This is a genomic window from Streptomyces sp. NPDC003016, assembly GCF_053591455.1.
In genome coordinates this window covers 56,456-112,417 of sequence record NZ_JBSFTV010000027.1, presented here as the reverse complement: position 1 = coordinate 112,417, position 55,962 = coordinate 56,456, and the positions used below count along the sequence as shown (strand labels likewise).

Sequence of the window (55,962 nt, the reverse complement as noted above, 5' to 3'; positions counted from 1 at the left end):
ATGGTGTCGGTGCGGGCGGTCGCGGTGTGGGAGAGGTCGACGGTGAAGTGCCGGTAGTCGTCCTTGGTCACGTCCCACTCGGGGGCGTACGCCAGCATCTCGCGGTCCTTGTAGCGCCACGGATACATGTTCTCGACGGCGAAACGGACGTCGGTCTCCTCCGCCATCCGCCAGATCCCGGTGACGAAATCGCGGGCGTACTGCCGCTGCCAGCGGAACGGCGGGTGTACGACCACGGCCGACGCGCCGAGCTTCTCGGCGGCGGCCCGCGCCCGCCGGAGCTTCGTCCACGGGTCCGTGGTCCACACCCGCTGGGTGATCAGCAGACAGGGCGCGTGGATGGCCAGGACGGGGACGCCGTGGTAGTCGGAGAGCCTGCGCAGCGCCTCGACGTCCTGGCTGACGGGGTCCGTCCACACCATGACCTCGACGCCGTCGTAGCCGAGGCGTGCGGCGATCTCGAAGGCCGTCGCCGTCGACTCCGGATACACGGACGCCGTGGACAGCGCGACCTTCGCATCGGGGATGCGCACCACTGGTTCTGCCACGAGGAACAGCGTACGGGCCGTTCCCGGGCGGGTGCCGGGCGGGCGGTCAGGCGGTCGGCGGCAGGTGGTCCAGGCGGCGCAGGATGACGCCTTCGCGCAGCGCCCACGGGCAGACCTCCAGCGTGTCCACCCCGAAAAGGTCCATCGCCCCTTCCGCCACCAGGGCTCCTGCCAGCAGTTGCGCGGCGCGGCCTTCCGAGACCCCGGGCAGGCCGGCGCGCTGGACTATCGGCATCGTGGCGAGCTTGGGCACCCACTCCTCCAGCGATCTGCGGCTGAGCTCACGCTGGACGTGCAGTCCCTCGGCGGAACGGGCCGCACCCGCGATCCGCGCCAGCTGCCGGAAGGTCTTGGACGTCGCGACCACGTGGTCGGGCCGGCCGAAGCGGCTGAATTCGCCGACCGTACGGGCGATCTGCGCCCGTACATGACGGCGCAGCGCCTTCACGTCCTGCGGGTCCGGCGGGTCGCCCGGCAGCCAGGCCCCGGTGAGCCGGCCCGCCCCGAGCGGCAGCGACACCGCCGCGTCGGGCTCCTCGTCGATGCCGTACGCGATCTCCAGGGAGCCGCCGCCGATGTCCAGGACCAGCAGCTTGCCCGCCGACCAGCCGAACCAGCGGCGGGCGGCGAGGAAGGTCAGCCGCGCCTCCTCCGCGCCGCTCAGCACCTGGAGCTCGACCCCGGTCTCGGCCTTGACCCGGCCCAGCACCTCGTCGGCGTTGGTCGCCTCGCGCACGGCGGAGGTCGCGAACGGCAGGACGTCCTCGCACCCCTTGTCCTCGGCGGCCTGCAGCGCGTCGCCGACCGTCGCCACCAGGCGGTCGATGCCGGCGGCGCCGATGGCCCCGTCCGCGTCGAGGAGCTCGGCGAGCCGGAGCTCGGCCTTGTGCGAGTGGGCGGGCAGGGGGCGGGCGCCGGGGTGCGCGTCGACCACCAGCAGATGAACCGTGTTCGAACCCACGTCGAGGACTCCGAGTCTCATGGACGGAACGCTACTGCGGCCCCGCGCTTACTCTTGGCCACGTGTCGAAGACGAAAAAGGCGAAGCCGGACAAAGCCGCGAAGCAGCCGAAGACGACCCCGCGGGTTCCCGCCGTCCAGGACGAGAAGGGCGGGCTCGATTTCGCCCGTGCCTGGGTGGAGTTCCCCGACCCCGCCGACGACGAGCAGGTCTTCCGCTGCGACCTGACGTGGCTGACGTCACGTTGGAGCTGCATCTTCGGCAGTGGCTGCCAGGGCATCCAGGCGGGCCGCGCCGACGACGGATGCTGCACGCTGGGCGCGCACTTCTCGGACGAGGACGACGAGAAGCGCGTCGCGGGCCATGTGGCGCGCCTCACCCCCGACGTGTGGCAGTTCCACGGCGTCGGTACGGAGTCGGGCTGGACGCAGACGGACGAGGACGGCGACCGCCAGACGCGCCGCTGGGAGGGGTCCTGCATCTTCCAGAACCGCCCCGGGTTCGCGGGCGGGACGGGGTGCTCGCTGCACATCCTCGCGCTGAGGGAGGGCAAGGAGCCGCTGGAGACCAAGCCGGACGTGTGCTGGCAGCTGCCGGTGCGGCGTACGTACGACTGGATCGACCGGCCCGACGACACGCGCGTCCTGCAGATCTCGATCGGCGAGTACGACCGCAGGGGCTGGGGCGCCGGGGGGCACGACCTGCACTGGTGGTGCACGTCGGCGACGTCGGCGCACGGGGCGGGGGAGCCGGTGTACGTGACGTACCGGCCGGAGCTGACGGAGCTGATGGGGAAGGCGGCGTACGACCGGCTGGTGGAGCTGTGCGAGGAGCGTCTGGCGGCGCTGCTGCCCATGGCCCCGCATCCGGCGGACCCGGCCACGGCCTGACGGTCCCGGTCCGACGGCCACGGCCGGACGGTCCCGGCGTGCCGGGTCCGTCCGGTCCCGGTGCCCCGGGGGCGGGTACCGGGGCCGCCGCTAGGGCGCCGGTGGGGTCGCGTCCGTCGGGGTCGGGTCCGGTGACGGCGGCGGCGTCGTCGGGGCCGTCGGAGTGGGCTCCGGTGGCGGCGTCGTCGGGGCCGTGGGGGTGGGGGACGCGGACGTGGGCGGCGGCGTCGGGTCCGGTGACGGGGGCGGCGGCGTCGGATCCGGGGGCGACGGGGGCGGCGTGGTGCGGCCGTGGCCCTGCACCGCGACGACCGCGCCCGTCGGGTCCACTCCGATGCGCGCGCGCCACGGGCCCGCCGGCTCCCGCTCGTGGTCCACGGACACGTACAGCGTGATCGACCCGCCGGGGGCGAGCGTGCCCGAGGACTGGCTCAGGTAGAGCCAGGACGCGTTCGTCCACGCCGACCAGGACACCGGTGAGGCGCCCGACGCCCGCAGCGTGACGACGGTCGTGCTGCCCGCGGACCTGGCCTCCACCGCGAGCCGGCCCGCGCCGGACTCCCCCGGGGCGCCCGGCGTCGTCGTACCGCCGCTGACGACCTCGACGGACACGTCCGGCGACCGGCTGCCCGCCGTGAAGCGGGGGCCGGGGGTCGTGCGCGCGTTGCCCGTGTTCTCGTACGCGCCGTTGCCCGCGCCGCCGGGGCCGCCGTACGGGTCGCCGTCGAGCCCGCCGGGGTCGTCCGCATCGCTCGCGGTGACCGACGCGCCGCCGTGGCTCTCGCCGGTGAGCGGCGCGCCCCGGTACGCCGCCCAGAGGGCGAACACGGGGGCGGCGACGACGGTCGCGACGACCGTCGTCGTGACCGCCCTGGTCCGCAGCCGGTCGCGCCGCGCCGCATGGTCCTTGGGGTCCAGCGGGAAGCCGTCCCGGCGGAACCGCGGCGCGGCCCCGCGCGCGCGGGAGGCGCTCGCCACCGCCGCGTAGGCGGCCGCCCGCGGCGCCCCGACGAGCGGCAGCGCGGCGGGCGCGGCGCCCGTCCCCGGCCACGGGCCACCCGCCCCGGCCCGCTCGGCGGAGCGCCGGCAGCGCGGGCAGTCGTCGACGTGCCGTACGAGCTCGCGGCACAGGGCCGCACCGAGCAGCACCTGGTTGTCGCCGGTCAGGCGGGCGACGATCGGGCAGTTGCCGCTCTCCACCACGGCGAGCGCGGCCCGGGTGCGCTCCACCTCGCAGGCCGCGGCGGCCAGCAGTTCGCGGGCGGCGGGGTAGTCCATGCCCAGGACGGCGGCGACCTCGCGCGGGCCCAGGCCGTGGCGCACGGCGAGCTCCAGCGCGTCGCGCTGCTCGGGGGTGGTGCCCGCGGCCTCGGGCCAGGCGAGCAGGGCCAGCTCGCGCCGGCGGCGCAGGGCGGTCTCGTCCGCCTCGGCGGTCATCCGCCCGGGGGCCGGGTCCGGCGCGCGGTGGCCGCTGTGCGCCCCCTGCCGGCGCCGCTTCTGCTCCGCGAGCCTGCGCAGGCAGGCCCACCGCGCCAGGGCGTACAGCCAGGCCCTGCGCTCCGGCTCGCGGGACGGGCAGCGCCCGTGCTGCCGCTCGGCGACGGCCAGTACGTCGCCGAGCACCGCCGTCGCCGCGTCGTGGTCGCAGAGCACGGACAGGCAGTAGGTGAACAGGCCGTCCAGATACGGCTCGTACGGGGCGTACCGGGCCGGCGGGGCCTGCGCGAGCGTGGGCCGGGGCGCGCGGTTGTGCGCCCGGTGTGCGCCGGTGGTGTGCGTAGGGGGTTCCAGCCTGCTGCTTGTCACCCGGCGACCGTAGGCAGAGGAGACAGACCTCTTCGTACCCCTTGAGCAGTTTTAACCCGTACGGGTGAACAGATCCCTCGAAAGGGGACAGGAATTCGGAATTCCGTGACTGTCGGACCCGACCTGTACGGTCACCACCATGGCTGCCCGTACATCTCGTTCATCCGCGAAGGACCGCCCGTCCTACCGCTGCACCGAATGCGGCTGGACGGCCGCGAAGTGGCTCGGCCGCTGCCCCGAGTGCCAGGCCTGGGGGACGATCGAGGAGACCGGCGCGCCCGGCGTGCGGACCACCGCGGCCGGCCGGGTGAGTTCCGCCGCGCTCCCCATCGGCCAGGTCGACGGCCGTACCGCCACCGCCCGCTCCACCGGTGTCGACGAGCTGGACCGGGTCCTGGGCGGCGGTCTCGTCCCCGGCGCCGTCGTGCTGCTCGCGGGCGAGCCGGGCGTCGGCAAGTCGACGCTGCTGCTGGACGTGGCGGCGAAGGCGGCGAGCGAGGACCACCGCACGCTGTACGTCACCGCCGAGGAGTCCGCGAGCCAGGTGCGCCTGCGCGCCGACCGGATCGGCGCGCTCAACGACCACCTCTACCTCACCGCCGAGACCGACCTGTCGGCCGTCCTCGGGCACCTCGACGCGGTCAAGCCGTCCCTTCTCGTCCTCGACTCGGTCCAGACGGTCGCGTCGCCCGAGATCGACGGCGCACCGGGCGGCATGGCCCAGGTCCGCGAGGTCGCGGGCGCGCTCATCCGGGCCTCCAAGGAGCGCGGCATGGCGACGCTCCTGGTCGGCCACGTCACCAAGGACGGCGCCATCGCGGGGCCGCGGCTGCTGGAGCACCTCGTCGACGTCGTGCTGTCCTTCGAGGGCGACCGGCACGCGCGCCTGCGGCTCGTACGGGGCGTCAAGAACCGGTACGGCGCGACCGACGAGGTCGGCTGCTTCGAGCTGCACGACGAAGGCATCACCGGCCTCGCCGACCCCTCGGGGCTCTTCCTCACCCGGCGCGCCGAGGCCGTCCCGGGGACGTGCCTGACCGTCACGCTCGAAGGGCGCCGCCCGCTCGTCGCCGAAGTGCAGGCACTCACCGTCGACTCGCAGATCCCCTCCCCCCGGCGCACCACCTCGGGTCTGGAGACCTCACGCGTGTCGATGATGCTCGCCGTGCTGGAGCAGCGCGGCCGCATCACCGCCCTCGGCAAGCGCGACATCTACAGCGCGACGGTGGGCGGCGTGAAGCTCTCCGAGCCGGCCGCCGACCTCGCGATCGCGCTCGCGCTCGCCAGCGCGGCCAGCGACACCCCGCTGCCGAAGAACCTGGTCGCGATCGGCGAAGTGGGCCTCGCGGGCGAGGTCAGGAGGGTCACCGGCGTGCAGCGCAGACTCGCCGAGGCCCACCGTCTCGGCTTCACGCACGCCCTGGTCCCGACCGACCCGGGGAAGGTCCCGGCCGGCATGAAGGTCACCGAGGTCGCCGACATGGGCGACGCCCTCAGGGTCCTTCCTCGCCGCTCTCGCGCACAGGCCCCACAAGGCGAGGAACAGCGCCGGTAGACTTTGCCCTGGTCTCGCCCACCCGTACGAGCACGCGAGGCGAAGTTCAGTGCCCTCCAGGGCACCGCAACCCCGTGACCGGAGGAGTGCAGTGGCAGCCAACGACCGGGCAGCAGCATCCGGAAAGTCCGGCTCAGGCTCGGGCACCGAAGCGCTGATGCGCGCCTCGCTGAGCGCCGTCGCGCCCGGCAAGGGCCTGCGCGACGGCCTGGAGCGCATCCTGCGCGGCAACACCGGCGGCCTCATCGTCCTCGGTATGGACAAAACCGTCGAATCGATGTGTACCGGCGGTTTCGTCCTGGATGTGGAGTTCACCGCGACCCGCCTGCGCGAGCTGTGCAAGCTCGACGGCGCTCTCATCCTCGACAAGGACATCACCAAGATCCTGCGGGCCGGCGTCCAGCTGGTCCCGGACGCGTCCATTCCGACCGAGGAGACCGGCACCCGCCACCGCACGGCGGACCGCGTCTCCAAGCAGTGCAACTTCCCCGTGGTGTCGGTCTCCCAGTCGATGCGCCTGATCGCGCTGTACGTCGACGGGGAGCGCCGGGTCCTGGAGGAGTCGGCGGCGATCCTGTCCCGCGCCAACCAGGCGCTGGCCACCCTGGAGCGTTACAAGCTCCGCCTCGACGAGGTCGCCGGCACGCTCTCCGCGCTGGAGATCGAGGACCTGGTGACGGTCCGCGACGTGACGGCGGTGGCGCAGCGCCTGGAGATGGTGCGCCGCATCGCCACCGAGATCGCCGAGTACGTGGTGGAACTGGGCACCGACGGACGCCTCCTCTCCCTCCAGCTCGACGAGTTGATCGCGGGCGTCGAGCCGGAGCGCGAGCTGGTCGTACGGGACTACGTGCCGGAGCCGACGGCGAAGCGTTCCCGCACGGTCGACGAAGCGCTGACCGAGCTGGACGCGCTGTCCCACACCGAGCTGCTCGAACTTCCCGTCGTGGCGCGGGCGCTGGGCTACAGCGGCTCCCCCGAGACGCTCGACTCCGCGGTCTCGCCGCGCGGCTACCGGTTGCTCGCCAAGGTCCCGCGGCTGCCCGGCGCGATCATCGAGCGGCTCGTCGAGCACTTCGGCGGCCTCCAGAAGCTGCTCGCCGCGAGCGTCGACGACCTCCAGACGGTCGACGGCGTCGGCGAGGCGCGGGCGCGTTCGGTGCGCGAGGGCCTGTCCAGGCTGGCCGAGTCGTCGATCCTGGAGCGCTACGTCTGAGCCGGGCGGCGCCGCCCGGTCCCGCCGGCCGGGACCGGGACCGGCCCTAGTCCTTCTTCAGCGTGAACGTGGCCGGTGACTTCGCGCCCGGCATCTCCAGCAGGTAGGTCCCGTCGCCGACGGACGTGGCGGGCGGTGTCGCGCACTTCGGCGCGCTCTGGCGGAGGTCCCACTGGACGGTGTGCTTGACGGTGCTGTGCGCGGGGACGCGGAGCAGCAGGCTGCCGGAGGTCCGCGGGCAGTGCTTGGAGGACCACACCGTCTCGTTGTCGTCGTCGGTGATGGTGAGCACGGCGGCCTTCGGCCCGAAGTCCGTCTTGCAGGCGGCGCCCGAGGTGTTCTCCACGATCAGCTCGAACTTGGGCTTCTCGCCCGCCTCGTACTCGTTCTTGAGGCTGCGCAGGGTCAACTCGATGGTCGCGGCGGTGCAGTCGGGAAGGCTGGAGTTGGCCGGCACGCGCTGGCCGCCGCCCCCGCCGGTGCCGCCGACGGCAGTGCTGCCGGTGTCCGCTCCTGCGCCGCTTCCGCCGCTGCCGCCGGACCCGTCGCCGCCACCGTCGGCCGCGCCGTCGCCGCCACTGCCGTCGCCGCCCGCGTCCGTACCGCCGTCTTCGCCGCCACCGTCGCCGCTGCCGCCGCCGTCGCCGCCGTCGTCGTTTCCGCCGCCGTCGTTTCCGCCCCGGCCGCCGCCGGAGCCGCCCGAGTCGTCGCGGCCGCCCGGGTTCTCACTGATGGCGGGGCCCGAGGACTCCGGGCCCGGGGTGATGGTGGTGGTCGGCGCGGGAGTGGCGCCGCTGTGGGCCTTGTCGTCCTCGTCGCCCTCGCCGCCGGTGGACATGACAATCCATAGGGCCAGCAGTACGAGCAGCACCATCAGGGACAGCGCGACTGCCCTCCGGCGCCAGTAAATGGAGGAGGGAAGCGGCCCGACTGGATTGCGCATAGATCCCACGGCGCAAACTGTACGAGAGATCGCAGCCAACTCCTGCCCCACCCGCCGCCTACAGCACCAACTTTTCACGATCATCATTTCGGTCCGTCGCGGCGACCGCTGCCTTTCGTCGGGGTGCGGCACCTGACGATCGCTCAATGTCACGGCCCCGCCGGGATCCGTACGGTCCGTGACCATGGACAGCACCGAGCTCTACCGGGACATCACCGCCTTCGCCCGCACCACCCCTTCCTGGGCCCGGCACCTCGCCGAGGTCTGGACGGAGGCGGGCATCCTGCTCTTCGGCGCCCTCTTCGCCGTGGTGTGGTGGCGCGCGCGGAACGGGGACGCGCGCACCGCCGCACCGGCAGTGCGCGCGCCGCTCGCGACCGCCGTCGCCTACCTGGCGAGCGAACTGCTGAAGACGGTGGCCGACGAGGAGCGTCCGTGCCGCGCCGTCGCGAACGCCGCGGCCTCGCTCGTGGCGTGCCCGCCGGCCGGGGACTGGTCGTTCCCCGGCAACCACGCGACGATCGCGGGCGCGGCGGCGGTCGGCCTCGCCTCCGCCTGGCGACAACTCGCACTCCTCACCGTCCCGATGGCCCTGCTGGTGGCCTTCTCGCGCGTCTTCGCCGGCGTGCACTACCCGCATGACGTGGTCGCGGGACTGCTGCTCGGCGCGGCGGTGGCGGCGCTGGCGCTCCGGACCCTGGTGCGCCTCGCGCAGGCGGTCGTCACGGCGATGCGTACGAGCCGGTTCGCCCTCGCGGCCTGGCTCGCGGGGCCGGGGCCGGCGTCGAGACCGGCTCCGGCGTCGAGGTCAGGGGCGGGACCGGGGCCAGGGGCGGGACCGGGGCCCATGCCCGGACGCGGACCCGGCGTCAGGCCGTAGAGCCGGCGCCGTCCGCCCCGCCGGTCAGCCCCGCCTCGTACGCGACGATCGCCGCCTGGGCGCGGTTCCTGACCTCCAGCCGCTCCAGGGCCGCGCTCACATACGCCTTGACCGTGCCCTCGACGAGATGCAGCCGCGCTGCGATCTCCGGGTTGGACAGCCCGGCGCCGACCAGCGCGAGCACCTCGCGCTCACGGGGCGTCAGCCGCTCGGTGCGGGCGCGGGCGGCGGCGCGGCCCAGCTTCTCGCCGCCGAGCTCCGCGATGACATGGCGGGCCACCTTCGGCGAGAGGAAGGCGGCGCCCCCTGCCACCGCCCGTACGCCCGCGAGGAGTTCGTGCGGGTCGCCGGACTTGAGAAGGAATCCGGTGGCGCCGCCGGACAGCGCGCGGGCGATGTACGCGTCCGCCGAGAACGTCGTCAGGATCGCCACGGCGGTGCCCGGAACGGCCCTGGTCACCTCCTCGCAGGCGGCGAGGCCGTCGAGGCGCGGCATGCGGATGTCGAACAGGGCGACGTCGGGGCGGTGGGCACGGACCAGTTCGACGGCCTCGCGGCCGTCGGCGGCCTCCGCGACGACCTCGATCCCCGGGTCCGCGGCGAGGATCGCCCGTATCCCCGCCCGCATCATCGTCTCGTCGTCCGCCAGCACCACGCGGATCACCGCACCCACTCCTTCTCCTCTTTTCCTGTTTCCCCGGTGTGCTCCCGCGTGGTGCTCGGCGTGGGCACCACCGTCTTCGACACGAGACGGCCTTGCGCGAAGCAGATCCTGAAGTGGTCGACCGCCACGAAGAGTTCACGGCTCGCGCGGTAGTAACGGCAGTCGGCACCGGGCGGCGGCGCGGGTGCGCGCTCGACGGGCGGGTCGGCCACGGACCGGTCCGGCAGGACCCGTGCGGCCCCGGCCTCGCTCTCCCCGACGCGCAGGCTCGCGTAGTCGGCGGGGGCCAGGGCGGTGTGGGTTCTGGTGTACGCGTACCAGCCGAGGGCGCCCGCCACCAGTACGGCTCCGAGACCCCCGCGACGGCGAACGACACGACGGCGCGGCGCCGGGCCCGCCGCCGCGCCAGCAGGAAGGCTTCGGGGGCGCGCCCCTCCGCGTCGGGCCCGGCGCCGGCGCCGCCGCGCGGAGTCCGAGCAGCAGGCAGAAGAGGGAGAGGGCGGGCCCGTACGAGAGGGTGAAGAGCGAGCGCGACGCGGCCAGGCCGAGCGCCGCGACCAGGCCCGCCGCCGCCACGGGCCGGGCCCGCCAGACCGACGCGGCCACGGCCAGCACCACGAGGCCGGCGGCTTCCTGCCACCCCGGGCGCGGCTCGTTCAGGCCGATCCGGTCGACGGCGAGCGCGGGCACGGCGAGCGACGCCCAGAGCAGGGCGTCGGTGAGGAAGGTCCGCAGAGAACTCAGGGAGCGCAGGGAGGGGAGCGCAGGCAGCGCAGGGAGGGGCGCGCGGGACCGGCGGGGCGAGGGGTGCGGCGGCGGGAGGGCGGCATCCTGCCGACGCTACAAGCGGCCGCACCGTCCGCACCCCTGCCGATCGTCAGGTCCTGGCGTGCCGGGGTCGCGCGCCGAAACGTGTCAGGATCGGTGGTGCCATGACTGCCACAAGTGAAACCCCCACGAACGCGACCGCCGCCACCGCCCTCCACACCCCCGTCATCGCGTGGTTCGACGCGAACGCCCGCGACCTGCCCTGGCGCCGTCCCGAAGCCGGTGCCTGGGGTGTGATGGTCAGCGAGTTCATGCTCCAGCAGACGCCGGTCAGCCGTGTCCTGCCGGTGTACGAGCAGTGGATGCGGCGCTGGCCGCGCCCCGTCGACCTGGCCGCCGATGCCCCCGGTGAAGCGGTCCGTGCCTGGGGCAGGCTCGGCTATCCGCGCCGCGCGCTGCGGCTGCACGGCGCGGCCGTCGCGATGACGGACCGGCACGGCGGCGGCGTACCGAGCGACCACGCCCAGCTCCTCGCCCTGCCCGGGGTCGGCGAGTACACGGCCGCGGCCGTCGCCTCCTTCGCGTACGGGCAGCGCCACCCCGTCCTCGACACGAACGTCCGCCGCGTCTTCGCCCGTACGGTCACCGGCGTCCAGTACCCGCCGAACGCCACCACCGCCGCCGAGCGCAGGATCGCCCGCGCCCTCCTCCCCGACGAGGAGGCGCGGGCGGCCCGGTGGGCGGCCGCCTCGATGGAGCTCGGTGCGCTCGTGTGCACCGCGAAGAGCCCGGACTGCGGGGCCTGCCCGGTCTCCGGACAGTGCGCGTGGCGGCTGGCGGGCAAGCCGGCGCACGACGGGCCGCCGCGGCGCGGTCAGACGTACGCGGGTACGGACCGCCAGGTGCGCGGCAAGCTCCTCGCCGTCCTCAGGGACGCGGACGAGCCTGTTCCGCAGGCCGCGCTCGACGCGGTGTGGCACGAGCCGGTGCAGCGGGCGCGGGCGCTGGACGGGCTGGTCGCGGACGGGCTCGTGGAGCCCCTGGAGAACGGCCGCTACCGGCTCCCCGCCGCCTGAGGACCTCTGCGTCGCGCACCCGCCGTTACACAACCGATGGGCAGCCGTGCGTTTGCCGACGGCTGCCCCGGACAGTGCCGTGACAACGCCTCCGTAGCGTCATCGCCGTAAGCAAGCAGGTCACGGGGTTGGCAGTGGGACGGAGGCGGTTCTGAATGGCGCACGGCGAGGTGCTCGAATTCGAAGAGTACGTACGCACTCGGCAGGACGCCCTGCTGCGCAGCGCCAGGCGTCTGGTCCCCGACCCGGTGGACGCCCAGGACCTCCTCCAGACCGCGCTGGCGCGTACCTACGGCCGCTGGGACGGCATAGCGGACAAGTCACTGGCCGACGCCTACCTGCGCCGCGTCATGATCAACACGCGGACCGAGTGGTGGCGCGCCCGCCGGCTCGAAGAGGTCCCGACCGAGCAGCTGCCCGACGCGAGCGTCGAGGACGGCACCGAGCAGCGTGCGGACCGCGCCCTGCTGATGGACATACTCGGTGTACTGGCGCCCAAGCAGCGCAGTGTGGTCGTGCTGCGACACTGGGAGCAGATGAGCACGGAGGAGACCGCCGCGGCCCTGGGCATGTCGGCGGGTACGGTCAAGAGCACGCTGCACCGGGCACTGGCCCGGCTCCGGCAGGAGCTGGAGAGCCGCGAACTGGACGCGCACGCCCTGGAGCGTGCGGAGCAGGGCGACGAACGGGAGATGGAGCGTTGCGCGGCCTAGGCGGCAGGGGCGGCAGGCCCTCACTGGCGGCGGGCGGCACGGCGGTGGCCGGCGCCGCCGCCGTCTGTCTGCTCGTGGTGTCGTGCCACGCCGGGGGGACGGGCGCGCGGGACGCGGGTCCGGCGCGTACGGACCCGGTGGCCAGGGCCACCCTCCCGGAGGACGAGCCGTCGCCGTCCGCCGCCAGGCGGGTCGACGCGGTGGCGCTGCTCCGGGGCGATCCGAAGGTCAGCTCCACGGTGAAGCGGGACCTGAAGCCGTGCGTCAAGGACGAGTACCCGGTCGACACGTCGTACGGGAAACTGACCGGCGGGGCCGCCAACGACGTCGTGGTGAACGTGATGACGTGCGGGGACGCCGTGGGCGTCGGGACGTACGTGTACCGCGAGGACGGGGGCGCGTACGAGAACGTCTTCGCGGCCGAGGGCCCGGCGGTCTACGCGGAGATCGACCGCGGCGACCTGGTGCTGACCAAGCCGGTCTACGGGAAGGACGACCCGATGGCGTACCCGTCCGGCGAAGAAGTGATCACGTACCGCTGGTCCGGGAGCAAGTTCACCGTGCACGACCACGTGCACAACGACTTCAGCCGTGCGGTCGGCGGGGACGGCGACGTGGACGGAACCGGGGCTGCTCCGTCCGGCCCGCCGGACGACTGAGCGAACGACCGAGAGCACAGAGAGCAGAGAGCAGCCGATGGCCGAGACCCATGTCCTGTTCGTGGAGGACGACGACGTCATCCGCGAGGCGACACAGCTCGCTCTGGAGCGCGACGGCTTCACCGTCACCGCCATGCCCGACGGGCTCTCCGGCCTCGATGCCTTCCGCAGCGACCGGCCGGACATCGCGCTGCTCGACGTGATGGTGCCCGGCCTGGACGGCGTGAGCCTGTGCCGGCGCATCAGGGACGAGTCGACGGTGCCGGTGATCATGCTGTCGGCGCGGGCCGACTCGATCGACGTCGTACTGGGCCTGGAGGCGGGGGCCGACGACTACGTGACGAAGCCTTTCGACGGGGCGGTGCTCGTGGCCCGGATCCGGGCGGTGCTGCGCCGCTTCGGGCACGCGGGCGGACCGGCCGGCCGTACGTCCGACGAGGGGGCGGGGCCGGACGGCGGGCTGCTCGTCTTCGGTGAGCTGGAGATCGACACCGAGGGCATGGAGGTCCGCAGGAGCGGCGAGCCGGTGGGGCTGACGCCGACGGAGATGCGGCTGCTGCTGGAGTTCTCGTCCGCGCCGGGCACGGTGCTCTCGCGCGACAAGCTGCTGGGGCGGGTCTGGGACTACGGGTGGGGCGGGGACACCCGGGTGGTGGACGTCCACGTGCAGCGCCTGCGTACCAAGATCGGCCAGGACCGCATCGAGACGGTCCGCGGCTTCGGCTACAAGTTGAAGCCGTGAGCCGGCGTCTCCATCCCGTCCGGCGCCTGAGGGCCGGGGCGCGGGGCGGCGCCCCGGCCGTCCCGCGCACCACCCCCCGCCCCGCCCTGCGCACCGGCGTCCGCTGGAAGATCAGCATCGCGATCGCCGCCGTCGGCGCGCTCATCGCCGTCGCGCTCAGCCTCGTCGTGCACAACGCCGCCCGCGTCTCGATGCTCGACAACGCCCGCGACGTACAGATCGAGCGTCTGCAGTTCGCCCAGCGGTGGTACGAGTCCTCGCGCGAGCCCCGGTTCGGCACCAAGATCAACGATCCGGCCCTGCCCGAGGAGCTCCAGGCGAGCATGGCGAACGGCCGCCGGGCCACCTACGTCTCGGATCACGACGACGGCGTGCCCGACGTGTGGGCCGCCGCACCCCTCGCCAACGGGGACGTCCTGTCGCTGCACACCCGGTTCACCGACCGCAGCGCCACCGTCATGGACGACCTCGACCGCGCCCTGGTCATCGGTTCGGTCTCGGTCGTCTTCGGCGGCTGCGCGCTCGGCGTGCTGATCGGCGGCCAGCTCTCCCGCCGCCTGCGCAAGGCGGCCACCGCCGCGGGCAAGGTCGCGCAGGGAAACACGGAGGTGCGCGTGCGGGACGCCATCGGCGGCGTCGTACGCGACGAGACCGACGAGCTCGCGCGCGCGGTCGACGCCATGACCGACGCCCTCCAGGAGCGGCTGGAGGCGGAACGCCGCGTCACCGCGGACATCGCCCACGAACTGCGCACCCCGGTCACCGGCCTGCTCACGGCGGCCGAGCTGCTGCCGCCCGGCCGTCCGGCCGAGCTCGTACGGGACCGGGCGCAGGCCATGCGCACGCTCGTCGAGGACGTGCTGGAGGTGGCGCGGCTCGACAGCGCGGCGGAGCGGGCGGAGCTCCAGGAGATCGCGCTCGGCGAGTTCGTCGGCCGCCGGGTCGCGCTCTTCGATCCGGACGCGGTGTTCCGGGTGGTGCACGAGTCGTGGGTGAACACCGATCCGCGCCGCCTGGAGCGCATCCTCGTCAACCTCCTCGGCAATGCCGCCAAGCACGGCCGGGCCCCCTTCGAGGTCACGGTCGAGGGCCGGGTCGTCCGGGTCCGCGACCACGGGCCCGGATTCCCTGAGGCGCTGCTCAAGGAGGGGCCGAGCCGGTTCCGTACGGGCAGCAGCGACCGGGCGGGGCGCGGGCACGGCCTGGGCCTGACGATCGCGGCCGGCCAGGCGCGCGTCCTCGGGGCACGCCTCACCTTCCGCAACGCGCACCGGGACGGCGGGGCGATCGCGGTCCTGTGGCTGCCGGAGCACGCGCCGACCACCACCGGCAGCTTCCCCGTCGTACAGCTCCCGGACGCCGGGACGCGCCCTTGACGGGGCCGGCGGGCCCGGGGCTGCCCGTCATCGACACCGGCATCGGGAGGAGCAGCAGACCGGAGTCGGCCGCCGGGGCACCCCTGACGGACTGCTGGAACAGCGGCAGGAAGAGCACCGCCCCGGACAGCACGAGGCCCGTCAGGGAGCCGATCACCGACATGAGCGTGCAGTTGCGGCTGCGGAAGATGTGCAGCGGCATGACCGGCTCGGCGGCCCTGGACCCGACGGAGAGGAAGCCGGCGAGTGCGGCGACACCGGGGGCGAGCGGGGATGTTCCTGCTCAGATACGCCGAAGGCGACCCCGAGGAGAAGCGCAAGGCCGCTCTCGAGGTCGCCGTCGAGCTGGTGAGCTGGTGAGCCAGGCACACGGCCAGGCTCCGGGGGTCACACGCTGAGGCCCTCCGAGCGGAGGAACGTCACGGGGTTGATCGCCGTGCCGTAGTTCGGCGTCGTACGGATCTCGAAGTGCAGGTGCGGGCCGCTGGAGTTTCCGGTGTTGCCGGAGAGGGCTATGCGCTGGCCCGTCTTGACCTGCTGGCCGGGGTACACGTTGATCTTCGACAGGTGCGCGTACTGCGAGTACGTGTTGTTGTCGTGCCTGACCACGATCGCGTTGCCGTACGCCGGCCCGTCGCCGGCACCGTTCGGGCCCGCCTTCACGACGGTGCCGCCGTGCACGGCGTCGACCGGGGTGCCGACGGGCACCGCGAAGTCCTGCCCGGAGTGCTTGCTGGCCCACATGCTGCCGCCCTTGCCGTACGTCGCGCTGAGCGAGTAGTGCTGGACGGGCTTCATCCAGGACGACGCCTTCTTGGCCGCCGCCTTCTGCGCGGCCGCCGCCTTGGCGGCCTTCTTGACAGCCGCCGCCTTCTTGGCGTCGGCAGCCGCCTTCTTCGCGTCGGCGGCGGCCTTCTTCGCACTGGCTGCCGCCTTGGCCTGGATCTCGGCCTGCTTCTCGACGGCAGTGGCGGCGGTCCCCTCGACGGCGAACGCCACGCCCGCCGTGCCGAGCACCATCGACGCGCCGAGCCCGGCGGCCACGACGGCGTTGCGACGGGTGCGGACGGACGAGGAGCGGGCTCGGGAGAACATGTCGAACTTCGGCATACGGGAGGGACCTCCGGGGTGAGTGAACCCGGCAGTCCGCCGGGCTGGCTTCACATTGGTAACCCGCGCCCCCGGCACACCCAAAACGGCCTATCTACTACCAATGGCCGTATTACCGCTATCAACTATTCGACTCTTGACGGTATCCCCAGCACCCCTTCGAAGCATGGAAATAAACCTTCTTAGGGCGGTTTAAACCCACGCCAGACCGGTGCAAACCGGCCGCCGCCCCAGGCTCCCGCCCCCTCCTCCCCCATGGCCCGAAGGTCCCGCCACCCACCACCCGAAAGTCCCCCGCCCGACGCGCGACGGGCCCACTACCGCGCCTCGTAGACCCCGAAACCGCTGTGCGCCTTGTCACCGCCAGGCCCCCCGATACGCTGATCCAACAGCGCACAGCACCAGCCTCGGGGGAGGGACCGCGCGTGGATCCCGCAGTCATCGGCACCCGTCTCGCATCGAGCGTCGCCGGGCCACTGGTGAAGAAGCTCTTCGTGGCGCAGGCCCCGGGCGCCGGCCTGGTCGACCGACCGGTCCGTCTGGCCGGTTACGTCTCCTTCAGAGGCGAGAAACGCACCCTCGCCCACTCCGACCTGCGCAAACTGTCCGCCGAGCTGGTCAAGCAGGCGCTGCGCACGGCCCGGCCGGGCGAGCGCCCGCTGCCCGCGGGCGAGGACCGGGCGGTCGTGGACGCCCTGACCACGACGCTGTACGCCCTGGGAGACCTCACCCTCACCGACGTCGAGGCCGTCGGCCTGGGCCCCACCGCCCTGGCCGCGGAACTGCGCCGCGCGAGCGACAGCCCCGAGCGCCACCTGTCGGCCGACGCGGCGTACTTCTACGAGCGCCTCCTGACCGCCACCTGCCTGCACATCGTCCACTTCTTCACCCAGCGCTCGACCTTCGTCGCGGCGACCCTCGTCGCGCAGAGCCGCCGCCAGGGCGAACTGATCGCCAAGGTCGACGCCCTCATCACCCGCAACCCGCTGCCGGGGGCCGAGGACGTGGCCTTCGAGCGGCGCTACCTGGCGCGCATGGCGAAGAAGCACAGCAAGCTGACGATCTTCGGCATCGACCTGCGCGACTCACCGGGGAAGTGGCCGCTGGACGCGGCGTATCTGAGCCTGGAGGCGGCGACGGCGGACACCGGGGGCGCGCCCGGCCCGGCGCGCCCGGCGCGGGAAAGCTTCCCCGAGGAATGGGCCGCCGGGCCCCCGGCCGGGCCGGCCCACCGGGCCGCCTTCGAGTCGCGCCCCGCCGACCAGGCCCTCGCCGCCCACGAGCGCGTCCTGCTGCGCGGCGAGGCGGGCTCCGGCAAGACCACGCTCATCCAGTGGCTCGCGGTCTCCGCCGCCCGCCGGGACAGCGCCGACCGGATGGCGTACCTCCACGACCGGATCCCCTTCGTGCTCCCCCTGCGCACCCTCACCCGCCACGGCGAGCGCCTCCCCGTCCCCAAGGACTTCCTGGCCGCCGTAGGCTTCTCGCTCGCCGGCGAACAGCCCACCGGCTGGGAGTCCCGCGTACTGACGACGGGCCGCGCCCTCGTCCTGGTCGACGGCATCGACGAGATCCCGGAAGCCGAGCGCTCCCGTACCCGCGCCTGGCTGAGCGACCTGATCGACACTTACCCGGGGAACCGCTGGCTGGTGACCTCCCGCCCCTCGGCCGTACGGGAGGACTGGCTGGCGGACGAGGGTTTCACCGAACTGACGCTCTCCTCGATGAGCCCGGCCGACGTGGCGGCGTTCATCAAGCGCTGGCACGCGGCGGCCCGTACCGGCCCGGAGGACGAGAACGCCGAGAACGCCGAGAACGCCGAGAACACAGCCCTGGCCGAGTACGAGCGCCAGCTCCTGGCCGCGGTACGCGCCAAACCGGATCTGGGCCGCTTGGCCACCAACCCCCTCATGTGCGGCCTGATCTGCGCCCTGCACCGGGACCGCCGCGGCTTCCTCCCCCTCGGCCGCAAGGACCTCTACACGGCGGCCCTCTCGATGCTGCTGGTACGCCGCGACCGCGAGCGCGACATGGCCGTACCCGAACTGCGTGAAGAACCGCAGATCCAGCTCCTCCAGCGCCTCGCGTACTGGCTGATCCGCAACGGCCGCACGGAAATGGACCGTACGCGAGCGGAAAGCATCATCGCCGACACCCTGCCCGCCGTCCCGGAGGTGGCGGCACTGGGCGACGCGAAGGCGGTCTTCGACCACTTCCTGCACCGCAGCGGTCTGCTCCGCCGACCGAGCCCGGGAACGGTCGACTTCATCCACCGCACCTTCCAGGACTTCCTCGGCGCACGGGCCGCCGTCGACGAGGGCGACTTCGGGGTCCTGGCCGGCCACGCGGCGGACGACCAGTGGGAGGACGTCATCCGCATGGCGATCGCCCACGCGCGCCCGCGCGAGCGCGCGGAGTTCTTCACCGACCTGCTCGCGTACGGCGACCAGCACGCGGAGTCGGCGTTACGCACCCGGGTCCAACTCCTCGCAGCTGCCTGCCTCGAAGACGCCGCCGAGCTCTCCCCCGCCGTACGCCAGGAGGTCGAGCGCCGCGCGGCGGACCTGATCCCGCCGGCAAACAGCCGGACAGCCCGCGAGCTGGGAGCCGCCGGGCCCGTGATCCTGGACCTGCTGCCCGGCCCGGAGGAGCTGGACACCGCATCCGCCAAGCACGTGGTCATCGCCGCGTCCCATGTGGCATCGGACCGCGCGATCCCGTACCTGGCCCGGTTCGCCGAGCACACGAACAAGTACGTTCGCGCTCAGCTCACCTGGTCCTGGGCGCGCTTCGACACACGTGCGTACGCCGAAGAGGTCGTCGCCCGCATCGATCCCACCGGCGTGTACTTCACCGCCACGACGGACGAACACCTCGCAGCCCTGCGTGCGATCGGCACCCGGCCGATGCTCGATGCGAGAGGCGACCTCTCCGAACCCGCCCTGCGGACGTACACGGCCGAGGCGCCGCTCACCCATGCCCGCATCCGCGAGAATCCGTCCCTGCGGGACGTGTCGTTCCTCCGGGGCCAGACCGGACTCTCGGGCCTGTTCATCTCCGAGTGCCCCCGGCTGACGGATCTCACCGGGCTCGAAGGGCTGCCCCTCCGGACGCTCGCCCTCGACCGGATCGGCGACACCGTCTTCAGCTCGCTGTCGTCCCTGGAAAGCCTGCGTACCCTCACGCTCCGAGGCGACGACATCCGCTGGTCCATGAGCGATCTCCCCTCACTGGCGCCCATGGATTCCCTCGACCTGCAAGGTGCGACCGGTCCGGTCGGTGGTCTTCGGGGACTCCAGAAATACGGCGAGACCTTGCGATCCCTCGGGCTGGGCGTCCAGAGCGCACCGCAGGACCCGGAAGAGTGGGTGGAGATCAGCCGGCTGCCCGGACTGTCCAGCCTCTCGGCGACCGGGGACTTCCTTGCCCGAGCCCCCCGTTCCCTGGCCCTTCCGTCCGTCACGGACTTGTGGCTCCACGGCGAGACTCCGGCGCCCTCGCTCGACAGAGTGCCGGAGCTCTTCCCCCACCTCGTGGAACTGGTGCTCAACTGCCCCCATCGGGGGGTTTTCGACGTCGCGCCCCTGGCGTCATTGTCCGAACTCGACGTCCTCCGCCTCCCCCCTGGCACCTACACCGTGCACGGCCTCGACCTCCTCCCCGAGAACACCCATGTGTTCGGAATTCACGGCCGGTCGAGCTGAAACCACACGCCCTTGCCCCGCTCTGTGGGCATCACCCCGCACACATCCGAAAGCGCGGCCACCAGAAACAGCCCGCGCCCGTCCATGTCACCGCCCTCCGCCCGTCGCGGCGTGGGCAACGTGCGACTCTCGTCGTAGACGGCGACCCGCACATGAGTCGCCTCAACGGCGGCTCGGAGGTGCACGTCGCCCTCCGCGTGCTGGTGCACGTTCGTCACCAGCTCCGAGGTGCACAGGGCGGCCGTATCGGCCAGCTCGCCCAGCCCCAGGGTCTCCAGCGCGCTCCGCACGAAGTCGCGGCAGATCTTGGGCGAGCTGGCACTGCCAGGGGCGAATAGCGTGTAGGAGTGCGGGAGTTCATGCTCAGGTACGCCCATGGGACGCCTCCAAGGCGTTGGGTTCGCTGCTTCGACTGATGGATTACGCCCGACCGGCCGCAGTGGCCTACCGCGTGGATCACACGGTGCACTTCTGCGGCCAGGCATGGCTGTGCTGCGTCGACAGCGAGCTTCCAACATCTCTGTGTGAGCGTCGCCACACAGAAGGTAGCGACTCGCGGGCCACATGTTCAACCTGACTGTCGAGATCGGTGGACCGCCCCCTCCGCCACGGGCAAACTGAGCCCCACACTCCCGAGGAGAGTCCGCATTGGCGCTGCGAACCACGACCACTGAACGACAACGTCGACTCGGCGCAGAACTGAAAAAGTTGCGCGAAGAAGCCAAGTTCACCGTGAACGAGGGTGGTGCTCTCATCGGCATGGGCCGCGTACACCTCACCCATGTCGAAGGCGGGAACACCGCCATCTCCTCAGAGCGAATCCGCGCGCTCTGCACCTCGTACGGGGTCACTAGTTCTACCTATGTCGACGCCCTGGTGGACCTGGCGGAGTCCCCCAGCAAAGGCTGGTGGAGCGGCTACAAGGGCCGGCTGCCGTCCTCTGCCCTTGACTTGGCCGAGCTGGAATCAAAGGCCACGAGTCTCCGCTCGTACGAGTCGCTCTTCCTGCCCGGCCTCTTCCAGCTGGAGGAGTACACCCGGTCCATCTTCCGCGCCAGCGATGTGGTCACCACGCCCGAGGGCATCGAATCGGCGGTCCACTTCCGCAAACAGCGCCAGAGCATCCTTGCGGGCGACGACGTCCCACCGACCGTCCACGCGGTGATTCACGAGGCAGCGCTGCACATGCGCTTCGGCGGCGCCGACGTGATGCGCCGACAGCTCCTGCGTCTCGTGGAAATGGCCGAGCTGCCCCATGTGACCATCCAGATCTTCCCGTTCACGGCCGATGCCGTGTCGGCGCTCACGACGCCGTTCTGTTACATCGGCTCGCACGGTGGCGCGCTGGAGACTGTGCTCGTGGAACACCCGGCTGATTCGATGTTTCTGCACGGCCAGGAAACGGTCACGAAGTACCGAAGGCAGTTCGACCGGCTCAGCGCTGCCGCGCTGCCACCGGTCGACGCCAGCGTGCTGCCGGTGAAGCAGGCATCCAGAGACTCCCTCGGCTTGATCCAGCACATCCTCTACACCCTCTAGGAAGCCCGTTCATGATCCACCTCGACTGGCAGAAATCCACGTTCAGCGGTGACCAGGCCAACTGCGTCTACGTCGCCACCGCCCCCGACGGAACCGTCCGCCTCCAGGAGAGCGACACCCCCGACGTCACGCTCACCACCACCCCGAGCGCTCTCGCGGCCCTTATACGCGCGGCTCGGGCCGGGTCGTAACCCATGCGTGCAACAGCCCGTTGCACACACGCCCTGGGCCGATGAGGGCACCAGCCAGGACCCGGCGGCCGGGCGTCCTTCCCGGGGCCGCCCCCGTCCGGGATGCTGCTGTGCCATGAGTAGACCCGTGATCCGCGCCATGCGCCGCACGCTCCCTACGCACCCCACCCCCACCCGCACCCGCCGCACCCGCCCCTGGGTCTGGCCCGTGGCCGTCGGCCTCGCCTGCACGCTCACCTGGAGCTCGCCCGCCGGAGCCGGCCCCTCCGACACCGGTCTCAAGGGCGCCATCGACACGATCCTCACCGACGCCCGCCTCGACGGCGGCGCCGCGAGCGTCGTGGTCGCCGACGCCACCACCGGCGAGACGCTCTACCAGCGCGACGGCGCCGACCGCCTCATGCCCGCCTCCAACACCAAACTGCCCACCTCCGTCGCGGCCATGGCCCTCCTCGGCCCCGACTACCGCTACCGCACGGACGTCCTCTCCACCGGCAGCCGCCACGGCTCCGTACTCCGCGGCGACCTCTACCTGCGCGGCACCGGCGACCCCACCACCCTCGCCGAGGACTACGACGAACTCGCCGCCCGGGTCGCCGAATCCGGCGTCCAGCGGATCACCGGACGCCTGATCGCCGACGACACCCGCTTCGACACCCAGCGCCTCGGCCGCTCCTGGGCCGCCGACGACGAGTCGTCGTACTACTCCGCCCAGATCTCGGCGCTCACCGTCGCCCCGGACACCGACTACGACTCCGGCACGGTCATTGTCGAGGCCGCCCCGGGCGCCGAGCCGGGCGCCGCTCCCCGTCTCACCCTCACTCCGCCCACCGACTACGTGGACATCGACGCCCGCGCCGCCAAGACCGTCCCCGCCGGTCAGCCGGACACCCTCACCGTCGAACGCCGACACGGCTCGAACACCATCAGCGTCACCGGCGACATCCCCGTCGGCGCGAACCCCGCCAAGGAGTGGGTCACCGTGTGGGAGCCGACCGGCTACGCCGCCGCCGTCTTCGCCGACGCGCTGACCGCCCACGGCGTACGCGTCACAGGCCCCACCCGCCTCGGCCGCCCCACCCCCAAGGACGCCAAGCCCCTCGCCACCCACACGTCCATGCCCCTCAAGGAGCTGATGCACCCCTTCATGAAGCTGTCGAACAACATGCACGCCGAGGCCCTGACCAAGACCATCGGCCACGAGACGGCGGGCAAGGGCACCTGGAGCGCCGGTCTCGCCGCCGTCTCCGCGCACCTCGCCACAGAGGGCGTGGACACGGCCACCCTCCGCCAGGTCGACGGCTCCGGCCTCTCCCGGATGAACAACATCCCGGCCGCCCAGTTCGCCAAGCTCCTCCTCGCCGTACGCACCGCGCCCTGGTACGCCGACTGGTACGCGTCCCTCCCCGTCGCCTGCGCCCCGGACCGCGCCGTCGGCGGCACCCTCCGCTCCCGCATGTGCAAGACCCCGGCCGCCCTGAACGCACGGGCCAAGACCGGCTCCCTGACCGGCGCCTCCGCCCTCTCCGGGTACGTCACGGACGCGGGCGGCCGCGAGCTGGTCTACAGCATCGTCCTCAACAACTACCTGGCCTCCTCGGTCAAGAGCGTCGAGGACGCGATCGTGACCACCCTCGCCTCCTCGACCAGGACCACCACCACCCTGGTACGCCCGCCCGCCTCCCGAGCCGCCGCCTCCGCCACCGACGCCGCCCTCGAGTGCTCCTGGCGCAAGCCGGCTCCCTGCTGAGGCGGCAGCAGCCCACTCACTGGTCCGGCGGAGTCACCGGCAATTCACGTACGCACACCGCATGGATGCGCGAGCGTCTGGGCCATGGGCAGGAGCACCGACAGCACATCCCTCGTTCCCGCCCGGCGAGGAAGACCTCGCCCGTGTCGTCCGGGGCGCCATCGACGGCGGTTCCAGCGGCAGCGGGCACGAGTAAAGGGGCGGCCCCGGAACCACAGAGGTTCCGGGGCCGCCCCTTCAGGCTGTCAGGGCGCCGTTACGCGTCCTTCGACATGTTCGGGCCGCTGCTGCCGCCCGTCGCCTGCTCGATCGGGGGGACGTCGGGCAGAGCCGACTTCTCCTCGCCGCGGAAGGTGAACTTCTTCGCCTCGCCCTCGCCCTCGACGTCGACGACCACGATGTGGCCGGGACGCAGCTCGCCGAAGAGGATCTTCTCGGACAGGACGTCCTCGATCTCCCGCTGGATCGTCCGGCGCAGCGGCCGGGCGCCCATGACCGGGTCGTAACCCTTCTTCGCGAGCAGCGACTTGGCTTCCGAGCTGAGCTCGATGCCCATGTCGCGGTCCTTCAGGCGCTCGTCCACCTTGGCGAGCATGAGGTCGACGATCTGGATGATGTCTTCCTCGGTGAGCTGGTGGAAGACGACCGTGTCGTCGACACGGTTGAGGAACTCGGGGCGGAAGTGCTGCTTGAGCTCTTCGTTGACCTTGTTCTTCATCCGCTCGTAACCGGTCTTGACGTCGCCCTGGGCGGCGAAGCCCAGGTTGAAGCCCTTGGAGATGTCCCGGGTCCCGAGGTTGGTCGTCATGATGATGACCGTGTTCTTGAAGTCCACGACCCGGCCCTGGGAGTCGGTCAGGCGACCGTCTTCCAGAATCTGGAGCAGGGAATTGAAGATATCGGGGTGGGCCTTCTCGACCTCGTCGAAGAGAACGACGGAGAACGGCTTGCGGCGCACCTTCTCGGTGAGCTGCCCGCCCTCTTCGTATCCCACGTAACCGGGGGGAGAACCGAAGAGGCGGGAAACCGTGTGCTTCTCGCTGAACTCCGACATGTCGAGGGAGATCAGCGCGTCCTCGTCGCCGAAGAGGAATTCGGCGAGCGTCTTGGAAAGCTCGGTCTTACCGACACCGGACGGGCCGGCGAAGATGAACGAGCCACCGGGGCGCTTCGGGTCCTTCAGACCGGCTCGCGTACGGCGGATCGCCTGCGAGAGGGCCTTGATGGCGTCCTTCTGGCCGATGACGCGCTTGTGGAGCTCGTCCTCCATGCGCAGCAGGCGGGAGGACTCCTCCTCGGTGAGCTTGAAGACCGGGATGCCCGTGGCCGTGGCCAGGACCTCGGCGATCAGTTCCTCGTCCACCTCGGCGACGACGTCCATGTCGCCGGCCTTCCACTCCTTCTCGCGCTTGGCCTTGCCCGCGAGGAGCTGCTTCTCCTTGTCGCGAAGAGAGGCCGCCTTCTCGAAGTCCTGCGAGTCGATCGCGGACTCCTTGTCCCTGCGGACACCGGCGATCTTCTCGTCGAACTCACGGAGGTCCGGCGGTGCGGTCATCCGGCGGATGCGCATCCGGGAGCCGGCCTCGTCGATCAGGTCGATCGCCTTGTCCGGCAGGAAGCGGTCCGAGATGTAGCGGTCGGCCAGGGTGGCCGCCGCGACCAGCGCCGAGTCCGTGATGGACACGCGGTGGTGCGCCTCGTAGCGGTCGCGCAGGCCCTTGAGGATCTCGATCGTGTGGGGGAGGGAAGGCTCCGCCACCTGGATCGGCTGGAAGCGGCGCTCCAGCGCGGCGTCCTTCTCGAGGTGCTTGCGGTACTCGTCGAGCGTCGTGGCGCCGATGGTCTGGAGCTCACCACGGGCGAGCATCGGCTTCAGGATCGAAGCCGCGTCGATCGCGCCCTCGGCGGCGCCCGCACCCACCAGGGTGTGGAGCTCGTCGATGAACAGGATGATGTCGCCGCGGGTGCGGATCTCCTTCAGGACCTTCTTCAGGCGCTCCTCGAAGTCACCGCGGTAGCGGGAACCGGCGACGAGCGCGCCGAGGTCGAGGGTGTAGAGGTGCTTGTCCTTGAGGGTCTCGGGCACCTCGCCCTTGACGATCGCCTGCGCCAGGCCCTCGACGACCGCCGTCTTTCCGACGCCGGGCTCGCCGATGAGGACCGGGTTGTTCTTGGTACGGCGGGACAGCACCTGCATGACCCGCTCGATCTCCTTCTCGCGCCCGATGACCGGGTCGAGCTTGGATTCGCGGGCGGCCTGCGTCAGGTTGCGGCCGAACTGGTCCAGGACGAGGGAGGTCGAGGGCGTGCCCTCGGCCGGACCGCCGGCAGCGGCGGTCTCCTTGCCCTGGTAGCCGGAGAGCAGCTGGATGACCTGCTGCCGCACCCGGTTCAGATCGGCACCCAGCTTCACGAGGACCTGGGCGGCGACGCCCTCGCCCTCGCGGATCAGGCCGAGCAGGATGTGCTCCGTACCGATGTAGTTGTGGCCGAGCTGGAGGGCCTCGCGGAGCGACAGCTCCAGGACCTTCTTGGCACGGGGGGTGAAGGGGATGTGACCGGACGGAGCCTGCTGGCCCTGACCGATGATCTCCTCCACCTGCTGGCGGACCGCCTCGAGCGAAATCCCGAGGCTCTCCAGGGCCTTAGCGGCGACACCCTCACCCTCGTGGATAAGGCCCAGGAGGATGTGCTCGGTGCCGATGTAGTTGTGGTTGAGCATCCGGGCTTCTTCCTGAGCCAGGACGACAACCCGCCGCGCGCGGTCGGTGAACCTCTCGAACATCGTTAATCGCTCCTCAGAGCGGTCGGTCAGTGAGGGGTCGGTCCCCTCCCAGTCCTTCCGCATGCTAGTCCCGCAGGACGGGACAGCTCATTCCAACTGCCGACATCCGTCCGGATCACCCCCGCTTCCGCGGGGAATCGAGCTGCCGAACAGCCGACACCTGCTCAACCCGATGGTGCGAGACGATGTTCCCGCAGGCCAAGCAGATACCCGTTCCTCCACTACGCCGATGGCGAACGTGAGACGCTCCGGCCAGCGTGTCGCCCCTTCCCACTAGGGATGTCTTACCCGCAAGCACGGACACTCCATGCGGCGCGCGCCGGTTCCCTCAGCTATGGGCGAACATCTTTGCGCCGCCGAATGCCTCCGTACGCCCCCACGGCCCCGACGCACCGCATCCGGACCGGTACGCAGCGTAACTCCGGGGCGCTTCGGCAGTTGGTCCGGACATGACGTCCAGGGTTCCGCTGCCGCGCACACCGCTGCCCCTGCCGCCCGAAGGCGGCATCGCACAGTGGTACGAGCACGAACTCGGCTGGGCCACCGCACCGGCCACCGCGGAGGGCCTGCCGGTCCGGCTGCTGACGGGGCTCCGCTTCGACGTACTGGAACTGCCCGCGGACGCGGGTTTCGCCGTACTGCGGCGCCACGCGGGGCTCACGGGTCCCGTCGCGCTCAGGGGGCGGCGGATGCGGCTGCTGGTGGCCGCGGGGAGCGCCGACGAACTGCCCGGGCTGCTCGACTGGCTGGAATGGGGCGGCGTCGCCCTGGAACTGCGCGCGATCGGCGCGGGCGGGCAGCTGACCGCGCCCCCGCCGCCGGGGTGGGCCGGCCGGCAGGGCGGCGGATCACCGGGGGACGGGTCGCAGGGGGCCGCCGTCTGGCTGCGGCCCCCCGAGCCGCGGCACGAGGTGGAACCGACGCTGCCGGCCTTGGCCGGACTCGGGTGCCGTGGGGAAACACCCGATCTCGTACGGCTCGTGAGCACGGCGGCGACGGAATGCCACCGGGCCCGGTTGTTGCGTGCGAATTCCGCTCACGCGAATGCTCAGCCGTTGGCCTTCTCGTAGGCCTCGCGGATGTCGGCCGGGACACGGCCGCGGTCATTCACGTTGTAACCGTTGGCCTTGGCCCACTTACGGATCTCGGCGGTGTTCTGGTTGCCGCCCGCGGCTGCGCGCGTCTTGCCGCGCCCCGAAGCCGCACGGCCACCGGTGCGTCGGCCGCTCTTGGTGTACGGGTCGAGCAAGCTACGGAGCTTGTCCGCGTTCGCGGTGGTGAGGTCGATCTCGTAGGTCTTGCCGTCCAGAGCGAACGTCACGGTCTCGTCCGCCTCGACGCCGTCGAGGTCATCGACAAGAAGGACCTGAACCTTCTGTGCCACCGGATTTCCTTTCATCGAAAATGCAGTACGCGGAAAGGAAACCGCTTTTCCCTGGAAAACACAAACCCCCGGAGGAGGTTCAGTACCTCAAGAAGACGGGAAACATGTGCGTTTCGGACATAGGGATCTGACCGCTTCTGCCGATCACAGGTGCAGAAGCATCCGGCTGTTGCCCAAGGTGTTCGGCTTCACTCGTTCGAGACCGAGGAACTCCGCTACACCCTCGTCATAGGAACGCAGCAGCTCGCTGTAGACATCTCCGTCGACCGGCGCCTCTCCGATCTCCACGAAGCCGTGCTTGATGAAGAACTCGACTTCGAAGGTGAGGCAGAAAACCTTGCGCACACCGAGCCAGCGGGCGGTCTGGAGCAGCTTGTCCAGCACGTGATGTCCGACTCCGGCGCCCTTGAAGGACGGGTCCACGGCGAGAGTGCGGACTTCGGCGAGGTCTTCCCACATCACGTGCAGCGCACCGCAGCCGACCACGGCCCCGTCCTCGTCGCGTTCGGCGACCCAGAACTCCTGGATGTCCTCGTAAAGAGTCACGTTCGCTTTGTCGAGCAGGATCCGCTTCTGCGCGTACGTGTCCACGAGGCGGCGCACGGACGGCACATCACTGGTCCTCGCCCGCCGGACGGTGATGGCTTTTAGCTCTGAAGGCATACCTCGACGCTATCGCCCCGGGCCGTCGGGGCTCTCGTCACCCTCTGCCGGTTCAGCCGCGGCTTCAGTTGCGGGATCCGTCACGGGTTCAGTCGCGGCTTCAGTTGCGGGATCGTCGCGCTGAACGACGCGCATCGCGTCCTGAAGGGCTTCGCGCTGCCCCGCCGACATCATGCCGAAGAACGCGACAAGAGCCGCCGCGGGGTTGTCACTCGTCGACCAGGCTTCGTTCATCAGTGCGGCCGAGTAGGCGGCCCGGGTGGACACGGCCGTATATCGATAGGCGCGGCCGTCGACTTCCCTGCGCACCCAGCCCTTCTGATGGAGATTGTCCATTACGGTCATGACCGTGGTGTAGGCGATGGACCGTTCCTTCTGAAGGTCTTCGAGGACTTCCCGGACGGTGACCGGTCGGTTCCACTGCCACACGCGCGTCATGACGGCGTCTTCCAGCTCTCCCAATTGGCGAGGCACAGCGCCACCATAGTAGGAAATATCGGTAATGACTGGTTATTCGCGCAGCGAAAAGGGCGTACGGCTCGAAATGAGTCGTACGCCCTGGTGAAGTACGGGGTGGCCGGGGTGGGCGGAGTCAGGCGCCGTCGGCCCTGGAGGTTCCCGCCTGCCGGGCGGACTCGGCGCGGGCGAGCGTGGCGTCCACGGCCGTGTCTTCCTTGGCCTTGTTGGAGCCACCCTGCGTCTTGACGATCGTCGTGACCAGGGCGATGAAGAACGCGGCCATCACCACGGGGGGCAGGAGCGCGGAAACGTAGTCCATGCCGTCCAGAGTAGCTACCCCGCGACCCTTCGCTCCCGCGGGGGCGCGGGGCGTCTGCGGGGCGGGAACACCTCGGAAGGCTTCGGCGTCGGACGTTCCGCGGGCTCGCGTCCCGGCGACGGGCCCCTGGGCTTCGACGGTTCGTCGGCGGCCGTGGCGCGGCCGCCGGCGATGGCCAGCAGCCGGGCGCGCGGGAGGGGCGCGTCGCTGCGGCCGGCCAGGCGGGCCCGTACGGACTGTTCCACGATGGCCCGGCAGCGGTCGTGGAGCAGCGCGCCGGCCGGCATGCCGCGCAGGGTGCGCAGCGCCACGAGGTCGTCGGGGGTCGGCTGGTAGCCGGTGGCCAGGGCGTCCTGGAGCAGCCCCAGGTAGCCGCCGGCGGCCGCGGGGAGTGCGGCACGGTACCGGGCGAGGTCGGCGAGGAGGAACGCGCGCAGTCGACCCGCCTCGCGGACCGCCTCGTCCAGGGTGCCGGCGAGGCGCAGGCAGTCCTGGACGTCTTCGTCGGACAGTGACGCGGGATGGAGGGCGATGGCGAGGGCGCGTCGGAGCACACGCAGCTCGTCCGCACCGAACGCCATGCCGCCACGGGAACCGTATGGCGTGGGCATGCAGTGACAATACGCACTAAACAGACACAATCTGCTTAATGCATGTATGACGGCGCGCCGGGCGGCCCTCCCCCGGCCGTTCCCCGGTCACATCCGGGCGATGTTGCGCTCGTACACCAGGCGCAGGCCGATCAGGGTGAGCCACGGTTCGTGCTCGTCGATCTCCGAGGACTCGCCGAGCACCATCGGGGCCAGGCCGCCCGTCGCGATGACGGTCACGTCGTCCGGATCGCCGTCGGGACCCACGAGCTCGCGCGCCATGCGCCGGGTGACGCCGTCGACCTGGCCGGCGAAGCCGTAGATGATGCCGGCCTGCATGGCCTCGACGGTGTTCTTGCCGATCACGCTGCGCGGACGGGCCAGCTCGATCTTGCGGAGCTGGGCGCCCTTGACGCCGAGCGCCTCGACGGAGATCTCGATGCCCGGGGCGATGACGCCGCCCGTGTACTCACCGCGCGCCGACACCGCGTCGAAGGTCGTCGCCGTACCGAAGTCGACGACGACGGCGGGGCCGCCGTAGAGCTCGACGGCCGCGACCGCGTTGATGATGCGGTCCGCGCCGACCTCCTTGGGGTTGTCCATGAGGATCGGCACACCCGTCTTGATGCCCGGTTCGACGAGCACGGCCGGGACGTCGCCGTAGTAGCGGCGGGTCACCTCGCGCAGCTCGTGCAGGACGGACGGGACGGTGGAGCAGATCGCGATGCCCTCGATGCCGTCGCCCAGTTCGTCGCCCAGGAGCGGGTGCATGCCCATGAGGCCCTGGAGGAGTACGGCGAGCTCGTCGGCCGTGCGGCGGGCGTCGGTGGAGATGCGCCAGTGCTCGACGATCTCCTCTCCGTCGAAGAGGCCGAGGACGGTGTGCGTGTTGCCGACGTCGATGGTGAGCAGCATGGGTTACTTCGCCTCACGCAGGTCGAGTCCGATGTCGAGGATCGGGGAGGAGTGCGTGAGCGCCCCGACGGCGAGGTAGTCGACGCCCGTGTCCGCGTACGCGCGGGCGTTCTCCAGGGTGAGGCGGCCGGAGGATTCGAGCGTCGCGCGGCCGTTCACGAGAGCGACCGCCCCGGCGGTCTGCTCCGGGGTGAAGTTGTCCAGGAGGATCAGGTCGGCGCCGGCCTCCAGGACCTCGGTGACCTGGGCGAGCGTGTCGACCTCGACCTCGATGGGGAGCTCGGGGAACTGTTCGCGTACGCGCGTGAACGCCTCGGCCACGCCGCCCGCCGCGACCACGTGGTTGTCCTTGACGAGCGCCGCGTCCGAGAGGGACATGCGGTGGTTGACGCCGCCGCCGCAGCGGACCGCGAACTTCTCCAGGGCGCGCAGGCCCGGCGTCGTCTTGCGGGTGTCGCGGACCTTGGCGCCCGTGCCGTCGAGAGCGTCCGCCCACGCGCGCGTGGCGGTCGCGATGCCCGACAGGCGGCACAGCAGGTTGAGCGCGCTGCGCTCGCCGGTGAGCAGGTCGCGGGTGCGGGTGGTGACGCTGATCAGCTTCTGCCCGGCCTCGACGCGGTCGCCGTCCTCGACGTGCCGCTCGACCTCGAACTCGTCCGTGCAGACGATGGACAGGACCGCTTCGGCGACGCGCAGGCCCGCGACGGTACCGGCCTCGCGGGCCGTGAAGTCACCGGTCGCGACGGCGTCCTCGGGGACGGTCGCGACGGTGGTGACGTCGGGGCCGTGGGCGAGGTCCTCGGCCAGGGCGACGTTCGCGACGTCCTCGACCTCGATCGGGTCGAGACCCGCCGCGACGAGGAGCTGGGCGAGGTCGGGGTCGAGGCCGCACTCGGCGGTGTCGAGTTCGTACGTCGTCTCCGTCCCGTCGCCTTCGCAGCCGCAGGAGTCGCCGCAGCCGCCGGACGCGGTCGGCAGGAGCGGGGGATTGTCGGGCGTACTCACGGTTACTGCTCCCTCGGGAGGTGTACGGGCGGGAATGAGGCGGATGCGGTGCGGTGCACGGCGAGGGCGCGGCCGGGCATGAGCCGTACGACGAGGTGGCTGCGCCAGGTGTCGTCGTCGCGGTCGGGGTGGTCCTCGCGCCAGTGGCAGCCGCGGGTCTCCTCGCGCGCGCGGGCGGCGGCGACCAGGACGCGCGAGACGAGGAGGAGGTTGGTGGCCTCCCAGGCGTCGACGCCGGGCTCTGTGTCCTTGGTGTCGTGGACGTCGTGGGCGTCGTCGGTGTCGTGGGCGTCGTCGGTGTCGTGGGCGTCGTCGGTGTCGTGGGCGTCGTGGGCGTCGTTCCCTCGGTCCTGGTCCGCTTCGGCGGCCGCGCTGCGGTACAGGGCCTCCAGGGCGTCCGCCGCGTGGTCGAGGCTGGCCGCCGACCGGAGCACTCCCGCGCCCGCCGTCATGATCCGCTGGATCTCGATGCGGGTGGCCGGGTCGAGGAGCGGGCCGGGGGCCTCCTCGCTCCGCACGGCGGGGCCCGGGGCGGGGGCGGCGGGGCGGGCCGCGATGTCCTCGGCGATGCGTTCCGCGAAGACCAGGCCCTCCAGGAGGGAGTTGGACGCGAGCCGGTTCGCACCGTGCACGCCCGTGCAGGCCACCTCGCCGCACGCGTACAGGCCCGGGACCGTCGTACGGCCGTGCAGGTCCGTCCGTACGCCGCCGGACGCGTAGTGGGCCGCCGGGGCGACCGGGATCGGCTCGGTGACCGGGTCGATGCCGTGGGAGCGGCAGGCCGCAAGGATGGTCGGGAAGCGGGTCTCCCACATCTCGGCGCCGAAGTGCCGGGCGTCGAGGTACATGTGCTCGGCGCCCTGCTCGCGCATCCGCCGCATGATGCCCTTGGCGACGATGTCGCGGGGGGCCAGCTCCGCCAGCTCGTGCTGCCCGAGCATGAAGCGCACGCCGTCCGCGTCGACCAGGTGGGCGCCCTCGCCGCGTACCGCCTCGGAGACCAGCGGCTGCTGGCCCTCCGCGTCGGCGCCCAGGAAGAGCACGGTGGGGTGGAACTGGACGAATTCGAGGTCCGAGACCTCCGCGCCGGCGCGCAGGGCGAGCGCGACGCCGTCGCCCGTCGAGACGGACGGGTTGGTGGTGGCCGAGAAGACCTGCCCCATGCCGCCGGTGGCGAGGACGACGGCCGGGGCGCGGACGGCGCCGACGCCGTCGTGCTGGCCCTCGCCCATGACGTGCAGGGTGACGCCCGCCGTGCGCCCGTCGGGGTCCGTCAGCAGGTCCAGGACCAGGGCGTTCTCGATCGTACGGAGGGAGGCGGACCGTACGGCTTCGACGAGCGCCCGGGAGATCTCCGCGCCGGTCGCGTCGCCGCCCGCGTGGGCGATGCGGCGGCGGTGGTGGCCGCCCTCGCGGGTGAGCTGGATGACGCCCGAGTCGGGGTCGGTGTCGAAGAGGGCGCCGGTGTCGATCAGTCGGCGGACGGCGTCGGGGCCCTCGGTGACCAGGGTCCGCACGGCCTCCTCGTCGCACAGGCCCGCGCCCGCGACGAGCGTGTCGTCCAGGTGCTGTTCGGGGGTGTCCCCCTCGCCGAGGGCGGCGGCTATGCCGCCCTGGGCCCAGCGCGTGGAGCCGTCGTCGAGGCGGGCCTTGGTGACGACGACCGTGCGCAGGCCGGCGGCGGTGCAGCGCAGGGCGGCGGTCAGGCCGGCGACACCGGAGCCGACGACCACGACGTCGGCCTCGACGGTCCAGCCGGGGGCGGGGGCCTTCAGCCGTATACCGGTACTGGTGCGGGTCATGCCGAAGCTCCCTGCTCGCTGTCTTCGCCGGCTTCGTGGGCGAAGGTCAGCGGGATGTTGTCGATCAGCCGTGTGGCGCCGACCCTGGCGGCCACGGCGAGGACCGCGTCACCGCGGTAGGTGTCGGGGACCTCGGTGAAGTCGGACGGATCCACCAGGGCGACGTAGTCGAGGATGAGCGGCGGGTCGGAGCGCGTGGCGGTGTCCAGGACGGCGGATGCCGCCGCGCGGACGGCCGCGGGGCCGCTCAGGTCCGCGTGGCCCGCCTGCTCGACGGCGTGCGCGTCGGCTGCCGCCCGGGCCTCGCCGACGGCCGCGAGGGCGGCGGCGCGGGCGGGGTGCGGGCCGCCGAGGGCCGCCGCGCGGGCGTGCAGTGCCTCCTGGGCGGCGAGCCGGTCACGGCCGGCGAACAGCGCGCGGGAGAGGGCGAGCGCGGTGTGGCGCTCGGCGGGCGAGAGGTAGCGGTTGCGGCTGGACAGGGCCAGGCCGTCGTCCTCACGGACCGTCGGCACGCCGACGATCTCGACGGGGAAGTTCAGGTCGCGCGCCATGCGGCGGATCAGGGCGAGCTGCTGGGCGTCCTTCTGCCCGAAGAAGGCGGCGTCGGGCCCCGTCAGGTGCAGCAGCTTCGCGACGACGGTCAGCATGCCGTCGAAGTGGCCGGGACGGGACGCCCCTTCGAGGCGCCCGCCCATCGGTCCGGCGGCGATACGGACCTGCGGCTCGCCGCCCGGGTAGACCTCGTCCACGGACGGTGCGAACACGGCGTCCGCACCGGCCTGTTCCGCGAGGGCCAGGTCGGCGTCCAGGGTGCGGGGATAGCGGTCGAGGTCCTCGCCGGCGCCGAACTGGAGCGGGTTGACGAAGACGGTGACGACGACGAAGCCCTCGGGTCCCACATGCTCCCGCGCGGCGCGGACGAGCGTCGCGTGGCCCTCGTGCAGGGCGCCCATGGTCATGACGACGGCGGTGCGGCCGGGGGCGCCGGCGCGGTCGTGGGCGTACTGGTCGAGGACGTGCTGGAGGTCCTCGCGCGTGGGAACCAGTGCGAAGGTCCCGGCGGTCTCGGCGGTCTCGGCGGTCTCGGGGGTTTCGAAGGTCTCGGAGGTCTCGGAGGTCTCGGGGGTTTCGGGGGTGCCGCTCATCGGTCGTCTCCGTCGGTCCCGTCGGTCCCGGCCCCGTCGGTCCCGGCCCGGTCGGTCCCGGCCCGGTCGGCCAGTACGTCCAGAAGGTCCTCGGCGAGCTCCGGCTTGAGCAGCCCGTGCGCGAGGGCGCGGTCGGCGGTCGTACGGGCCATGGCGAGGTATCCGGCGACGGTCTGCGGTGCGTGCTTGCGCAACTCCGTGACGTGCGCGGCGACCGTTCCCGCGTCGCCGCGCGCGACGGGTCCCGTGAGGGCCGCGTCGCCGGAGCGCAGGGCGTTGTCGAGGGCGGCGCCCAGGAGCGGGCCCAGCATCCGGTCGGGGGCCCCGACGCCTGCCGTACGGAGCAGCTCCATGGACTGGGCGACCAGGGTGACCAGGTGGTTCGCGCCGAGGGCGAGGGCCGCGTGGTAGAGCGGACGCGCCTCTTCCGCGACCCACTCGGGCTCGCCGCCCATCTCGATGACCAGGGCCTCGGCGGCGAGACGCAGCTCCTCGGGCGCGGTGATGCCGAAGGAACAGCCGGCCAGCCGCTGGACGTCCACGGACGTTCCCGTGAACGTCATGGCGGGGTGCAGGGCGAGGGGCAGCGCGCCGGCGCGCAGGGCGGGCGCGAGGACGCCGGTTCCGTACCGCCCCGAGGTGTGCACGATCAGCTGGCCCGGACGGACCGCGCCGGTCTCGGCGAGGCCCTCCACCAGGCCCGGCAGGGCGTCGTCGGGGACGGTCAGCAGGACGAGCTCGGCGCGGGCCAGGACCTCGGCGGGGGTGACGAGCGGGACGTCGGGCAGGAGCGCGGCGGCCCTGCGGACGGACGCGTCCGACACGCCGGAGACGGCGACCGGGCGGTGGCCCGCGAGCCGCAGCGCGGCGGCGAGCGCGGGGCCGACCCGGCCGGCTCCGACTACGCCGACGGTGAGGCGGGCGGGGCGGTCCCTGGCGTCCAGGGGCTCATGTGCTGCGTTTGGTGCGTTCGCGTTCACGCGGGGACGGCCTTCCGTTCCAGTCCGCGGGGGGTACCGGACGATTTCTCGTCATGCTACGCCAGCGTTTCGTCCGATTGCCTCGCTGTCCACAGGCTGTGGGCACGGGTACCGCCGTACGCGGTGATCGGCTGCTGACGGACACCAACGAGCGGGAACAGCGCCGCCGCGGGCTCACCGCGTGGAAGAACTCCGGTCGCGTACTTTCGCGCTCCTCCGCGGAGGCGACGTTCGGCGAGCGGCTGACGGCGCCGGCGGCGGACGCGGGTTCGGCGTACGGCGTACGGCCTGGACGAGTGGACCGACGGGTACGGCGACGGGGTCGTCACCGGGCTGGAGCGGCGCGCCGCCCGGTCCCTGGGGCCGGAAGCCGCTGCGTTCTTCCCGCCGGGGACGATGGCGCAACAGGTCGCGCTGCGGTGCTGGGCTGGGCTGGGCTGGGCGTACGGGCAACACGACGGTGGCGTTGCATCCTTCCCTGAGCTCGTCATGAGCAGGGGAGACCCCACCGCCCGTCCGGAGTGCACGAGGACGGCGCGCTGTCGGTGGTGAGCGGTTTGCGGACCGTCCGCCCGACGCACGCGCCGCGGCTCCCGACGGCGGACGAAGTCCGTTACTCCGGGGAGCCGTTCGGCACGCTTATGCGGGAACTGCCGCTGCGGGACGCCGGTTTCGTACTGCCGTCGCGGGAGGAGCCGGCGGCGGTCGTCGAGGCCGCGCGGGAGCGGGACGCGGTGGTGCACTTCGACGGCGCCCGACTGCGGGAGCGGTCCCCGCACTTCGGGCGTACGCTCCCGGAGATCGCGGAGCCGGCGGACAGCGTGTACGTGTCCTTCTGCACGTCGCCGAACGCGATGTCCGGGGCGGTGCCGGCGGGTCCGGCGTCACTGATCGCGCAGGCGTGCACGTGGTGGCACCGGTACGGGGGCCAGGTCTTCCAGCGGTATCCCGCGGCGCTCCCGGCGCTGCCCGGCCCGGAGCGGGAGCTGCCGCGGCTGCCAAAGTACGCGGCCCCGCGAAGGTGGTGGCCGAGGCGCCGGCGCAGGGGTGCCGGGCGGTGGGTGTGCCGTGGTTCCTGGGGCGTCCCCGGCCGCCGCACACGCACCGGCTCCAGGTGTGGCCGCCCTACCCGGCGAAGGTGCTGACGGAGGCGGCGGTGCGGCAGGCGGCGGAGACGGGGGTGACGCTGTTCCGCCGGTGGTTCGCGGACACGCCGCCGGGACTGCCCGTCACGGAGGTGGCGGGGCCGGGGCCGGGGCCGGGGCCGGAGTGGACGGCCGGTGACGTGGTGACGGCGGTGGCGGACTTCACGGAGCGGCCGGCGTAGCGGCGGGGTGCCCTTCGGGGGCTTTCCCGTGCCCTCGACCGGGGCTCCGGTCCGGGCTCCGGTCCGGGCTCCGGTCCGGGCTCCCGTCCGCAGGGCCCCTCTCGTCACCCACTAGCCGCACGCGCGGGAGGTGCCGGAGCCCACCGGGCGGGTTCGCGTGGTGCGGATGCGGGGGCGGGGGCCGGAGTCGCGGGCGGCCGGGGTGCGGAGCCCGAGCAGGTGCGTCAGGGCGGTCCGGAGCCGGCGGGCCAGGGACGGCCGGCCCTCGACCACCGCGCGGAAGCGCCGGTAGTCGCGGACCTCCCGGACCACCTGCCAGTCGTTGAGACCGGGCGCCGGCGGGACGGGGGCGCCGAGTCGGGTGGCGCGGTAGGCGTCGAGCATGTGCTGCTGGGTGGCGTTCATGTCCCCACCATGCGTACACCGCACCGCGCACCGCGCTCCGTTTGACGACCCCCGTCAATCGGCGGCCGCGCTGTCGGTGGCAGCGGGCACGATGGGCCCATGAGCGTGTCCATCGACATCACCGGCCTGCCGCCCGAGCGCATCGCCTTCGAGACCTCTCCGCTGGCGGAGCTCGGCATGGCCCTGCACGCCCTGTCCGAGCCCGGTCACCACCCGGGGCTGCACGGCTGGGCGACCGCGACCGCCGCCTCCCTGAAGCCGGACCTCGCCGACCGGCTGAGCGAGGCGGACTTCCTGTGGCGCAGCACGTTCTCCGACGTCTTCATGCCGTTCGCCGGTGTGCGGGGCGGTGACGGCAGGACGGGCGCGACACTCAGCGAGGACCTGGACGCGCTGGACCGGCTGGACGACGAGCGGTTCGTCTCCTCGGCACTGGAGTTCACCTGCTCCAGTACGTACGGCACCGGCGGCCCCTCCCCGCTCGTCGACCCGGCGGTGCGCGAGCGGGCACTGGAGCTCGCCGCCGCGCGCGGGCCGAAGCAGACGGACTTCGCGCGGCGGCTGCTGGCCGGTCCCGCGTCCGTACGGGCCTGGCTGCGGCGGCTCTTCGAAGACTGCGACCAGGCGTTCTTCGCCGACACCTGGCGCCGCGCACGGGTCCAACTGGCCGCCGACGCCCGGCACAAGGGCGAGCTGCTGCGCCACAAGGGCCTGGCGGAGGCGCTGCACGCGGTCTCCCCCGCGCTGACCCTGGTGGAGAGCGGCGGCGCGGGCGGGGCCAGGACCCGTATCCACGCCGACAAGCTGGCCGAGGGCCGCACCAGCGCCGTGGAGGCGGCGGTCGGCGCGGGGCTCACCTTCGTCCCGTCCAGCTTCGGCTGGCCGCACCTGTCCGTCCTGCACGCTCCCGGCTGGCGGCCGGTGATCCACTACCCGGTCGGCGCCCCCGAACTGCCGAGCCCGGCATCGGTGGAGCTGCTGAAGCTGCGGATGGAGGCGCTGGCCCACCCGATGCGCATGCGCCTGTGCCGCAATCTGGCCCGCTCCCCGTACACGACGGGTGAGCTCGCCGACTCGCACGGCATCACCGCGCCCGAGGTCTCCCGTCACCTGTCGGTCCTGAAGAGGGCCGGCCTGCTGACGACGCAGCGCCGCGGCCGGTACGTCCTGCACAGCCTGGACCTCCAGGTGGTGTCCCGGCTGAGCAGCGACTTCCTGGAGGGCGTACTGCGCTAGGGCGGGGCGCCGCCCCGGTTATTTGTCGATGTCGCCGACGACGAAGAAGAGCGAACCGAGGATCGCCACCATGTCGGCGACGAGCGTTCCCGGGAGCAGCTCCGTCAGGGCCTGGATGTTGTTGAACGACGCCGAGCGCAGCTTCAGGCGGTACGGCGTCTTCTCGCCCTTCGAGACGAGGTAGTAGCCGTTGATGCCGAGCGGGTTCTCGGTCCAGGCGTAGGTGTGGCCCTCCGGGGCCTTCAGCACCTTCGGCAGCCGCTGGTTGATCGGGCCGGGCGCGAGGTCGGCCATGCGGTCCAGACAGGCGTCCGCCAGGTCCAGGGCGTTGTGCGTCTGGTCGAGGAGGACCTCGAAGCGGGCGAGGCAGTCGCCCTCGGTCCGGGTGGCGACCTTGAGGGTGTCCTGGAGCTCGCCGTAGGCGAGGTACGGCTCGTCGCGCCGGAGGTCGAAGTCGACGCCGGAGGCGCGAGCGATGGGGCCGCTCACTCCGTACGCGTGCACGGCCTCGGGCGACAGCACGCCGACGCCGCGCGTACGGCCGCGGAAGATCTCGTTGCCGAGGACGAGGCTGTCGTACACCTCCATCCGGGACCGGACGTCCGCGACGGCCTCACGGGCCCGGCCGAGCCAGCCCGCCGGCAGGTCCTCCTTGAGGCCGCCGACCCGGTTGAACATGTAATGGATGCGGCCGCCGGAGACCTCCTCCATGACGGCCTGGAGCTCTTCGCGCTCGCGGAAGGCGTAGAAGACGGGGGTGATTCCGCCCAGTTCGAGGGGGTACGACCCGAGGAACATCAGGTGGTTGAGCACCCGGTTCAGCTCGGCGAGGAGCGTGCGGGTCCACACGGCGCGCTCCGGGACCTCCATGCCGAGCATGCGCTCGACGGCCATGACGACGCCCAGCTCGTTGGAGAAGGCGGACAGCCAGTCGTGGCGGTTCGCGAGCATCACGATCTGGCGGTAGTCGCGGGCCTCGAAGAGCTTCTCCGCGCCCCGGTGCATGTAGCCGATGACCGGCTCGGCGTGCTGGATGCGCTCGCCGTCGAGCACGAGTTTGAGGCGGAGGACGCCGTGCGTGGAGGGATGCTGGGGGCCGATGTTGAGCACCATGTCGGTGCTCTCCGCCGCGCCGCCGATGCCGACCGTGGTCTCCGTCATGCGGACAGTATCCCCCCGCCGGGGTCGCCGCGGCCGGGCGGGTGCGGGGGTGTGCGGGCTGTGAAGTGCGGGGGCGCCGGGTGCGGGGCTTCGGGGGCGGTGGCGCTTCGGGGCGTCTCCTCGGGTGCCGAACGCCCGGGTACGGGGATTTCTTCGGAGTGGTCGCGTTCGGCGCCCTGCGGGGAGCGCCCCGGCACGCCCCCTCCCGCCACCGCCGGAGGCTCCGCGGAGCGGTGGCCGCTCACTCGGTCGGTGGGAGCGGCTGGGTCAGCCAGGTGAAGTCGCCCAGACCGCCCCGGGCCGTGAGCTCCGCCGCCTCGCCCGCCCCCGCCAGCGCGCGTACGTACGCCGCCGGGTCCGTGGACGCCAGGGCCAGCGGGGGGCGGCCCGCCGTCACGCCCAGGCGGTGCAGGGCCTCCCGCTGCGACAGCAGCTCCGCGCCCGGCAGCGCGCACGCGTCCAGGGCGACGTGGGAGGTGAGGTCGCAGGTGCCGTCGGGGACCGGGCGTACCTCCCGGCCCGCCCGGAAGCCCGTCAGCGTGCCGAACGGGGGGCGCGCCGTCCGCCCGTGGGCGTAGTCCACCGCGACCGCCAGGCCCGCGTCGAGCGTCGCGACCGCCGCCGCCCACGCCGCGTCGCGCGGGCGGCCGATCTCCGCCCGCAGTCCGGGCCCGCCGCCGCGCGGCAACGGCCACCAGCGCGCGAGCCACTCGGCGTCCGCCCCGGTCACCGGGTCGCCGAGGCGCTCCTCGCCGTCCCGGCGTACGAGGACGTACCGGGCGACACCCGCCGCGTCCGTCTCGGCCACCTCCACCGGGACGTTGTCCAGCCACTCGTTCGCGAACAGCAGCCCGGCCACGCCCGGCGGCGGCTCGGCGAGCCACTCGACGCGGTCGTCCAGGCCGGCCGGGCGGGGCGCGCGTTCCACGGCGTACGCCCTCACGCGCGCCGAAAGCTCCGGCGCCAGCGCCGCGAGCACCGCCGACACCAGCTCGCCCCGGCCCGCCGCGACATCGACCAGCGCCAGCTCCCGCGGGTGGCCGAGCGACGCGTCGACGTCCCCGAGCAGCCGGGCGACCGCTCCCGCGAACAGCGCGGACGCGTGCACCGACGTACGGAAGTGCCCCGAGGGGCCCGGTCCTGCGGGGTGTACGTAGAAACCCCCGGGGCCGTACAGCGCCTGCTCCGCCGCCTCCCGCCACCCATGCCACTCATCCGTCACGACACCAAGTCTCCACCTTGGGGAGTAGGCTCCGGCCCACCGGATCGCTCCTCCGGTTGACCCCTGCACCTCTCCGTTTTCCTTACGCTGGGTTACGTGCAACGCCTCTACGATTTCCTCCGCAGGCACCCGACGAGTGTCGACAGCTTCTGGGCTGTGATGCTCTTCGGGTTCTCCCTGCTGTGGGCCGTCCAGGCGTCCATGGAGACCGCGTCGCGCGTCGCGGCCGTTCCGATCGTCGCGCTGCTCTCCCTCGTGGTGGCCCTGCGCCGCCGCGCGCCGGAGAAGATGCTGCTGCTGACCCTCCTGCTGGGCGTCGCCCAGCTCGTGTTCGACGTGGAGGTCAATCCGGCCGACTGGGCCATGCTCGTCATCGTCTACACCGTCGCCGCGAGCGACGGGCCCCGCTGGGCCTCGCGGGTCGCGCTCGGCGGCGGCCTGGCCGCGGCTCCCCTGGCGCAACTGCGCTGGCCCCCGCCCAACAGCGGCCCGGTCCTCGCGTCGGTCTTCTTCGTGATCGTCATGGCCCTGCCGTTCGCGCTGGCGTGGGTGCTCGGCGACTCGCTGCGGACCCGGCGCGCGTACTTCGCCGAGCTGGAGAAGCGCGCCACGCGCCTGGAGAAGGAGCGCGAGGCGCAGTCGAAGGTGGCCGTCGCCGCCGAGCGGGCCCGTATCGCCCGCGAACTGCACGACGTCGTCGCACACAACGTCTCCGTGATGGTGGTCCAGGCGGACGGCGCGGCGTACGTCCTGGACGCCTCGCCCGCGCAGGCCAGGCAGGCGCTGGAGACCATCTCGACGACCGGGCGCCAGGCGCTCGCCGAGATGCGGCGGCTGCTGGGCGTCCTGCGGACCGGCGAGCCCCAGGAGGGCGGCGAGTACGTGCCGCAGCCCGACGTCGAGCAGATCGAGGACCTCGTGGAGCAGGTGCGGACGGCCGGGCTGACGGTCGACTTCAAGGTCGAGGGCACGCCCCGGCCGCTGCCGAGCGGGGTGGAGCTCACGGCGTACCGCATCGTGCAGGAGGCCCTCACCAACGCGCGCAAGCACGGCGGTCCGGACGTGGGCGCGAGCGTGCGGCTCGTCTACTTCGACGACGGGCTCGGCCTGCTCGTCGAGGACGACGGGCGGGGCGCGACGCACGACCTGTACGAGGACGGCGGCGCTGACGGGCAGGGCCACGGCCTCATCGGCATGCGCGAGCGCGTCGGTATGGTCGGCGGCACGCTCGACGCGGGGCCGCGGCCGGGCGGCGGCTTCCGGATCAGCGCGCTGCTTCCGCTCAAGCCGGCCCACTGAGCCCCTTTCCTGTTCCTCTCCCCCCTGCCTACGCCGACGAAAGGCACCCCACCCCATGTCCATCCGCGTGATGCTCGTAGACGACCAGGTGCTGCTGCGCACCGGTTTCCGGATGGTCCTCGCCGCCCAGCCGGACATGGAGGTCGTCGCCGAGGCCGGCGACGGGGCGGAGGCGATCGAGGTGCTGCGCGCCACGGCGGTGGACGTCGTTCTGATGGACGTACGGATGCCGAAGCTGGACGGGGTCGAGGCGACGCGGCGCATCTGCGCGGATCCCGGGGCGCCGAAGGTCCTCATCCTGACCACCTTCGACCTGGACGAGTACGCGTTCTCCGGGCTGAAGGCGGGGGCCAGCGGCTTCATGCTGAAGGACGTGCCGCCGGCCGAACTGCTGGCCGCCATCCGCTCGGTGCACAGCGGGGACGCGGTCGTCGCGCCGTCGACCACGCGGCGCCTGCTGGACCGCTTCTCGCCGATGCTGCCGAGTTCGGGCAAGGAGACGAAGGCGTCCGACATCGCGCTGGCCCGGCTGACCGACCGTGAGCGCGAGGTGATGCTGCTCGTGGCGCAGGGGCTGTCGAACGGCGAGATCGCGGCCCGGTTGGTGCTCTCGGAGGCCACCGTCAAGACCCATGTCGGCCGCATCCTGGCCAAGCTCAACCTGCGCGACCGCGTCCAGGTCGTGGTCCTGGCGTACGAATCGGGGCTGATCCGCGCGGGTGGCGGAGGCCACGCGTCCGCGTAGGCCCGTTCACGAGATCGCGCTGCGCAGCTCCACCACGTCGAGCTGTTCCGTTTCGTCATGGGCCGTCAGGTCGATGACCTGGCCCACCACCGGGGCCGCCGAGTCCCGGTGCGCAGCCGCCAGGGCCTCCTGGCCGACCACGTCCGCGAGGTCCTCGTCCTGGACTGCTTCGATCGCCGCCTCGGCCGACTTCTGCGACTTCTGCGATTTCTGGGTGCCGAAGAAGTCGAAGCCGCCCTCCACGCGCGAGGCGCGGCGGCGCTGGGCGGCGTACGGCTTGTCCGTGGAGGCGGCCGCGAAGCGGCGCGGGGCGATGGCGGACGACGGGCGCGCGCGGTCCGGAAGGGACACGGCGTCGGTACCGGCGGCCGCCTCGTGCTTCCCCTCCGGCTCCTCCACCCCGCGTCCCCGGCTCTTGTGCCCCTGGGTCTCGCGCCCCTGGCCGGCGGGGCCCCGCTCGTCACGGTCGCGTACTTCGCGCGTCCTCCGGGCCTGCTGGTCCGCCGCGTTGCGCGCGAGCCGGTCCAGCGCCATGGACGCCCGCAGGTACGCGGACGGCGTCGGCGAACTGCCCACCGCGGGCAGGGCCTTCGCGGGGGCCGACATCTCGATCGCCAGCAGTCGCCGGCCTTCCAGCGCGCTGGCCCGCTCGGTCTCCGCGGTCGCGTAGCGCCGCAGCAGGGCGGCGTGCTCGCCGCGCAGGGCGGCCAGCTCGACCCGCTTGCCGCGCAGTTTCACGTCGAGCCTGGCGCGCAGCCGGCGCGACTCCTCCAGGTCCGATTCGAGGTCCGCTATCCGCTCCTCGGTCTTCCACTCGTCGCTGACCCGGGCCCGGGTCAGCTCGGCCACCCGCCGGCCCGCCGCCCGGTCCCAGTCACGCATGAGAACCGCGCCGGTGACCGCCGCGGCCGCGGCCGCGGCCACCAGGCCGCGCAACACCACCGGTTCCGCGAACAACCAGGCGCCGGCGGCGCAGAGTATCGACGCGCCGGCGACCGCCGAAGGCGTAAGGATCTTGTGCAGGGGTGGCGAATGGCGGTGGCGTCCACGTGGCATGGCCTGAAATTTACCGTGCGTACGCGGAAGATGGGGACCCGCCCGGCAATCTGTTCCCGGGCGGTTACCCAATTCCCTGCAGGATCTACTTCTTGATCAGACCCTTCGACTCCAGATACTCCTTCGCCGCGTCGGCGGGCTTCGTCCGGTCGGAGTCGATCTTGCGGTTCAGCTCCACCAGATCATCGGTCGTGAGCACCTTAGTGAGCTTGCCGAGAGCGTCGGCTATCTCCTGCGTTCCGGCGTCCTTCGCATTGACCACCGGCAGTACGTTGTCGGCGTTCTGGAGCTTCTTGTCGTCCTCCAGGAGGACGAGCCCGAAGCTCTCCAGCGTCGCATCGGTCGTCGTGGTCAGCACCAGCTGGTCGGCCCCGTCCTTGACGGCCTGCTTGGACTGCGGGGTGCCCACGCCCTTGGGGTCGACGCCGGTGACGTCAATCCCGTACTCCTTCTTCAGTCCCGGTGCGCAGAAGGGCCGGATCTCGCATTCGTCGCCCGCCGCGATCTTCACCTTCAGCTTGGACTTACCAAGATCGGAAAGGGTCTTGAGGTTGTTCTTCCCGGCGTATTCCTTGCTCACCGCGAAGGCGTTCTGGTCGACGGCCCCGCCGGCCGGCAGCACCTTCAGTCCGCGCGGCTCCGCGAGCTTCTCCAGTGCCTCGACGGTGGCGGTCACATCGCTGGACGCGACCGGATTCTTCTCCGGCGCCTCGGGGCCGTTCACCTTCGCGTTGAGAAATTCGGCAAGCGTAGCGGCGTATTCCGGTACGACGTCGATCTCGCCCTTCTCCAGGGCGGGTGCGTACAGTTCGCGGTTCTCCACGGTCTTGACGGAGGTGCCGTATCCGGCGTCGGAGAGAAGCTGCGCGTACAGCTCGGCCAGCACCTTGGACTCGGTGAAGCCGGCCGAACCCACCACCAGCGACCCCTTCTTTCCGGCCGCACCGGCCTCGGTCGCACCACCGGTCCCGCCCTCCTCCAGGTTCTTGCCGCCGCATGCCGCCAGCCCGCCGGCCAGCGCGATCACGGCCACTACCGCACCCGCTGTGCGCGAGGTCCTGCTCATGACGTTCACCATCCAAGAGAAGAAGTAGGGAAACCAACCGGAGAGTCCGTCAGGCGGCCGGCCGGTCCGCGCCGCGCCGCCGCATCGGGTCGAGCAGCCGGTCCGCCGCCACCAGCACTCCCTCGACCAGGAGCGCGAGGACGGCGACGAGCAGCGCGCCCGCCACCACCTGCGGCGTGTTGTACGTGTTGAAGCCGGCCGTGATGATCCGGCCGAGGCCGCCCTCGCCCGCCATCGCGGCGAGCGTGGCCGTGGCGACCACCTGGACGGCCGCCGACCTGAGCCCGGTCATGACCAGCGGGTACGCGAGGGGCAGCTCGACCCGTACGAACAACTGCCACCCCGACATGCCCATCCCGCGCGCGGCCTCCACCACCGCCCGGTCCACCTCCCGCATGCCGATGTACGCGTTGGTCAGCAACGGCGGTACGGCGAACAGCACCAGCGCGATGATCGTCGGCAGGTCGCCCTGCCTGCCCAGCGGGGTGAGCGTCAGCAGGACCAGCACCGCGAGGGTGGGGACCGCCCGCCCCGCGTTGGAGAGGTTGACGGCGAGCGCGCCGCCCCGGCCCACGTGCCCGAGCCAGAGCGCCACCGGCAGCGCGATCAGGCAGGACAGCAGCAGGCACACGCCGCTGAAGTACAGGTGCTCGCCGAGCCGGTTCCAGATCCCGCTCTCGCCCTGCCAGTTGGCACCGGCCGCCAGCCAGGCGAAGGCTTCCCCGATCGCTCCCATGGATCAGCCGGCCTTCGTGGCAGAGGCGGGTACAGAGGTGGTGCGGGCGGTACGTATGCGCGGTGTGCGCGGCCGGGTCCAGGGCGTCAGCAGTCTCTGCAGCCCGAGCAGCAGCAGGTCCGCCGCCACCGCCAGCAGCACACAGATCACCGAGGCGGCGAGCACCTGTGCCTTGAAGAGGGAGTCGAGGCCGTCCACGATCAGCGTCCCCAGACCGCCGTATCCCACGATCGCGCCGACCGTCGTCAGGGCGACCGTCGAAACGGTCGCGATCCGCACCCCGGCGAGCAGGGCCGGGAGCGCCAGCGGCAGTTCGACCTCCCACAGCAGCCGCCCGCGGCCGTACCCCATCCCCAGCGCGGCCTCCCGCACCTCCGCCGGCACCGCTTCGAGCCCGGCCAGGATGTTGCGCACGAGGACGGTGAGCGAATAGAGGACAAGGCCCGTGACCACCACGGCCGCCGAAAGCCCGAACACCGGCAGCAGCAGCGAGAACATCGCCAGCGAGGGGACCGTGTAGAGCACGGTCGTGAGGCCGAGGACCGGCCCCGCGAACCGGGACCGGCGTCCGTCCCGGCCCCGCGCGAGCAGGGCCAGCGGGAAGGCGATCAGCAGGCCGATCAGCACGGAGACCAGCGTGATCCAGACATGCTGGACGGTCGCGTCGGTCAACTCCTGGCTCCGGGAGCGGACGTACTCCCCGCAGATCCAGTCGTTCGCCGTCAGGCAGCTCCGGCCGCTCATGCCGCCCCGCCTCCCCCCGAGATCCCGAACTTGTGTCTGACGACCCTATCCCCGGCCACTGACAGCCACCGGAATCCGTCACCTTCCCGCACCATGGTCGTGACACCGGACCGGCCACAATGGGGAGTCATGATCCGTTTCGAGCACGTCACCAAGCGGTACGCCGACGGCACCACCGCCGTCGACGACCTCTCCTTCGAGGTCGCCGAGGGGGAACTGGTCACGCTCGTCGGTCCTTCCGGCTGCGGCAAGACCACCACCATGAAGATGGTGAACCGGCTGACAGAGCCGACCGGCGGCCGGATATTCCTCGACGGGGACGACATCTCCACCATCGACCCGGTGCGGCTGCGCCGCCGCATCGGCTACGTCATCCAGCAGGTCGGCCTCTTCCCCCACAAGACGGTTCTGGACAACACCGCGACCGTGCCCCATCTCCTCGGCGTCAAACGCGCCAAGGCCCGCGAGCGCGCCGCCGAACTCCTCGACCTGGTCGGCCTCGACCCGTCCGTCCACGGCCACCGCTACCCCGACCAGCTCTCCGGCGGCCAGCGCCAACGCGTCGGCGTGGCCAGGGCCCTGGCGGCCGACCCGCCCGTACTCCTGATGGACGAGCCCTTCGGCGCGGTCGACCCGGTGGTCCGCGAGCACCTCCAGAGCGAGTTCCTGCGGCTCCAGTCCCAGGTGCGCAAGACCGTCCTCTTCGTCACCCACGACATCGAGGAGGCCGTCCGGCTCGGCGACCGCATCGCCGTCTACGGGCAGGGCAGGATCGAGCAGTTCGACGCCCCGGCCGCCGTCCTCGGAGCGCCCGCCACCCCGTACGTCGCGGATTTCGTCGGCGCGGACCGCGGCCTCAAGCGCCTCTCCGTCACGCCCGTCGAGCCGGGCGACCTGGAGCAGCCGCCGGTCGTCCACCTCGACGACCCGGTCGGGAAGGCTGCCGCCGAGCTGGCCTCCAGGGGCGCCCGGTGGGCCGTCGTCCTCGACAGCGCCGACGATCTGCACGGCTGGATCTCCGCCGAACAGGCACGGACGGCCACCGGGACCGTACGTGAACACGCCCGCCGCATGGAGGCGTGGCTGCCCGTCGGCGCCTCCCTCAAGCAGGCCTTCTCCACGATGCTCCAGCACGACGCGGGGTGGATCGCCGTCGTCGACGAGGAGGGCGCGGGACGCTTCCTCGGTGTGCTCACCCCGGCCCGTCTCCACGAGGCGCTGCGCCGTTCCATCGACGCGGACGCACAGGCCGTTCCCCGTACGGCGGTGGAGGTGGAGTCCGTCGGCCGAGGCTGAACCACCGGCTCGTCCCCCGGCTCAGCCGTCGGCTCGTCCACCGGTTCGTCCACCGGCTTTCCGGCTGAGGATTTTCCGCGCGCGAGTGAACCCGCCTCCCGGATGCGCCGTCCTAGAGGGCGCAAATTGTCCGGATGCCTCGGCCACGGACAGACGATCTCTCGCGGAGCCACGGGAAGCGATGTCTATCAGCCTGGACGGCGACAACTCAGGGGCGGTTCCGGACCGAGCACGGCGGACACGGCGGACACGGCGGTTCCTGCCGATACGGCGGATTCTGCGGGGCCCGCGTCCCGAGCGGGTGCCTTTCCTGGTCGGTACGGCCTGCGCGGCCGTGGGCATCCTCGACATCGCCGCCGGCGTCTTCCCGCGCTTTCGGCACAGCAGGACGCACACCGTCGCCGAGGTGCTGCCCGGGGCGCTCGGTCCGTTCGCGGCCGCTCTCGCGATCGGCGCGGGCGTACTGCTGTTACTTCTCGCGCACGGCCTCAAGCGCCACAAACGCCGTGCGTGGCGGGCCGCCGTGGTCCTGCTGCCCGCCGGGGCGGCGGCGCAGTTCACGTACCGGCACTCGGTCATCGGCGTGCTGCTCCCGGTGGCGCTGCTGGTCCTCCTGGGGCGCCACCGCGGCGAGTTCGCGGCCCTGCCCGATCCGCGCAGCCGCTGGAAGGCGCTCGCCAACTTCGTTCTCCTGGGCGCCGGTTCGCTCGTCATCGGCCTGGTCGTCGTCAGCTCGCACCCGGCGGATGTCGTCGGAGACCCGAGTGTGGCGGAGCGTCTGGAGCACGTCCTGTACGGGCTCTTCGGCTTCGAGGGCCCCGTCGGCTACACGGGCGGAATCTCCTCGACCGTCGGCTACTCGCTCGGCGCCCTGGGCCTGCTCACCGCCGTCACCACCGTCTACCTGGCCCTGCGGCCCCAGCAGCCGGCGGCCCGTCTCACCGCCGACGAGGAGCAGCGGCTGCGCGCCCTGCTGGCCCGGTACGGCGGCCGCGACTTTCCGGGCCACTTCGCACCGCGCCACGACCGGGCCGTCGTCTTCTCCCCCAGCGGCAAGGCCGCCGTCACCTACCGCGTCACCTCCGGCGTGATGCTCGCCGACGGCGACCCGATCGGCGACGTGGAGGCATGGCCGGGCGCCATCGAACGCTTCCTGGACGAGGCCAGGGCCCACTCCTGGACCCCCGCCGTGAGGGGCTGCAGCGCGATCGGCGGTCAGGTGTGGGTCCGCGAGAGCGGGCTCGACGCGCTGGAGCCCGGGGACGAAGCGGTGGTGCACGTGCCGGGTCTCTCCCTGGCCGGGCGCGCCGCGCGCACCGTACGCCGGATGGCCCGGCGCATCGGACAGGGCGGTTGCGAGACCCGCGTGCACCGCGTCCGTGACCTCGGCGACACCGGGCCGGAGGGCATCGGGCGGGCCGCCGCCGACCGGCGCGGCCCGGACACCGCGCGCGGTGCCCCCATGGTGCCCGGCCCCGCCGGGGAGCCCGGCACGGGGCCGGTGCCGGTGCCGCGCCCGAGCGCGCACCTCGCACGGGCGCGGGCCGGTGATCACGAGCGGCCGGACGGCCTGCCCGTCACGGCGCTCAGCCGACGCTGATCGCGATCTTGCCGCGGGTGTGGCCTTCCCTGCTCAGCCGCAGGGCCTCGGCCGCCTTCTCCAGCGGGAAGACCGCGGCCACCTCGACGGTCAGCGCGCCGCGCTCGGCCAGCTCCGTCAGCGCCGTCAGATCGGCGGTGTCGGGGCGTACGAAGAGGTAGGTGCCGCCGAGGCCGGTGACCGCGCCGTCCGCGACGGAGACCAGCCGGCCGCCGGGGGCGAGCAGCTCCGGCGAGAGCTTGAGCGCGTCGCCGCCGACGAGGTCGAGCACGGCGTCGACGCCTTCGGGTGCGAGCGCCCGGACACGGCCGGCCAGCCCTTCGCCGTACGTCACCGGGAGGGCGCCCAGGGACCGCAGGTAGTCGTGGTTGCGCTCGCTCGCCGTGCCGATGACCCGCACGCCGAAGGCGCGCGCGATCTGCACCGCGAGCGAACCGACGCCGCCCGCCGCCGCGTGCACCAGCAGCGTGTCCCCTTCGCCCGCCTCGAGGTGGCGGACGAGGGCCTGGTACGCGGTGAGGCCGGCCAGGGGCAGCCCCGCGGCCTCCTCGAAGGAGAGGTTCGCCGGCTTGCGTGCCAGCGTGCGCACGGGCGCGGCGACGTACTCGGCGAAGGTGCCGCGGGAGACGAAGTCCTCGCGCACGTACCCGATGACCTCGTCGCCCGGCCCGTACTCGGTCACTCCGGCGCCCGCCCGCTCGACGACGCCCGCGACGTCCCAGCCGGGGACGACGGGGAAGACCGCGGCCAGCGCGGAGTCGAGGTGACCGGCCTGGACCTTCCAGTCGACGGGATTGACCGCGGCGGCCCTGACCCGGACCAGTACGGAGTCGGGGCCGAGCCTGGGCTCGGGCACGTCGCCGAACTCGAGGTCGTCCGGGGTGCCGTAGTGACGGTAGGTGATGGCCTTCATGGTGCTGCTCCTGAGACAAGCGCGAAGAAATTACTTGAGATACTCAACTAATAACCGCACGGTAGACCTCAATGCTTGAGAACGTCAAGTTTCGGGCGATAGGCTGCCCCCATGGCAGAGACAATCCGGACGACTCCCACCAGGGCCCAGCTCATGGAACGGATCGCCGAGGCCTTCAGCGGCTACTACGGCGACTTCTCCCTGGCCGCCGCCGAGGCGGGCCTCACCGCCAGCCAGGCCAAGACCCTCGGCGTGCTGCGCGCGGCCCCCGCCTCGATGCGCGCCCTCGCCACCACCCTGGCCTGCGACGCCTCCAACATCACCGGAATCGTCGACCGGCTGGAGAAGCGCGATCTCGTACGCCGCGAGGTCAGCCCCACCGACCGCCGCGTCAAGAACGTCGTCCTCACCCCCGCGGGCGAGGAGACAGTCGACGCCATCCGGGCCCGCATGCACACCACCCATGCCGCCCTCGACGCCCTCGACGACTCCGGCCGCGCCATCCTCCACGACCTCCTCGGGCGCGTCTTCTGCGGTGCGCGCGGTCCGGGCACCAGCGCCTGACGCCTACGCTGGACGCATGAGTACGTTGCGCACGCGTGGCCGGGTCGAGGGTCTGCCGGAGTGGGACCGCTGTGCGGTGATGGGGGTCGTCAATGTGACGCCCGACTCCTTCTCCGACGGCGGCCGCTGGTTCGACACGACCGCCGCGGTCAAGCGCGGCCTGACCCTCGCCGCCGAGGGCGCCGACCTGATCGACGTCGGCGGCGAGTCGACCCGCCCCGGCGCCTCCCGCGTCGACGCGGACGAGGAGCTGAAGCGGGTGATCCCCGTGGTGCGCGGCCTCGCCTCCGAGGGCGTCACCGTCTCCGTGGACACCATGCGCGCCGCCGTCGCCGAACAGGCGGTCGCGGCGGGCGCGGTCCTGGTCAACGACGTCAGCGGCGGTCTGGCCGACCCCGCCATGATCCCGGCGGTCGCGGCGGCCGGAGCGCCCTTCGTCGTCATGCACTGGCGAGGCTTCAGCGAGCAGATGAACAGCCGGGCGGTCTACGCCGACGTGGTCGGCGAGGTCGTGTCCGAGCTGCACGCGCGCGTGGAGGCCGTGATCGCGGGCGGCATCGCCCCCGAGCGCATCGTCGTCGACCCGGGCCTGGGCTTCGCCAAGCAGGCCGAACACGACCTGGCCCTGGTCGCCCACCTCGCGGACCTGCGCGCCCTGGGCCGCCCCCTCCTGGTCGCCGCCTCCCGCAAGCGGTTCCTCGGCCGCGTACTGGCGGCCGAGGCCGGCGAGGGAGCCGCACCGCCGCCCGCCCGCGAACGGGACGCGGCCACCGCCGCCGTCTCCGCCATCGCCGCCCACGAGGGCGCCTGGGCGGTGCGCGTCCACGAGGTACGGGCGACCGCCGACGCCGTACGGGTCGCCCGGGCCGTAGAGGGAGCCCGGTGAGCCCCACCCCCACGGACGTCGAGCAGGTCGAACTGGCCAACACCGCGTTCTACGAGGCCGTGGAGCGCGGTGACTTCGAGGAGCTGTCGACGCTCTGGCTGGAGGACGAGGTCTCCTGCGTCCACCCGGGCTGGCCGGTGCTGACGGGACGCGGCGAGGTGCTCCGCTCGTACGCCCTGATCATGGCCAACACGGAGTACATCCAGTTCTTCCTCACGGACGTGAAGGTGACGGTGCTGGCCGACACCGCGGTGGTGACCTGCACCGAGAACACGCTCAGCGGCGGCCCGGCCGAGGAGGCCGGCGAGCTGGGCCCGCTGGTCGGCCAGCTGATCGTGGCCACCAATGTGTTCCGGCGCACCCAGGAGGGCTGGAAGCTGTGGTCGCACCACGGGTCTCCCGTTCTGGCCGAAACCGATGACGAAGAGGACGACGAGACACCCGCCTGAGTGGGTAGGGGCCTGTGGAAGGTTGGCGTCCGGACTCCCTGGGTAGGGGCGGCTACCAGCCGGACGAGCTTCTGTCCATAGCCCCCGTGGGCGGCCGCTGTCAGTACTCGCAGGTAGATTCGGGCGAGGGTGGCAGGCCGACCGCACTCGGCAGGTGCCCTTGTTCTCTACGACAGCAGGAGTGATTCGCGTGGATCGTGTCGCGCTGCGCGGCCTCAAGGCCCGTGGGCACCACGGCGTGTTCCCCCGGGAGCGCGAGGAAGGCCAGACCTTCATCGTCGACCTGGTGCTCGGTCTCGACACCCGCCCCGCGGCGGCCGACGACGACCTGGCGAAGACCGTGCACTACGGCGTCGTGGCGGAGGAGGTCGTGGAAGTCGTCCAGGGCGAACCGGTCGACCTGATCGAGACGCTCGCCGAGCGGATCGCCCAGCAGTGCCTCAAGCACGACGGCGTGGAGGAGGTCGAGGTCTGCCTCCACAAGCCGGACGCCCCGATCACGGTCCCCTTCGACGACGTGACCATCACCATCACCCGGAGCCGAGTATGAACCGCACACCGAGTGACCCCACCGTGCAGCCGGTACCCGCCTCCGTGGTGGAGCAGGTGGACGCCGCGGACATCACGTTGTCCAACCCGAAACGGGCCGTGATCTCCCTCGGCTCGAACCTGGGCAACCGCCTGGAGACCATCCAGGGCGCGATCGACGCCCTGGAGGACACTCCGGGCCTGCGGGTCAAGGCCGTCTCCCCGGTGTACGAGACGGAGCCCTGGGGCGTCGACCCCGGCACCCAGCCGTCGTACTTCAACGCGGTGGTCGTCATCAAGACCACCCTGCCGCCGTCCTCCCTGCTGGAGCGCGGCCAGGCCATCGAGGAAGCCTTCGACCGGGTCAGGGAGGAGCGCTGGGGTCCGCGCACGATCGACGTGGACATCGTGGCGTACGCCGACGTGGTCTCCGAGGACCCGGCCCTCACCCTCCCCCACCCCCGCGCCCACGAGCGGGCCTTCGTGCTCGCCCCGTGGCACGACGTGGACCCCGAGGCCCGGCTGCCCGGCCGCGGCCCCGTCGGGGAGCTGCTCGACGGCGTCGGCGCGGGCGGCGTACTCCCCCGCCCCGACCTGGAACTCCGCCTGCCGGAGTAGTCGTTAGGCTGACGGACCGGTGACGGGCCGGCAGTGGCCGTGACCTGATGATCGTGACTGGATGATCCTGACCGCATGTGAGGGGCGCTCTCGGTGAAGCAACTTCGGCTCGGGCTGCTGGCCGGTCTCTTCGCCGCGGCAGGAGTCCTGTCCTGGGGCGGCGCCCGGCTCTGGGACACGGTCGGCACACTGCCGAGCGTGCCGCTCGCGGCGCCCGTCGTGCTGGCCGTGATCGCCGTCGTCCTCCTGGCGACCGCCCTCTCGATCCGTTCCCGGCTGCGCGCCCAGCGTGAGCGCCGGCCGGGCGCGAAGGGCGTGGAGCCGCTGATGGCGGCCCGCGCGGTGGTGTTCGGCCAGGCGAGCGCGCTCGTCGCGTCCCTGGTCTGCGGAATGTACGGCGGCGTGGGCGTCTTCCTGCTGATGGACAGCCTCGACGTCCCCGCCCGCCGGGACCAGGCCATCTACGCGGGCCTGTCCGTCCTGGCGGGCGCGGGCGTCGTCGCGGCGGCGTTCTTCCTGGAGCGGGTCTGCAAGCTCCCCGACGACGAGGACAAGGGCACCGCCCCGGCGGTCTGAGCCCTTCCGGGCCGCCTCGGGGAGGGGCGCTCGGAAGCGTCCTTCGGGCTTCCCGCAGGCGCCGTACAGCAGCGTGCCGCCCTCGACGCGGGTCCGCGCGAGGATCGCGTCCAGCCGCTCCAGTACGCCGTCGGGCAGCTCCACCCGCGCGGCCGCCAGGTTCTCCTGGATGTGGGCGGGCGAGAGGACCATCGCGCCGAAGCCGAGTGCGGACACGTCCAGACCGCCCAGGCGGCGTATGCGCAGAAGATTTTCAGCCATGCTCCCGCTGCTTGCACCACACCGCTTCCGGCAGGGGGAGTCGGCCGGATATCAACGGGCCATGATCAGGCTCATCGCCTCGTTGCGCGTCGCCGCGTCCCTGAGCTGGCCGCGCACCGCGGAGGTGATGGTCTTCGCGCCGGGCTTGCGGATGCCGCGCATCGACATGCACATGTGCTCGCACTCGATGACCACGATCACACCGCGCGGCTCCAGGATCTCCATCAGGGAGTCGGCGACCTGGGTGGTGAGCCGCTCCTGCACCTGCGGGCGGCGGGCGAAGACGTCGACCAGCCGCGCCAGCTTCGACAGGCCGGTGATCTTGCCGGTGGCCGCCGGGATGTACCCGACGTGGGCGACCCCGCGGAACGGGACCAGATGGTGTTCACACGTACTGAACACCTCGATGTCCTTGACCAGGATCATCTCGTCGTGGCCCAGGTCGAACGTCGTCGTCAGCACGTCCTCGGGCTTCTGCCACAGACCGGCGAATATCTCCCGGTACGCCCGCGCCACGCGCCCCGGCGTGGCCAGCAGCCCTTCCCGGTCCGGGTCCTCCCCGACCGCGATGAGGAGCTCACGTACGGCGTCCTCGGCCCGCTTCTCGTCGAACTCGCCGATGGTGCCTTCGCCGTCCAACGTCACCGGGTCGGTCATCTGTGCCTCGTTCCTGTGCTTTCACATGCCGCAAACGTGCAGGCGTACGAAAACGCCGCGTCCCCCAGGCTAAAACCTGGAGGACGCGGCGTTCATTCCGGGCCCCGCAGGGCGCCGGAGCGATCAGCTCTCGGGGCGCTCCTCGGGGACCGCCTCGGTGGCCGGGGTGTCCACGGGACCGGCCGTCACCGCGGGAGTCACACCGTTGGCAGTGGCGCCGTTGGTGAGGGAGAGCTCCTTCGGCGAGAGCACCGGCGGCCGGGTGGACGGCGTACGGCGGGAAGAACCGGTCCACGCGGGGCGGGCCGGGCGCTTCACGATCGGGCTGAAGATCTCGGCGATCTCCTCCTTGTTCAGCGTCTCCTTCTCCAGGAGGGCCAGAACCAGGTTGTCGAGAACGTCGCGGTTCTCGACGAGGATCTCCCACGCCTCGTTGTGCGCGGTCTCGATGAGCTTCTTGACCTCTTCGTCGACCAGCGCGGCGACCTCTTCCGAGTAGTCGCGCTGGTGACCCATGTCACGGCCGAGGAACGGCTCGGAGCCGTCCTGGCCGAACTTGATCGCGCCGAGGCGCTCGGTCATGCCGTACTGGGTGACCATCGCGCGGGCCGTGGCGGTGGCCTTCTCGATGTCGTTCGAAGCGCCCGTGGTCGGGTCGTGGAACACCAGTTCCTCGGCCGCACGGCCGCCCATCATGTAGGCGAGCTGGTCCAGCATCTCGTTGCGCGTGGTCGAGTACTTGTCCTCGTCCGGGAGCACCATCGTGTAACCGAGGGCGCGCCCGCGGGACAGGATGGTGACCTTGTGCACCGGGTCGCTGTTCGGAGAAGCCGCCGCGACCAGGGCGTGTCCGCCCTCGTGGTACGCGGTGATCTTCTTCTCCTTCTCGCTCATGATCCGGGTCCGCTTCTGCGGTCCGGCCACGACACGGTCGATCGCCTCGTCCAGCGCGTGGTTGTCGACCAGCTTCTTGTCGCTGCGGGCGGTCAGCAGGGCGGCTTCGTTCAGCACGTTCGCCAGGTCGGCGCCGGTGAAGCCGGGCGTACGACGGGCGACGGCCCGCAGGTCGACCTCCGGCGTGACCGGCTTGCCCTTCGCGTGCACCTTGAGGATCTCCAGGCGGCCCATGAGGTCCGGGCGGTCGACCGCGATCTGCCGGTCGAAGCGGCCCGGGCGCAGCAGCGCCGGGTCGAGGATGTCGGGCCGGTTCGTGGCGGCGATCAGGATGACGCCGCCCTTCACGTCGAAGCCGTCCATCTCGACGAGCAGCTGGTTGAGCGTCTGCTCGCGCTCGTCGTGACCGCCGCCCATGCCGGCACCGCGGTGCCGGCCGACGGCGTCGATCTCGTCGACGAAGACGATCGCCGGGGCGTTCGCCTTGGCCTGCTCGAAGAGGTCACGCACCCGCGAGGCACCGACACCGACGAACATCTCGACGAAGTCGGAACCGGAGATCGAGTAGAACGGGACGCCGGCCTC

Annotated in this window: 53 protein-coding genes and 4 pseudogenes (2 of these 57 only partly in view); 27 read left to right on the top strand and 30 right to left on the bottom strand. The window is 72.1% G+C overall.

The features are described from left to right. Together ACWDZ4_RS23215 and ACWDZ4_RS23210 are read right to left on the bottom strand one after the other, a co-directional pair. Positions 1–548, bottom strand: partial view of a sugar phosphate isomerase/epimerase family protein gene (locus ACWDZ4_RS23215; protein WP_451510305.1) — the 5' portion only. It extends 271 nt beyond the left edge of the window; only the first 548 of its 819 coding nucleotides appear in the window; the start codon lies at positions 546–548; its stop codon lies off the left edge, out of view. 46 nt (positions 549–594) lie between these two features. Next, entirely contained in the window at positions 595–1,530 is a 936-nt protein-coding gene (locus tag ACWDZ4_RS23210) for a Ppx/GppA phosphatase family protein (protein WP_451510304.1), read from the bottom strand. A gap of 41 nt (positions 1,531–1,571) precedes the next feature. Here ACWDZ4_RS23210 and ACWDZ4_RS23205 point away from each other — a divergent pair, with 41 nt between their 5' ends. Beyond that, the gene (locus tag ACWDZ4_RS23205; RefSeq protein ID WP_451510303.1) at positions 1,572–2,399 is read left to right on the top strand and encodes a hypothetical protein; all 828 of its coding nucleotides are present in this window, start codon (positions 1,572–1,574) and stop codon (positions 2,397–2,399) included. Between the two features lie 90 nt (positions 2,400–2,489). Here the strand turns inward: ACWDZ4_RS23205 and ACWDZ4_RS23200 are convergent, their stop codons facing one another. Next, positions 2,490–4,205: a BACON domain-containing protein gene (locus ACWDZ4_RS23200; protein WP_451510302.1), complete on the bottom strand. Its 1,716-nt coding sequence runs from the start codon at positions 4,203–4,205 to the stop codon at positions 2,490–2,492. Positions 4,206–4,344: 139 nt separating this feature from the next. On the opposite strand from ACWDZ4_RS23200, the gene radA reads away from it, so the two are divergent. Together radA and disA are read left to right on the top strand one after the other, a co-directional pair. Beyond that, positions 4,345–5,760 carry a DNA repair protein RadA gene (gene radA / locus ACWDZ4_RS23195; protein ID WP_451510301.1) on the top strand — a complete coding sequence of 472 codons (1,416 nt, stop codon included), beginning with the start codon at positions 4,345–4,347 and terminating at the stop codon, positions 5,758–5,760. Between the two features lie 91 nt (positions 5,761–5,851). After that, positions 5,852–6,976, top strand: a complete 1,125-nt coding sequence (gene disA, locus ACWDZ4_RS23190; RefSeq protein ID WP_344500246.1) for a DNA integrity scanning diadenylate cyclase DisA — start codon at positions 5,852–5,854, stop codon at positions 6,974–6,976. Between the two features lie 46 nt (positions 6,977–7,022). Here disA and ACWDZ4_RS23185 read toward each other — a convergent pair whose 3' ends face one another. Next, positions 7,023–7,928 carry a hypothetical protein gene (locus tag ACWDZ4_RS23185; protein ID WP_451510300.1) on the bottom strand — a complete coding sequence of 302 codons (906 nt, stop codon included), beginning with the start codon at positions 7,926–7,928 and terminating at the stop codon, positions 7,023–7,025. A 175-nt stretch (positions 7,929–8,103) separates the two neighbouring features. Here ACWDZ4_RS23185 and ACWDZ4_RS23180 point away from each other — a divergent pair, with 175 nt between their 5' ends. After that, positions 8,104–8,799, top strand: a complete 696-nt coding sequence (locus ACWDZ4_RS23180) for a phosphatase PAP2 family protein (RefSeq protein ID WP_451510299.1) — start codon at positions 8,104–8,106, stop codon at positions 8,797–8,799. Here ACWDZ4_RS23180 and ACWDZ4_RS23175 read toward each other — a convergent pair. Together ACWDZ4_RS23175 and ACWDZ4_RS23170 are read right to left on the bottom strand one after the other, a co-directional pair. Further along, a complete protein-coding gene (locus ACWDZ4_RS23175; protein WP_451510318.1) occupies positions 8,789–9,463 on the bottom strand; it encodes a response regulator transcription factor in 675 nt (224 codons plus the stop codon). The two genes, ACWDZ4_RS23180 and ACWDZ4_RS23175, sit on opposite strands and share 11 nt — an antisense overlap. Beyond that, entirely contained in the window at positions 9,460–9,801 is a 342-nt protein-coding gene (locus ACWDZ4_RS23170; protein WP_451510298.1) for a hypothetical protein, read from the bottom strand. Before ACWDZ4_RS23170 ends, ACWDZ4_RS23175 begins: the two co-directional genes overlap by 4 nt. A gap of 594 nt (positions 9,802–10,395) precedes the next feature. On the opposite strand from ACWDZ4_RS23170, the gene ACWDZ4_RS23165 reads away from it, so the two are divergent. The 5 genes from ACWDZ4_RS23165 (at position 10,396) to cseC (ending at position 14,797) form a co-directional block, all read left to right on the top strand. Continuing rightward, a complete protein-coding gene (locus tag ACWDZ4_RS23165) occupies positions 10,396–11,307 on the top strand; it encodes an A/G-specific adenine glycosylase (RefSeq protein WP_451510297.1) in 912 nt (303 codons plus the stop codon). Between the two features lie 155 nt (positions 11,308–11,462). After that, positions 11,463–12,020 carry a SigE family RNA polymerase sigma factor gene (locus tag ACWDZ4_RS23160; RefSeq protein WP_450261988.1) on the top strand — a complete coding sequence of 186 codons (558 nt, stop codon included), beginning with the start codon at positions 11,463–11,465 and terminating at the stop codon, positions 12,018–12,020. Then, the gene (locus tag ACWDZ4_RS23155; protein ID WP_451510296.1) at positions 12,008–12,679 is read left to right on the top strand and encodes a hypothetical protein; all 672 of its coding nucleotides are present in this window, start codon (positions 12,008–12,010) and stop codon (positions 12,677–12,679) included. Before ACWDZ4_RS23160 ends, ACWDZ4_RS23155 begins: the two co-directional genes overlap by 13 nt. 37 nt (positions 12,680–12,716) lie before the next feature. Continuing rightward, the gene (gene cseB, locus ACWDZ4_RS23150; protein WP_451510295.1) at positions 12,717–13,421 is read left to right on the top strand and encodes a two-component system response regulator CseB; all 705 of its coding nucleotides are present in this window, start codon (positions 12,717–12,719) and stop codon (positions 13,419–13,421) included. Between the two features lie 26 nt (positions 13,422–13,447). Continuing rightward, positions 13,448–14,797, top strand: a complete 1,350-nt coding sequence (gene cseC, locus ACWDZ4_RS23145; RefSeq protein ID WP_451510317.1) for a two-component system sensor histidine kinase CseC — start codon at positions 13,448–13,450, stop codon at positions 14,795–14,797. 28 nt (positions 14,798–14,825) lie between these two features. Here cseC and ACWDZ4_RS23140 read toward each other — a convergent pair. Continuing rightward, positions 14,826–15,065 (bottom strand): annotated as a pseudogene (locus ACWDZ4_RS23140) (MFS transporter); the annotation flags it as partial. On the opposite strand from ACWDZ4_RS23140, the pseudogene ACWDZ4_RS23135 reads away from it, so the two are divergent. After that, a pseudogene (locus tag ACWDZ4_RS23135) lies at positions 15,065–15,157 on the top strand (TetR family transcriptional regulator); the annotation flags it as partial. The pseudogenes ACWDZ4_RS23140 and ACWDZ4_RS23135 sit on opposite strands and share 1 nt — an antisense overlap. A 27-nt stretch (positions 15,158–15,184) precedes the next feature. Here the strand turns inward: ACWDZ4_RS23135 and ACWDZ4_RS23130 are convergent. Beyond that, a complete protein-coding gene (locus tag ACWDZ4_RS23130) occupies positions 15,185–15,907 on the bottom strand; it encodes a M23 family metallopeptidase (RefSeq protein WP_451510294.1) in 723 nt (240 codons plus the stop codon). A 425-nt stretch (positions 15,908–16,332) separates the two neighbouring features. Between ACWDZ4_RS23130 and ACWDZ4_RS23125 the strand changes: the two genes are divergently transcribed. Then, positions 16,333–19,611, top strand: coding sequence for an NACHT domain-containing protein (locus ACWDZ4_RS23125; RefSeq protein WP_451510293.1), 3,279 nt, complete (start codon positions 16,333–16,335; stop codon positions 19,609–19,611). On the opposite strand, the gene ACWDZ4_RS23120 is transcribed toward ACWDZ4_RS23125, so the two are convergent. After that, the gene (locus ACWDZ4_RS23120) at positions 19,593–19,988 is read right to left on the bottom strand and encodes an ATP-binding protein (protein WP_451510292.1); all 396 of its coding nucleotides are present in this window, start codon (positions 19,986–19,988) and stop codon (positions 19,593–19,595) included. The two genes, ACWDZ4_RS23125 and ACWDZ4_RS23120, sit on opposite strands and share 19 nt — an antisense overlap. A 271-nt stretch (positions 19,989–20,259) precedes the next feature. Here ACWDZ4_RS23120 and ACWDZ4_RS23115 point away from each other — a divergent pair, with 271 nt between their 5' ends. The 3 genes from ACWDZ4_RS23115 to dacB all read left to right on the top strand — a co-directional run bounded on the left by ACWDZ4_RS23115 (position 20,260) and on the right by dacB (position 23,091). Beyond that, positions 20,260–21,150: a helix-turn-helix domain-containing protein gene (locus ACWDZ4_RS23115; RefSeq protein ID WP_451510291.1), complete on the top strand. Its 891-nt coding sequence runs from the start codon at positions 20,260–20,262 to the stop codon at positions 21,148–21,150. An 11-nt stretch (positions 21,151–21,161) separates the two neighbouring features. Continuing rightward, positions 21,162–21,341: a DUF397 domain-containing protein gene (locus ACWDZ4_RS23110; protein ID WP_451510290.1), complete on the top strand. Its 180-nt coding sequence runs from the start codon at positions 21,162–21,164 to the stop codon at positions 21,339–21,341. 139 nt (positions 21,342–21,480) lie between these two features. Beyond that, positions 21,481–23,091, top strand: a complete 1,611-nt coding sequence (gene dacB, locus ACWDZ4_RS23105; RefSeq protein WP_451510316.1) for a D-alanyl-D-alanine carboxypeptidase/D-alanyl-D-alanine endopeptidase — start codon at positions 21,481–21,483, stop codon at positions 23,089–23,091. A 256-nt stretch (positions 23,092–23,347) separates the two neighbouring features. Here dacB and ACWDZ4_RS23100 read toward each other — a convergent pair whose 3' ends face one another. Continuing rightward, the gene (locus ACWDZ4_RS23100) at positions 23,348–25,876 is read right to left on the bottom strand and encodes an ATP-dependent Clp protease ATP-binding subunit (RefSeq protein ID WP_451510289.1); all 2,529 of its coding nucleotides are present in this window, start codon (positions 25,874–25,876) and stop codon (positions 23,348–23,350) included. Positions 25,877–26,325: 449 nt separating this feature from the next. Here ACWDZ4_RS23100 and ACWDZ4_RS23095 point away from each other — a divergent pair, with 449 nt between their 5' ends. Beyond that, a complete protein-coding gene (locus ACWDZ4_RS23095; RefSeq protein ID WP_451510288.1) occupies positions 26,326–26,946 on the top strand; it encodes an SCO3374 family protein in 621 nt (206 codons plus the stop codon). Here the strand turns inward: ACWDZ4_RS23095 and ACWDZ4_RS23090 are convergent. From ACWDZ4_RS23090 to ACWDZ4_RS23045, 10 genes are all read right to left on the bottom strand, one after another. Then, the gene (locus ACWDZ4_RS23090; protein WP_344495277.1) at positions 26,925–27,260 is read right to left on the bottom strand and encodes a histone-like nucleoid-structuring protein Lsr2; all 336 of its coding nucleotides are present in this window, start codon (positions 27,258–27,260) and stop codon (positions 26,925–26,927) included. The genes ACWDZ4_RS23095 and ACWDZ4_RS23090 overlap by 22 nt on opposite strands. Positions 27,261–27,404: 144 nt before the next feature. Beyond that, positions 27,405–27,923: an amino-acid N-acetyltransferase gene (locus ACWDZ4_RS23085; protein WP_344495279.1), complete on the bottom strand. Its 519-nt coding sequence runs from the start codon at positions 27,921–27,923 to the stop codon at positions 27,405–27,407. A gap of 9 nt (positions 27,924–27,932) precedes the next feature. Beyond that, a complete protein-coding gene (locus ACWDZ4_RS23080; protein WP_451510287.1) occupies positions 27,933–28,397 on the bottom strand; it encodes a BlaI/MecI/CopY family transcriptional regulator in 465 nt (154 codons plus the stop codon). Positions 28,398–28,515: 118 nt separating this feature from the next. Next, positions 28,516–28,701, bottom strand: coding sequence for a hypothetical protein (locus tag ACWDZ4_RS23075; protein ID WP_451510286.1), 186 nt, complete (start codon positions 28,699–28,701; stop codon positions 28,516–28,518). 14 nt (positions 28,702–28,715) lie between these two features. Further along, positions 28,716–29,282, bottom strand: a complete 567-nt coding sequence (locus tag ACWDZ4_RS23070) for a hypothetical protein (protein ID WP_451510315.1) — start codon at positions 29,280–29,282, stop codon at positions 28,716–28,718. Positions 29,283–29,399: 117 nt separating this feature from the next. Continuing rightward, on the bottom strand, positions 29,400–30,206 hold the full coding sequence (locus ACWDZ4_RS23065; protein WP_344495285.1) for a type III pantothenate kinase: 807 nt from the start codon (positions 30,204–30,206) through the stop codon (positions 29,400–29,402). 3 nt (positions 30,207–30,209) lie between these two features. Next, positions 30,210–31,211, bottom strand: coding sequence for a carboxylating nicotinate-nucleotide diphosphorylase (nadC, locus tag ACWDZ4_RS23060; protein WP_451510285.1), 1,002 nt, complete (start codon positions 31,209–31,211; stop codon positions 30,210–30,212). Positions 31,212–31,213: 2 nt separating this feature from the next. Beyond that, positions 31,214–33,013: an L-aspartate oxidase gene (locus tag ACWDZ4_RS23055; protein ID WP_451510284.1), complete on the bottom strand. Its 1,800-nt coding sequence runs from the start codon at positions 33,011–33,013 to the stop codon at positions 31,214–31,216. Beyond that, the gene (gene panC / locus ACWDZ4_RS23050; protein WP_451510283.1) at positions 33,010–34,158 is read right to left on the bottom strand and encodes a pantoate--beta-alanine ligase; all 1,149 of its coding nucleotides are present in this window, start codon (positions 34,156–34,158) and stop codon (positions 33,010–33,012) included. Before panC ends, ACWDZ4_RS23055 begins: the two co-directional genes overlap by 4 nt. Continuing rightward, complete coding sequence (locus tag ACWDZ4_RS23045) at positions 34,155–35,138, bottom strand: Rossmann-like and DUF2520 domain-containing protein (RefSeq protein WP_451510282.1); 984 nt, start codon at positions 35,136–35,138, stop codon at positions 34,155–34,157. Before ACWDZ4_RS23045 ends, panC begins: the two co-directional genes overlap by 4 nt. Positions 35,139–35,272: 134 nt before the next feature. Here ACWDZ4_RS23045 and ACWDZ4_RS23040 point away from each other — a divergent pair. Further along, positions 35,273–36,465: pseudogene (locus ACWDZ4_RS23040) on the top strand (beta-eliminating lyase-related protein). A 111-nt stretch (positions 36,466–36,576) separates the two neighbouring features. On the opposite strand, the gene ACWDZ4_RS23035 reads toward ACWDZ4_RS23040, so the two are convergent. Next, on the bottom strand, positions 36,577–36,870 hold the full coding sequence (locus tag ACWDZ4_RS23035) for a hypothetical protein (RefSeq protein WP_451510281.1): 294 nt from the start codon (positions 36,868–36,870) through the stop codon (positions 36,577–36,579). A gap of 105 nt (positions 36,871–36,975) precedes the next feature. Here ACWDZ4_RS23035 and ACWDZ4_RS23030 point away from each other — a divergent pair, with 105 nt between their 5' ends. Continuing rightward, positions 36,976–38,106 (top strand): DUF5937 family protein, encoded by a 1,131-nt coding sequence (locus ACWDZ4_RS23030; RefSeq protein ID WP_451510314.1) that lies wholly within the window; start codon positions 36,976–36,978, stop codon positions 38,104–38,106. An 18-nt stretch (positions 38,107–38,124) separates the two neighbouring features. Here ACWDZ4_RS23030 and ACWDZ4_RS23025 read toward each other — a convergent pair whose 3' ends face one another. Beyond that, entirely contained in the window at positions 38,125–39,267 is a 1,143-nt protein-coding gene (locus tag ACWDZ4_RS23025; RefSeq protein ID WP_451510280.1) for an NADH-quinone oxidoreductase subunit D, read from the bottom strand. A 241-nt stretch (positions 39,268–39,508) separates the two neighbouring features. Next, positions 39,509–40,489 (bottom strand): SAM-dependent methyltransferase, encoded by a 981-nt coding sequence (locus tag ACWDZ4_RS23020; protein ID WP_451510279.1) that lies wholly within the window; start codon positions 40,487–40,489, stop codon positions 39,509–39,511. Between the two features lie 96 nt (positions 40,490–40,585). Here ACWDZ4_RS23020 and ACWDZ4_RS23015 point away from each other — a divergent pair, with 96 nt between their 5' ends. After that, positions 40,586–41,788, top strand: coding sequence for a sensor histidine kinase (locus tag ACWDZ4_RS23015; RefSeq protein ID WP_451510278.1), 1,203 nt, complete (start codon positions 40,586–40,588; stop codon positions 41,786–41,788). Between the two features lie 55 nt (positions 41,789–41,843). Continuing rightward, a complete protein-coding gene (locus ACWDZ4_RS23010) occupies positions 41,844–42,533 on the top strand; it encodes a response regulator (protein ID WP_451510277.1) in 690 nt (229 codons plus the stop codon). A 6-nt stretch (positions 42,534–42,539) separates the two neighbouring features. Here the strand turns inward: ACWDZ4_RS23010 and ACWDZ4_RS23005 are convergent, their stop codons facing one another. The 4 genes from ACWDZ4_RS23005 to ACWDZ4_RS22990 form a co-directional block, all read right to left on the bottom strand. Further along, entirely contained in the window at positions 42,540–43,589 is a 1,050-nt protein-coding gene (locus ACWDZ4_RS23005) for a hypothetical protein (RefSeq protein WP_451510276.1), read from the bottom strand. Positions 43,590–43,674: 85 nt separating this feature from the next. Next, on the bottom strand, positions 43,675–44,655 hold the full coding sequence (locus ACWDZ4_RS23000) for an ABC transporter substrate-binding protein (protein WP_451510275.1): 981 nt from the start codon (positions 44,653–44,655) through the stop codon (positions 43,675–43,677). Positions 44,656–44,704: 49 nt separating this feature from the next. After that, positions 44,705–45,391: an ABC transporter permease gene (locus ACWDZ4_RS22995; RefSeq protein ID WP_451510274.1), complete on the bottom strand. Its 687-nt coding sequence runs from the start codon at positions 45,389–45,391 to the stop codon at positions 44,705–44,707. 3 nt (positions 45,392–45,394) lie between these two features. After that, positions 45,395–46,135 carry an ABC transporter permease gene (locus tag ACWDZ4_RS22990; protein ID WP_451510273.1) on the bottom strand — a complete coding sequence of 247 codons (741 nt, stop codon included), beginning with the start codon at positions 46,133–46,135 and terminating at the stop codon, positions 45,395–45,397. A gap of 129 nt (positions 46,136–46,264) precedes the next feature. Between ACWDZ4_RS22990 and ACWDZ4_RS22985 the strand changes: the two genes are divergently transcribed. Continuing rightward, on the top strand, positions 46,265–47,431 hold the full coding sequence (locus ACWDZ4_RS22985) for an ABC transporter ATP-binding protein (protein WP_451510272.1): 1,167 nt from the start codon (positions 46,265–46,267) through the stop codon (positions 47,429–47,431). Between the two features lie 181 nt (positions 47,432–47,612). Continuing rightward, positions 47,613–48,929: pseudogene (locus ACWDZ4_RS22980) on the top strand (phosphatidylglycerol lysyltransferase domain-containing protein); the annotation flags it as partial. Between the two features lie 88 nt (positions 48,930–49,017). On the opposite strand, the gene ACWDZ4_RS22975 reads toward ACWDZ4_RS22980, so the two are convergent. Continuing rightward, positions 49,018–49,944: an NADP-dependent oxidoreductase gene (locus tag ACWDZ4_RS22975; protein ID WP_451510271.1), complete on the bottom strand. Its 927-nt coding sequence runs from the start codon at positions 49,942–49,944 to the stop codon at positions 49,018–49,020. A 111-nt stretch (positions 49,945–50,055) separates the two neighbouring features. Between ACWDZ4_RS22975 and ACWDZ4_RS22970 the strand changes: the two genes are divergently transcribed. From ACWDZ4_RS22970 to ACWDZ4_RS22945, 6 genes are all read left to right on the top strand, one after another. Continuing rightward, complete coding sequence (locus ACWDZ4_RS22970) at positions 50,056–50,508, top strand: MarR family winged helix-turn-helix transcriptional regulator (protein ID WP_451510270.1); 453 nt, start codon at positions 50,056–50,058, stop codon at positions 50,506–50,508. 16 nt (positions 50,509–50,524) lie between these two features. Continuing rightward, entirely contained in the window at positions 50,525–51,394 is an 870-nt protein-coding gene (folP, locus tag ACWDZ4_RS22965) for a dihydropteroate synthase (protein WP_451510269.1), read from the top strand. After that, complete coding sequence (locus ACWDZ4_RS22960; protein WP_451510268.1) at positions 51,391–51,843, top strand: nuclear transport factor 2 family protein; 453 nt, start codon at positions 51,391–51,393, stop codon at positions 51,841–51,843. Before folP ends, ACWDZ4_RS22960 begins: the two co-directional genes overlap by 4 nt. Before the next feature lie 190 nt (positions 51,844–52,033). Beyond that, a complete protein-coding gene (gene folB / locus ACWDZ4_RS22955; RefSeq protein WP_451510267.1) occupies positions 52,034–52,393 on the top strand; it encodes a dihydroneopterin aldolase in 360 nt (119 codons plus the stop codon). After that, the gene (gene folK, locus ACWDZ4_RS22950; protein WP_451510266.1) at positions 52,390–52,989 is read left to right on the top strand and encodes a 2-amino-4-hydroxy-6-hydroxymethyldihydropteridine diphosphokinase; all 600 of its coding nucleotides are present in this window, start codon (positions 52,390–52,392) and stop codon (positions 52,987–52,989) included. Before folB ends, folK begins: the two co-directional genes overlap by 4 nt. Positions 52,990–53,082: 93 nt before the next feature. Beyond that, positions 53,083–53,565 (top strand): DUF3180 domain-containing protein, encoded by a 483-nt coding sequence (locus tag ACWDZ4_RS22945; RefSeq protein ID WP_451510265.1) that lies wholly within the window; start codon positions 53,083–53,085, stop codon positions 53,563–53,565. Between the two features lie 312 nt (positions 53,566–53,877). Here ACWDZ4_RS22945 and folE read toward each other — a convergent pair whose 3' ends face one another. Together folE and ftsH are read right to left on the bottom strand one after the other, a co-directional pair. Next, positions 53,878–54,483, bottom strand: coding sequence for a GTP cyclohydrolase I FolE (folE, locus tag ACWDZ4_RS22940; protein WP_451510264.1), 606 nt, complete (start codon positions 54,481–54,483; stop codon positions 53,878–53,880). A gap of 123 nt (positions 54,484–54,606) precedes the next feature. After that, a protein-coding gene (gene ftsH, locus ACWDZ4_RS22935) for an ATP-dependent zinc metalloprotease FtsH (RefSeq protein ID WP_344495331.1) crosses the window boundary here: on the bottom strand, positions 54,607–55,962 show its 3' portion. 678 nt of this gene lie beyond the right edge of the window; only the last 1,356 of its 2,034 coding nucleotides appear in the window; its start codon lies beyond the right edge, outside the window; the stop codon is at positions 54,607–54,609.

Bases quoted from the DNA above. Each gene is read 5' to 3' on its own strand.
- ACWDZ4_RS23180 (WP_451510299.1), top strand. From the start codon at position 8,104: ATGGACAGCACCGAGCTCTACCGGGACATCACCGCCTTCGCCCGCACC.
- ACWDZ4_RS23010 (WP_451510277.1), top strand. From the start codon at position 41,844: ATGTCCATCCGCGTGATGCTCGTAGACGACCAGGTGCTGCTGCGCACC.
- ACWDZ4_RS23130 (WP_451510294.1), bottom strand. From the start codon at position 15,907: ATGCCGAAGTTCGACATGTTCTCCCGAGCCCGCTCCTCGTCCGTCCGC.
- ACWDZ4_RS23110 (WP_451510290.1), top strand. From the start codon at position 21,162: ATGATCCACCTCGACTGGCAGAAATCCACGTTCAGCGGTGACCAGGCC.
- ACWDZ4_RS23100 (WP_451510289.1), bottom strand. From the start codon at position 25,876: ATGTTCGAGAGGTTCACCGACCGCGCGCGGCGGGTTGTCGTCCTGGCT.
- folE (WP_451510264.1), bottom strand. From the start codon at position 54,483: ATGACCGACCCGGTGACGTTGGACGGCGAAGGCACCATCGGCGAGTTC.
- ACWDZ4_RS23095 (WP_451510288.1), top strand. From the start codon at position 26,326: ATGACGTCCAGGGTTCCGCTGCCGCGCACACCGCTGCCCCTGCCGCCC.
- ACWDZ4_RS22995 (WP_451510274.1), bottom strand. From the start codon at position 45,391: ATGGGAGCGATCGGGGAAGCCTTCGCCTGGCTGGCGGCCGGTGCCAAC.
- folK (WP_451510266.1), top strand. From the start codon at position 52,390: ATGAACCGCACACCGAGTGACCCCACCGTGCAGCCGGTACCCGCCTCC.
- ACWDZ4_RS22990 (WP_451510273.1), bottom strand. From the start codon at position 46,135: ATGAGCGGCCGGAGCTGCCTGACGGCGAACGACTGGATCTGCGGGGAG.
- ACWDZ4_RS23055 (WP_451510284.1), bottom strand. From the start codon at position 33,013: ATGACCCGCACCAGTACCGGTATACGGCTGAAGGCCCCCGCCCCCGGC.
- ACWDZ4_RS22970 (WP_451510270.1), top strand. From the start codon at position 50,056: ATGGCAGAGACAATCCGGACGACTCCCACCAGGGCCCAGCTCATGGAA.
- ACWDZ4_RS23070 (WP_451510315.1), bottom strand. From the start codon at position 29,282: ATGGCGTTCGGTGCGGACGAGCTGCGTGTGCTCCGACGCGCCCTCGCC.
- ACWDZ4_RS23160 (WP_450261988.1), top strand. From the start codon at position 11,463: ATGGCGCACGGCGAGGTGCTCGAATTCGAAGAGTACGTACGCACTCGG.
- ACWDZ4_RS23075 (WP_451510286.1), bottom strand. From the start codon at position 28,701: ATGGACTACGTTTCCGCGCTCCTGCCCCCCGTGGTGATGGCCGCGTTC.
- ACWDZ4_RS22975 (WP_451510271.1), bottom strand. From the start codon at position 49,944: ATGAAGGCCATCACCTACCGTCACTACGGCACCCCGGACGACCTCGAG.
- ACWDZ4_RS23085 (WP_344495279.1), bottom strand. From the start codon at position 27,923: ATGCCTTCAGAGCTAAAAGCCATCACCGTCCGGCGGGCGAGGACCAGT.
- dacB (WP_451510316.1), top strand. From the start codon at position 21,481: ATGCGCCGCACGCTCCCTACGCACCCCACCCCCACCCGCACCCGCCGC.
- ACWDZ4_RS23165 (WP_451510297.1), top strand. From the start codon at position 10,396: ATGACTGCCACAAGTGAAACCCCCACGAACGCGACCGCCGCCACCGCC.
- folP (WP_451510269.1), top strand. From the start codon at position 50,525: ATGAGTACGTTGCGCACGCGTGGCCGGGTCGAGGGTCTGCCGGAGTGG.
- ACWDZ4_RS23210 (WP_451510304.1), bottom strand. From the start codon at position 1,530: ATGAGACTCGGAGTCCTCGACGTGGGTTCGAACACGGTTCATCTGCTG.
- ACWDZ4_RS23120 (WP_451510292.1), bottom strand. From the start codon at position 19,988: ATGGGCGTACCTGAGCATGAACTCCCGCACTCCTACACGCTATTCGCC.
- panC (WP_451510283.1), bottom strand. From the start codon at position 34,158: ATGAGCGGCACCCCCGAAACCCCCGAGACCTCCGAGACCTCCGAGACC.
- radA (WP_451510301.1), top strand. From the start codon at position 4,345: ATGGCTGCCCGTACATCTCGTTCATCCGCGAAGGACCGCCCGTCCTAC.
- ACWDZ4_RS23025 (WP_451510280.1), bottom strand. From the start codon at position 39,267: ATGACGGAGACCACGGTCGGCATCGGCGGCGCGGCGGAGAGCACCGAC.
- ACWDZ4_RS23005 (WP_451510276.1), bottom strand. From the start codon at position 43,589: ATGCCACGTGGACGCCACCGCCATTCGCCACCCCTGCACAAGATCCTT.
- ACWDZ4_RS23065 (WP_344495285.1), bottom strand. From the start codon at position 30,206: ATGCTGCTCACCATCGACGTCGGCAACACGCACACCGTCCTCGGCCTC.
- ACWDZ4_RS22985 (WP_451510272.1), top strand. From the start codon at position 46,265: ATGATCCGTTTCGAGCACGTCACCAAGCGGTACGCCGACGGCACCACC.
- ACWDZ4_RS23035 (WP_451510281.1), bottom strand. From the start codon at position 36,870: ATGAACGCCACCCAGCAGCACATGCTCGACGCCTACCGCGCCACCCGA.
- cseB (WP_451510295.1), top strand. From the start codon at position 12,717: ATGGCCGAGACCCATGTCCTGTTCGTGGAGGACGACGACGTCATCCGC.
- ACWDZ4_RS23000 (WP_451510275.1), bottom strand. From the start codon at position 44,655: ATGAGCAGGACCTCGCGCACAGCGGGTGCGGTAGTGGCCGTGATCGCG.